Consider the following 57671-nt stretch of genomic DNA (forward strand, 5'->3'; position numbering starts at 1 on the left):
GAGACCGCCGCTGCCCGCGCCGGTGCCGCAGCGACATGACGCCTTCACCGCATGTCACCACAGCCACTTGACAACCTGATTGGGAATCAGTGGCCGCGCTGAAAACGCTCAGTGGTTCGCCTTGTCCTTCCGGAGCGAGACCACGGGCTTCCTGGCTTCCTCCACTACCGAGGCGATGGGCGGAGGAACTGGCTTCGCTCACCGGAGGGTCGGGGCACTTGTTCGCGCGGCCGGAGCCGCGTGTAGGTGTTCGCGGACCTGATCGAGGTTCTGTTGTCGGATCTGAGCCGCAAGAAGGGCTGGACGATGGCCGTAGGGCCGGGCGCGCCGCGCTGCACTGGACACAGAAAAAGGGGACGCGGTCGGTCGGGGTGGCCCACCAGCACTGATCCTGTTGGCGAAATCGTCAGGCTGCTGTGGGTAGGGCTTCGAGGCGTGAGGTTCGGGTCTGGGCCAGGGGCGTATCGGTGAGCCAGGCGTCGATGCGGAGGAGGTTGAGGGCGGCGGCGGAGAGGATTTGTTGGAGCTGGACCTTGGCCAGGCCGCGGTAGCGGGCGTGGCGGATGTCGGGGCCGCTGATGGCCTGGGAGATCGTTCCCTCCACTCCTGCCCGTCTGCCGTAGCTCTCCTGCCAGGCGGCAGTGCCCTGCTCCTGCCGGTGTCGCTGCAGGGTCTCGTGCTGGGCTTGCGGTCGTAGGACCAGGTCGCGTGGTTCGCTGGTCCGCCGTGTGCACTTGTTGCGTACGGGGCATGCCGCGCAGTCCTGATCGGGGAACCGGATCCGGATGACGGGGTGTCCGCGGCTGTCGAGCTGCTGGCGCCACCGCCGGGCTACCGCTCCCTGAGGGCAGACCGCGGTGTGGCCCTGCCAGTCGATGACGAAGGCGGTGACGTCGAACCCTTCCCTGGCCTTGGCCTGCCAGCTGGTGTCCGGTGGCATCGGACCGATCAGGCGGACTCCGTGGTCGCGGGCTGCGTCGAGGAGGGTGGTCGCGGCCATGTAGCCGGTGTCGGCCAGGTGCTCGTCGGGCAGCAGGCCACGCTCGTCGAGGCGGCCGTGGACAAGCGCGATCATGTTCTGGTCGCTCTGGGAAGCGTCGGTGGTCTCCACATTGATGACCAGGTGAGGCCGGTCGGGCCCGCAGTGCTCGGTCAGGTGGCTCTTGTAACCGGTCCACTTCGTGGTCCTCTTGATCGCATACCGGCACTCGACGTCGTAAGGGGAGGCGATCCGCTCCTGCGACGGTGGCAGTTCCTCCGTCACGCGCCAGCGCGGACAGTTGGCAGCAAGGTCGTATTGCTGCAGCCACACGGCCCGCAGGACATGCACCGCCTCGAGCTCGTGCAGTGCGGCGGGGGCGCTGCCGGCGTCGACCTGGGCCAGGATCACCGCGCCATCGCTCCCCACCGCCGTCGCGAAGGCCAGCCGCCCGGCGTCGGTCTGGGGCAGCCGGTGGTTCTCCACCCGGTGCCCGTAACGATCGGCCCACACAGGGGGCATCCAGCTGCCGAGCCAGCGAGGAGCGGCGACGGCCAGGGCGTTCAGTGCGGCGCGCACGGTCTCGCCGACCAGCTCCAGTCGGTTCAATACGCGTACCGCGCCCAGCACGTGGGTGGAGTCGGTGCGCGCCGCTCCGCCGTTGCCGAGGAGATTGTGGTCCCGGCACAGTTCCAGGAGCCGGTCGAGTACACGGCGCTCGGCCTTGCCGGTGATGAGCCTGGCGCGGAACTCGCAGAGCACCGAGAAATCGAAGCCGGGGTCGGTCAGTTCCAGGCCGAGGGCGTATTTCCACCCGATCCGGTCCCGGACTGCGGTTGCGGCCTGGCGGTCGGACAGTCCTTCGGCGAACTGCAGTATGCACACCAGAGCCAGCTGCCCCGGCGACAGGGCCGGCTGACCGCGCCGCGGGAACAGATCCACGAAGTCGTCGTCACTAAAGACCGGCCCCAGGGCGTCGCGCAGGCGCATGCCAAGGCAGCTGTCCGGGAAGGCCGCCCGCGCGATCTGTGCGGTCAAGTCCGGTACTGGAAGGGGGTCGTGAGGACGTAGTGACATCGCCATCACCTCATCTGACTTTGTCCCCGCGGGGGATGGACCCATCATCGCGCCAACCAAGCCCTACCCACAGCAGCCTGACGATTTCGCCAACAGGATCAGCACTGCGGGTCCACCGGGGACGTGCGCAACTGCCAGGTGATGGTGATGCTCACCTACGCCGCCGTAGCCGGGCACGCCCTCTTCGACCGGCGCCTGCACCTGTCCGCCGTCTGGGCCCAGGAAGCGCCGGGGTGCCTGAGGCGATTGCCTTCGCCACCAAGCCCGAGCCGGGCATCGCCATGCTGCGCGGTGCCGTCGGACCCGAGCTGCCCTTCGCCTGGGTGACCGCCGACGCCGACTACGACAAGGACCCCGCCCGGCAAGCCGTACCAGCCCGCGTGGCCAAGGCCGGTGACCTGCTGCATTACGCGACCGCCCGGGACCGGTGGGAGCGCCGCAGCTAGGGCGACGGCTCCAAGGGACAGCGGCACTACGACTGGACCTGGTTCGACGTGGTCCTGCCCGGCCGGCAGCCCGCCGACGGTTTCGCCCATCACCTGCTCATCCGCCGCTCCATCGAAAAGAAGCAGCTCGCGGGCGGGCGTGTGGACTTCGAGTACGTCTGCTTCCTCGTCCACCACCGCCCCGACGCCGCCCTGGCGGAGGCTGTGTACCAGGCCTGAGTGCGCTGGACGATCGAGGAGAACAACGAGCAGGCGAAACAGATCACCGGGCTGGGCGATGAGCAGGGAAGAGCCCGACGGGCACGAGAGACGAGCGTCTACCGCTGATCCGCCTGACCGTCCCGGCACACGCCGGCGTGCTCGCCGCCACCGCCCTCGTCGGCCGCCAAGAACCCACCTGCCACCTGCGGCAGCACCACTGGCGAGCCCTCCACCAGACCCGGGCACCCGTCAGCCACTACAACCGGCGCGGCGACCCACTACCCGACCACACCACATTCCCCGGCTGGAAAGAGGGACACGACAAGTCCCACAAGCAGGTCCGGGCCCGCGTCGAGCATGTCCTCGCACGAAGGAAGACGTGCAAAACCCTCCGCGACTGCCGCCTCAAAGGCGAGGGCGTCCACCAGGCCATGCTCGGCATCGCCCGCATGCACAACCTTGTCCTCGTCGGACAGGTAGCACCCCATGAGGGCCCGCCAACTTGTCGTCGGCGGGCCCTCATGGACAGCTTGTGCGGTACGTCGAGCTGGGAACTGCGACGCGGAGTGAAAGACGCTCAGAAGATGGTGATGAACTTGATCGTGCAATAGTCGCGGAAGGTGTCCGACTCCCCCTTTTTGAAGGGGAGGACCCAGGATTTTTTCCCGATGGTGCACACGTAGTTTCCGCTGTTGTTGCCGGCGCTGACGGAGACCACTTTCTGGATGTTGACTTTGGTGTATCCCGCGTCCGCATAGCACACTTGATAATAGTTCGGCCGTCCGCCAAGGCTCTTCTGCTCAACGGTGAAGGTCAGATACTTTGAGCTGAACTGGCACGTCAAGAAATTGATTTGTTTTATCGCTGCCGCCTGCCCGGCGGCGCCGAGTACTCCGCCCATAGCCAGAGCACTCGCTGCGGCTGCCATCATCACGCCGCGCATTCTTGAATTCCTCATGCTCATTCCCTCCTGATGCGGCCTTCACGGCCGTGATCCAGTTTACTGTCGAACTATCAGGGGGCGCGCGAAGTTCGCATGATCGACCTGTCGCTTGGCGACATGGTTCGGTACCGTTTCACCCATCACGTAAAGGATTGTCCGACCGGCGGATTCGACGTGCTGATGTACACGGGCCGCGCAACGGGAAGTGCGATGAGCGCAAAGAAGCGGTGAGAAGCGCTGAGCCACGAAGTCAGGCGTCCGATCCGCGACTTCGGGTCGATCCCCGTAGCGTTGTCGCGGCGGCGACCCCGAGCAGCAGCGCGACGATCAGCGGTACGTAGGCCGCTCGCGCCCCTTGGGCGAGGCCACTGCGCAGCGCGTGTTCGGCGAGTTCGTCCGCGTGGGCCGTGAGGGACGTGGGGAGTCCGCTCAGCCCTGTGCCGCTGTTGATGCCGGTTCGGTCGCCCGCTCGCGCGCTCAGGTGTCCATGAACTCTGTTCGGGTAGGGAGCCGGCAGTTCGCCGGCGGCGTCGCGGGCTTCGGCGGTCACGGCCGCGGTGGTGCGTGATTGGAGGAACAGGCTGGTCGTCGCGCTGCCCAGGACGGCGCCGAGTTGGCGGGCGGTGAAGTAGACGCCGGAGGCGGTGGCGCGCAGTTCGGGCTGGACGGTTCGCATGGCGGTGTTGTTGAGGGGGACGAGGACCAGGCCCATGCCGAGGCCGCAGACCACCAGGCCGGGGATGAGAGCTGACGAGGGGGCGGTGGACGTGGTGCGTGTCGCGACGAGTGCAAGGCCCGCGGCCATGCCCAGCAGTCCGGCCACGACCAGGTACTTCGCGTTCACCCGGTCGGAGAGGCGGCCGATGAACGGTCCCATGGTCGCGGAGAGCAGGGCCATGGGGACGGTGAGGAGGCCGGCCTGCGCGGGGATGAGGCCGAGGTTGGTCTGGAGGTGGATGACGAGCGGCAGGAACATGCCCGTCATCGAGAACCCGAGAGACGCGGTGACCAGCGCGCTGACGGAGAAATTGCGGTCCTGGAAGACCGCGAGGGGCAGCAGGGGCCGGCCGCGTGTGTACCGCTGCCACAGCACGAGGGCGACGAGCAGGATCACCCCGGTGACGATGACCTGAGGCACCGTCACCGGGCCCGCGATCGTGCCCCAGTCGTACGCCTTGCCGTTCCGGACCCCGAACACGATCAGGGCGAGGCCCGTGCCGGACAGCAGGATGCCGAGCGGGTCGAAGCAGGGGGCGTCCCCGCCCCGGGCCTGTGACGGACGTCCGGGGTCAGGCGGTCACCAGCGGACCTTGCCGTAGTGGACTTCCAATTCGGGGTACGACTTCACGCGTTTGGCGAGCCCGCGCATCCGCTGTCGCATCTCCTCGGCCGGGAGGTGCTTGAAGTCGCCGTGGCCCGGCAGGACCCACTCGAAGGTCAGTTCCTCGGCGGCGCGGGCCAGGGAGACGCCGGTGGTCCTGATCGAGTCGTAGACCACGCTCTCGAACACGTCGAGGGCCTTGGTGGTGTGCGACCAGTAGAAGGCGTCCCCGGTGAAGCAGTACGTGTCGTCGGCCACGTACAGGACGCTGCCCGGGGTGTGCCCGGGGAACGGGTACGCGATGACGCCCGGTCCGATCTCCACCGGTTCCAGCCCCCGGATGACGGAGTCCGCGTCGGGACGGGAGTGCAGGTCGCCCTCGTGAATCCACAGCCGGGCGCCGAAGGCGTCGGCGTACTTGCGGCCGTGCGCGACGTGGTCGAGGTGGGTGAGCAGGACGTCGGTGACCGTGCCGACCTCCCTCTCGAAGCGGCGGGCGAGAGCCGGACGCCAGCGCGGGGTGTCGATCATCATCGCGGTCCCGTCGGGACGGCGCAGCAGGAAGGAGGTCGCGCCGTATGTCTGCGGGGAGGAGTGCCCGCACAGGTAGACGTTCTCGTCCAGCGCCTTGGGGTACGGGTCCGAGTCCGCGTCCCACTGTTCGGCGGGCGGGTGGATGGAGCGGGTGGGGCAGGCGTGCGCTGCGAGGTAGAGCTGCTCGGTCTCTTCCTCGGTCTCCGGCTGGCGGATCATGACGGAGCGTACGCCGCCGTAGTCCCCGCCGGGCTCGGTGCCGATCAGGCCGGGCGCGGTGTGGCGGGCGATGTTGCAGTTCAGGCAGCGGTCGTCGACGTGCCAGCCGTCCTGGGGCGGGGTGTCGGTCTGTGCGGCGGTCTCGGTCTCGGTGGCGCTCATGACTCCGCTTTCTCGGTGTGGGGGTCGTTCGGATGTGTCGCGAAGAGGGTCTCGACGCGCCGCCAGGCGTCGGCGGCGGCTTCGCAGCCGGGTGGCCGCTCCGCGCAGGGCTCGGTCCTTCGGTGGTCACAGATCCAGGACGAGGCGGGGGCCGAGAGTGCGGGAGACGCAGATCAGCATCGTCTCCCCCGACTCGCGGTCCCCGGCGCTGAGGAAGGAGTCACGGTGGTCGGGCTCGCCCTCCAGCACCTCCGTCTCGCAAGTGCCGCAGATACCCTCGGCGCACGAGAACGGGACATCGACCCCCGCCGCCCGGACCGCCGACAACACGCTGTGTTCCGGGGGAACTTGGACGGTGACGCCGCTGTCGGCGCAGACCACCTCGAAGGACGGACCGGGCGCGCACGGCTGCTGCTTCTGCGCGCGGAACCGCTCCGTCTGGAGCGCCCCGTCCCGCCAGACGCGGCAGCGTTCCTCCACAGCGGCGAGGAGGGGTTCCGGACCACAGCAGTAGACGAGCGTGTCCTCGTCGGGCTCGCCGAGGAAGGCGTCCAGGTCGGGGTGGCCGTGCTCGTCCTGCGGGCGGAACATCACCCGCGGGCCGTAGGCGGCGAGCCGGTCGGTGAACGCCATCGACGTACGGGAGCGCCCGCCGTACAGCAGGTGCCGTTCCGCGCCCTGTGCCTGCGCGGCGGCGGCCATCGGGAGCAACGGGGTGATGCCGATGCCTCCGGCCACGAACAGGGAGCGGCTCGCTGGCTGGAGGGGGAAGTTGTTGCGGAGGCCGCGTACGTCGAGGCGGACACCGGGGTGCAGTTCGTCGTGGACGTACGCCGAACCGCCTCGGCTGTCGGCGGTCCGCAGCACGGCGATGTGCCAGGCGGTGCGGTCGGCGGGGTCGCCGCACAGCGAGTAGGTGCGGGCGAGGCCGTCGTCGAGGAGCAGCTCGACATGTGCGCCCGGCTGCCATTCCGGCAGCAGGTCACCCTGGGAGTGACGGAGTGTCAGAGAGACCATCTGGTCTGCGACTTGGTCCCGTTCCGCGACGACGAGCGGAGTGGGGGGAGCGTTCAAGGGAGCAGACCCTCTTTCACGGAAGCGCCACGCGGAGCACCGGTTCTCATCCACCGACGCACGACGTGACACAGAACGGTCAGGTCATGGACGCGCGACGGAAGGCGGAGCAACGGACGACGTTTCCGACCCGAACATTAGCGTGCGCCCACCCCTACGGGTTGCCGAATCGTTACCGTCGACCGGCACTCAGACGCTCTTCTCAGCCACCCACGACCGCCCCCACCCCTGCTCCCAAGACTGGTGCTCCTGGACGCCGACGCGGCCCATGTCGTCGTCACGGACGACGAGGACCTCCCCACTCGCGCCAGGGAGATCACCGGAGGTGACCGACCCGATCGCCGGTCTCGGCGTCGCAGCCCGCACCTGGTCCAGGACGACGCGGCGGGCAGGTGGGCCGAGACCCACCCTGCCCGCCGCATGCCCGGGAGGCTACAACGGGCAGGTGTCGAGGAAGACGACCGTGTTCGGGTCGTTCGGGGTGGGGCAGAGGAACTGGTCGTAGCGGGTGTCGTTGTCCACGAAGCGCTTGAGCCACGCGATGCTGTACTTGGCGACCGTGGTGTTGGGGTTGGCGAAGGTGAAGTGGTCGGCGCCCCTGAGTTCGACGAACGCCTTGTCGCGGACGTTCGTCAGCCCGTTGTAGGCGGGCAGGGCGAAGGTGGAGACGGGGGCGACGGTGTCGCCGTCGGCACCGAAGATCATGGTGGGAACCGTGATCTGGCCGGAGACGTTCACGAGGTCCCACGGCGCGAGCGGGATGGCCGCCTTGAGGGACGGGGTGCTCGCCGCGCTCTCCAGCGTGCCGCCGCCGCCCATCGACCACCCCATCACGGCCGTACGACGGGGATCGATCCGGTTCTTCACCGCGCTCTGCGTCGTCAGGTAGGTGAGCGCGGCGAGCTGTTGGTTGCTGCGGTCGGTCGGGAAGTCCCACAGGGCGTTGCTGTCCAGGGTCATCACGACGAAGCCCTGGGAGGCGAGCCGAGGCCCGTACCAGGCGATCTCGGCCTGCGGGGCGACGAACCCGGGCATGATGACGACGGCCCCGAAGGTGCCCTGGCCGCTGTCGAGGGGGAAGTAGACGGTGCCGTTGTTGAAGCCCTGGCCGCTGCCGGACGGTACGACGACCGAGGCGACGGCGAAGGGGCCGTTCTCGGCGGTGACGCTCGCCTCGGTCGGGGCGGGCCCGCGTTCGTAGGGGTTGCCGGAGGCGGCGTGCGCGGAGCCCGCGAGAGTGATCGAGGTGACGATCGCGAGGATCGCCATGAGCGCTCGGAGGCGGAGCAGTTTCACGGGGAGTCCTCTCGGACGGGCTGTCAGTTGGTGTAGACGGCGGGGGAACCGCTGACGCTGCTGTCGGCCACGGGCGCGTAGACGGCCGTGAAGTAGCCGTTGCCGGCGCACAGCAGCGAGCCGGAGACCTTGGTGAACGGCTGGTTGGTGAAGGCCAGGCTGTTGTCGCCGTTGGAGCTCACCGCGGCGAGGCCGGGGGCCTGGTAGACGCAGGTGATCGAGCCCAGCAGGGTGGAGAGCACCACCGTGGTCTGGATCGTGCCGCCCGGGGCCGGGGTCACCGTGACGGTTCCGTCCGAGGCCGCCGAGGTGGTGTAGGGCATGCCGTTGACCGTGATGCTCTTCACCCCGGTGACGCCGAAGACGTTGCTGGTGCAGCCGCTGAAGGTCTGGGAGGTCGCGGATTCGGTGGCGCTGCCCGGAGCCGCCGGGTTCGAGGTCACCGTGGCGGAGAGCGTCGATCCGGTGCAGGAGATGCCGGAGGTGCCGCTGTTGCTGGTGGCGAGGGTGGCCTTCGTCCCGCTCGCCAGCGAGGAGGTGAGGACGTCGCCCACGGAGACGGCGTCGCCGCCGGCGCTGCCGTGGGTGAGGACGGTGCCGGCCGCCGAGGCGGCATGGACCGGGAGGAGTGCCAGTGCCGTCAGGGCGGCGGCGAGAGTGGGCAGGGCGATGTGTCTGCGCATGTGAGGCCCCTGGTACGAGTGCGAGTGGCGAGGAGGGGTCGTGGTGGCGACCCGCGCAGGGCGCTCCGGGACGTACGGGAACGCCTCGACCGGTACGTGTCTCCGACCTGACGTCAAAGGCACGGGGAGGGCTTGTTGGCGGCCTTGCGGGTGCGTGACACTGTCGGCTCCGACGGGGCTCCGGCCGCAGGTCCGCGCGAGTGGAAAACCTGTGAGAGTTGTAAACCTGACGGGTATTCAAGTCAAGACGGTTCGCACGACCGGATGCGCGCGAGTTCCCGGGGAGGGACGAGCCATGCCAACAGACCCGTCGACGCCGGTGCTGCCCGGCACCCGCGCGGGACGCGACCCGGAGCGCTCACTGCGGCGGGGACCGCGCCGGGCCCCGGCCGAGGTGGTCGCCGCCAACCAGCGCGACCGGCTGCTCGACGGTGTCGTCCGCACGGTCGCCCAGGCCGGGTACGCCCGGACCCGGGTCAGCGACATCTGCCAGGCGGCCGGCGTGACCAGGCCGGTCTTCTACGAGCTCTTCAAGGGCAAGGAGGACGCCTTCCTCGCCGCCCACCGATACGGCACGGACATGGTCGTCAGCGCCATGGAGGACGCGCACGCCGGGGCGCGCGACTGGCCGGGCCGGGTGCGCGCCGGGCTCGGCGCGCTGCTGGACATCCTCGCCGGGGCGCCCGCGTTCGCGGCGATGGCGATCGTGGAGATCGACGCGGTCGGCCCCGCCGGGTGGGAGGCGCGCGAGGAACTGCTGGCCCGTTTCCGGGACTTCTTCACCGACCTGCCCGAGGCCGGGCCGCCCCTTCCCGTCGAGGAGCTGGTCGACATCCTGGTCGGCGGGGTCTACTCCGCGATCCACCGGCGGATCGCGGCCGGGCGTACGGACGAGCTGCCCGGTCTGCTGCCGAGCCTGACGTTCTCCGTGCTGGCCCCCTTCCTCGGCCCCGAGCGCGCCTCCGCCTGCCTCGACGACCCGGCCCCGCCCGCCGGCCCCCTCCCGGCCTGTCTGGCCCCGGACAGCTGAACGGTGCGGCTCTCAACCGCCGGTGGCGCGCACGGAGGAGAGCGGAGGGCGGACGAGTTCCGGAACCGGCCGGCCGCGCTCATGAGGTGGACCGGGGACCGTCTTGGCCCTCAGCGCCAGCTCCAGCTCGAACCGGGTCTCCGGGTCCCGCAGGGTGTCACCGAAGAGTTTCTCCAGCTGCCGCATCCGGTAGCGCACGGTCTGCGGATGGACGTGCAGCCGCAGGGCGGCGTCGCCGACGCTGCTGCCGCTGCGTAACCAGGCCAGCAGCGTCTCCTCCAGACGGTCGCGCTGAGACTCCGGGACACCGGCCATCGGCGCGAGAACCCGCCGCGACAGTGCGCGGACCAGGGGTTCGTCCGCGTACAGGAGCAGCGTCGAGAGGTGGTCGGCGCACCGGATCACGCCCTCGCCCGGCAGGACGCCCCGGTGTACCAAGGAGAGAGTCCGGGCCGCCCAGCGGAGCGAGTCCGCGATCTGGGAGAGCGGGACCGTCGGGCCGACCGCGGCGGGGCGGCCCCGCAGCAGGGTGGCGAGGAACCGTCCGTGCGAGACGCCAGGCGCGTCCGGGTCGGGGATCACCAGGCGTCCGGGGCTCGCGCTCAGGTCGGCCAGTACCCCGGTGGGCAGGAGCCGTTCATCGCTTTCCTCGACCGTCTCGTCCACCGCGATGACGGCGACGCGGTGCGGCAGCGGCCAGCGTGCGGTGCGCGCCAGTTCCTCGATCGCCTCGGCGGAGGCCGGCGGATCGGCGAACAGCAGGTCCAGCAGGCGTCTGCGGCACCGTTGCAGCTCGGCCGTGCTGCGCAGCCGGGCCTCGGTGTGGCCCTCGGTGGCCGCCTGCATGATCTCGTGCATGTGCGTGAAGGCGGCGTCCGCCAGCGCGGCCACCTCGCCGGGGTCCAGGGCGAGTTCGTCAGCGGCTCTCATCATGTGCCGCCACGCGGCCCGCCCGCCGAGACGCAGCGCGGCTTGCAGTACTTCGAGTCCGCGTCCTTCGCCGGATTCGCCCCGACCGATCTCGTAGTAGGTGTGGGCCACCTGCGCCCGGTCGTGGCCCGAGCCGGCGACACGGTCCACGAAGAGGCTCAGTGCCTGGGTGACGCCGGCTCTGATGGTCCGCACGTACGCGTCGTCGCCCGGCCGCGCGTACTCCGGCACCTGGAGCTGCACCTCGCGCTCCACCTCGCCGACGATCTCGGCGAGACGCGGGCGCAGAAAGTCTGCCAGCCGGTGCGGGACGACACCGAAGGGGTCCATGCTGATCGCTCCTACCGTCGGTCAAGCGGCGCGACCGACGATATCCCTCCGGTGAACTCCCTTGCCCTGTACCGAAGTTACAAGGCGGGGCCGGGGTGTTGTCCGTGCGTGACAAAGGCGTCCCCGACCGCTCCGGCGGGTCAGACGGGCAGGCCGAGCGCTCCCGCGAGGACCGGCCAGGAGGCGGTGAACTCCCCCTTCCAGTCGCTCCATTGATGGCCTCCCCCCTGATAGAGGTGCTGGGTGGCCGGGATGCCCAGCTGGCCGAGGACGGTGACGAAGCTCCGGGTCGAGGGCGCCACCAGGCTCTCCAGGGCGCCGGGCAGCACGGCCGCGACGCCGCCGGTGACGAGCCGCGCCAGCGCGATGACGGTGTCGAGGCCGCCGGACAGACTGCCGCTGCCGGCGGAGACGTAGAGCGCGGTGCCTCGCAGGGCCTCGGCCCGGGCCCGGGGGTTGAAGTCCTGCCAGGTCGCCGAGTCCCGCGTCGGATCGCCCCACAGCGACAGGGGGTTGAGGATCTCCCGCGCCACGATCCCCTGGATGATGGCGGGCATGGTGGGCACGGTCGTGTCGGGGATTCCGCTGTACGACGCGGCGGCGGCGAACGTCCCCGGATGACGGGCCGCGTGCGCCATCGCGCCGTACCCGCCCGTCGACACCCCGGCGACGGCCTGGACGCCCGAGGCCCGGTAGCCGGCGCGCAGGGCCGCCGGTACCTCCTGGAGCTGGAAGGTCTCGTAGTCGGGGCCGGTCTGCCAGCGGGTGGGGATGCCGGTGGGGCCGCCGTCCGGCATGGCGACGATCAGGTCCCGGTTCGCGGTGAACGCCTCGATGTCGGTCTCGCGGGTCCACGAGGTGTAGTCGTCGTGCGCTCCGTGCAGCAGGTGAAGCACCGGCCAGACGCTGTCCGGGCGGGCGGTGTAGGCGGTGGGCAGGATGATCCGCACGGGCGCGGTGCGGCCCAGCGCGGCGGAGGGGATGCCGAGGTCGAAGGTCCGGGGTCCCAGCCGGGTGACGGTGATGACGGCGGCCGAGGCTCGCCGGGCCCCGGCGAGGACGCCCGCGGCACCGAGGGCGGCGGCTTTGGCGACGGTACGACGGGACGGGCCCCGGTACGAGGCGGACGGTCGGTCGGACATGGCGGGCGGCTCCTTGTGGCGTACCCGGTGCTCGGTGGCATCGGGATAGGGGGCGGTGATTCGGGGCGGGCCGGGAGTCGGGGGGCTCAGGCCGTCCGGGGTCCGAGCGCCCGGTTCAGGTGGTCGGCGATGGCCTGGGCGTGCGGCGGGTCGAGAAGCGACAGGTGGTGTCCGGGGACGCGGACGACTTCCAGGTCCGGGCAGAGTTCGTCCCAGCCGAGGGTGTCGTCCGACCGCTCGTACGCCGGGTCGCGCACGGTGTGCGGCGCGGGTTCGGTGGCGCGGTAGAGGATGACCCGGCCGTCGTACGGGCGGGGGGTGTGCGCCTCGCCCGTACGCAGGTCCAGGTACGAGGCGCGCTGGTGCCGCAGCGCCGCCGCCGGGACGTCGGCGGCCTCGCCCAGCGTCTCCAGCACCCGGTCGATGCGGGCCCGGTCGTCGAGCCCGGCGAGTTCCTCGTAGGGCAGGTCCAGTCGTGCGCCGTAGGTGCGCAGGACGTGTGCGGCGAACCCTTCGAAGTGCTCTCGGGCCACGTCCCACGCGGTCCGTCCGGGCGGGCGGGGCAGGGGGCGTACGGAGTCGATGAGCACGACGGCGTCGGGGGCCGCGAACTCGGCGGCGAGCAGCCGGGCGGTCTCCTGCGCCACGAATCCGCCGAAGGACCAGCCGCCGACGCGGTAGCGGCCGTCGGGCCACGCCTTGCGGATCGCCTCGGCGCACAGCCGCGCCTTCGCGTCGACGGTGTCCGCCTCCTCGGCGCGGTCCAGGCCGTACACGGGCTGGCCGGGTGCCAGCAGTGCGGCGAGCGGGCGGTAGACGTCCGCGCTGCCGCCGGCGGCGTGGACCAGGATCAGCGGAGGACGGTCGCCGCCCGGCCGGAGGGCCCGCAGGGGGTGGGGCATCGGTGCGGCCCGGGGCGCGATGGGGGCCGGCAGGGGTGTCCAGCGGTTGTCGTGCGGGACGAGGGCGATCACGTCGGCGGCGGCCTGTACCGTGCCGGCCGCCAGCAGGTCGCCGAGGGCGAGGGTGACGCCGAACTCACGGACGGTGGCCTCGCGCAGGCGGACGGCCATGAGGGAGTCCAGGCCGAGGTCGGCGAGCGGGGTGTCGGGGCCGATCTGCTGCGGGAGGTGGCCGGTGACCGTGGCTATCTGGTGGATGAGCCGTTCGGTGACCGTGCCGCCGCCGCTCGCCGGTGGCGGTGGGGTTGGTGTCTCGGTGGCCGGGAGTGTGGTGCGGTCGGCCGTCCACCAGTGCCGGGTGTGGTGCCAGGGCGGGAGGGGGACGTCGATGACCTCGCCGTGCGGGTGGCGGGAGCGGGCCGGGAGGGGGTGGCCGGCGGCGTGCAGGGCGGCCAGTTGGGTGCGGAACGTGCCGACGGGGTCGTCGCCTCTGCGCAGCGTGGGCAGGTGGAGGGCGTCGGGCAGGGTCTCGGCGAGGGGGTGCAGGAGGACGGGGTGCGGGGAGATCTCGATGAACGCGGTGTGTCCGTCCGCCCCTGCGGCGGCCAGCGCCCCGGCGAGCCGGACCGGGCGGCGCAGGTTCGCCGCCCAGTGCCCGGCGTCGAAGGCGCAGGAGTGGGTGGGGTCGTCGTGGACCGTGGAGTAGACCCGGACGGCGCCGTCGGTGCGGCCCCGGATGCAGCCGAGGCCGGCGGTGAGTTCGGGCAGCAGCGGTTCGACCTGGGGCGAGTGCCCGGCCCCCTGGACCGGCAGGGCGCGGGCCACGCGCCCTCGGGCGGTGAGATGTGCGACGAGCCGTGCGACGGCCGGCGCCTCGCCGGTGACGATCTTCTGCCTGGGCGAGGCGTGCACGGCGAGGTGCACTCCCGGGAACTCCCGCTCCAGGACGCCGAGTTCGTCGTCGGCCAGGTCCACGACCGCCATGGCGCCACCGCGCAGCGTGGCGAGCAGCCGGGAGCGGACGGCGATCACGCGGGCGCCGTCGGCGGGGTCGAGCGTGCCGGCGACGACGCACGCCGCTACCTCGCCCATCGAGTGCCCGATGACGGCGGCGGGTTCGACGCCGTAGGAGCGCCAGAGTTCGGCGAGCGCCAACTGGGTGCCGTAGAGGAGGGGTTGGGCTGTCTCCACGCGCCGGAGGTCGTCCTCGGCGCAGTCGTCGAGGAGTTCGTACAGGGAGATACCGCATCCGGCGGCGAGCACCGGTTCCAGTATCTCCACGGCGGCGGCGAACGCGGGTTCGCGGCGCAGCAGTTGACGTCCCATCGCGGTCCACTGGCTGCCGTAGCCGGAGAAGACCCAGACGGGGCCGGGGCCGATGCGGTCCCGGTCTCCGGTGGCGACTCGCGGGTGGGGGCGGCCGGCCGCCAGGGCGCGCAGTGCGTCGGCGAGGCCGTCGTGGTCGCGGGCGACGAGGGCCGCGCGGGCGGGGCCGCGGTCCGTGCGCCCAGCAAGTGTGCGTCCGATGTCCTGGAGCCGGGCGGCCCGCCCGCCGGGGGTGTCGAGCCAGTCGGCGAGCCGGGCGGCGGTGCGCCGGACCCGGGCCGGGTCGGCGTCGCTGAGCTGGGTCAGGTGGACGGCGTCGGGGCCGAGCGGGGCACGTGCGGCCGGCTGCCGGGGGCGCCATTCCTCCAGGACGGCGTGGGCGTTGGTGCCGCTGAACCCGAAGGCGGAGACTCCGGCGGTGGCGGTTCCGCTGTAGCGGGGCCAGGGCTCGGGTTCGGTGACCACGCGCAGCCGCTCGTCGTCCAGCGCCGGCCGGTCGCAGTGCAGCGAGCCGGGGATGACGCCGTGGTGGAGCGCGAGGACGGTCTTGACCAGGCCCGCGACACCGGCCGCCGCCTCCAGGTGGCCGAGGTTGCTCTTCACCGAGCCGAGGAGCAGCGGCTGGTCCGGGTCGCGTCCGTGGCCCAGGACGTCGGCCAGCGCGCTCGCCTCGATGGGGTCGCCGAGCGGTGTGCCGGTGCCGTGCGCCTCCACGTAGTCCACGGTCCGGGGCGGGGTTCCCGCGCGTGCGTAGGCCGTTTCCAGGAGGGTGCGCTGGGCCGTCGGGCTGGGTGCCGTGAGGCCGTTGGAGCGGCCGTCGGAGTTGACCGTGGTGGCGGTGACGACGGCGAGTATCCGGTCGCCGTCGCGCAGGGCGTCGCCGAACCGTTTGAGGACGACGACGGCGCAGCCCTCGGCGCGCCCGATGCCGTCGGCGGACCGGGAGAACGGCTTGCACCGGCCGTCGGGGGCCAGCGCCCCGGCGCGGTCGAAGGCGGCGGTGACGACCGGGGACAGCAGCATGTTGACCCCGGCGGCGAGCGCCGTGTCGCACTCGCCGCTCCGCAGTGCGGCGCACGCCTGGTGGACGGCGACGAGCGAGGAGGAGCAGGCGGTGTCGACGGCGACGCTCGGGCCGCGCAGGTCGTACACGTAGCCGATCCGGCCGGCCGCGACCGAGGCGGCGGCGCCGGTGGTCGCCGAGGGGTCCACGGACGCCGGGTCGGTGCCGGTGAGCCGGCCGTAGTCCTGGGCCGAGATGCCGACGTACGTCCCGGTGGCGGTGCCGGCCAGGGACGCGGCGGGGATCGCGGCGTGGTCGAGGGCCTCGTGCACCACCTCCAGCAGCATGCGCTGTTGCGGGTCCATCGCGTCCGCCTCACGCGGTGCGACGCGGAAGAAGGCGGAGTCGAAGCCGGTGAGGGTGGCGTCGTCGAGGTATCCGGCCGGGGTGTCGGCGTCCGGGGGCGCGGGGGTGACGAAGCGGCGTCGGCGTCCCTCGGGGGCCGGGCCTATGGCGTCGGTTCCCTCGACGAGCAGCCGCCAGTAGTCGTCGGCCCCGTGTACGCCACCGGGGAGGCGGCAGCCGACGCCGACCACGGCGACCGGTTCGTCGTCGTCCGTGCCGGGCCGGACAGTGGGCTCGGTGCGCGGGCCGGGGCTCGTGCCGCCGCTCAGCGCGGTGACCAGTTCGTCCACGGTCGGTGTCTCCCACAGCAGGGTCGTCGGCAGTTCCCGGCCGAGCACGCGGGCCAGTTCCCCGGCGATCGCGACCGCGTCGCGGGACGAGACGCCGAGTTCCGCGAGCGGCCGGTTCCCGGTGATGTCCTGGGGGCTGAGGCCCGACCAGTGGGCGATCCGTTCGACGACGAGCCACCGCAGTCCGGCGGGGGCGTCCGGCGTCGCGCTCATTGCGTGCCTCGCCCGGGACGCTCGTAGTCGCCGTCGAGGTAGCGGGCCCGGGTCAGGGTGCGCGAGACCTTGCCGCTGGAGGTGCGGGCGACCGTGCCGGGCGCGACGAGCAGGACGTCGGCCGGCCGCAGGCCGTGGCGGGCGGAGACGGCGGCGCGTACGGCGGCGGCGACCTCCTCGGGGTCGCGGGCCGGTGCGGGCAGGCCGCGGGCGTGTTCGGCGACGATCACCGCGGACTCCGCGGCGAGCACGGCGCCGGGGGCGGTGTCCCGGCCGGCGGGGAGTCGTCCGGCCGGGACGGCGAAGGCGGCGAGCCGGTCGGGGCGGATCGCCGGGTGCGCGGTCTGCGCGGTGACCTCGATGTCCTGCGGGTAGTGGTTGCGGCCGTCGACGATGATCAGGTCCTTGAGGCGTCCGGTGACGAGGAGTTGACCGTCGAGCAGGGTGCCGAGGTCGCCGGTGCGCAGCCAGGGGCCGGGCTCGTGGGTCAGCCGGGCCCGGAAGGTCTCGTCGGTCAGCGGGCCGCGATCCAGGTAGCCGTGCCCGACGTTGGGTCCCTGGACCCAGATCTCCCCCACTTCTCCCTCGGGCAGCGCGGTGGCGGTGGCGGGGTCGACGACGCGGACCGTCTGGCCGACGGGTTCGCCGCAGGCGGCGAGCTGAGTCGCGCAGGGGTCGTCGGGCGGGACGGGACGGGCCTTGCCGTCCGCGAGGGCCTCGCGGTCCAGGTGGTGCCGGCGCAGCGGGTGTCCGGGGCGGTGGGCGCTGACGAAGACGGTGGCTTCGGCGAGTCCGTAGGACGGGCAGTGGGTGTCGGGGGAAAGGCCCTGTCCCGCGAAGGCGGCGTGGAAGCGGTCGGCGGTCTCGGGCCGTACGGGTTCGCTGCCGTTGGCGAGCGCGAGGACCCGGTCGAGGCGCAGTCCTGCCTTGTCGTCGTCGCCGATGGCGGCGGCGCAGTAGTCGTAGGCGAAGTTCGGGGCGGCGCTGAGGGTGTCGGGGTGTTCGGACAGGAGGTGCAGCCAGCGGGCGGGGCGCTGGAGGAAGGCGAGGGGGTCCATGAGGACGGACAGCAGTCCGCGCAGGACGGGTGCCGCGACGCTGAGCAGGAGTCCCATGTCGTGGTAGAGCGGTAACCAGCCGACCATGGTGACGGGGCGTCCGTCGGCGCCGTAGGCGGTGAGTGCCTGGCGGGCGTTGGCGACGACGTTCGCGTGGGAGATCTCGACACCGGTGGGGAACCGGGTGGAGCCGGAGCTGTACTGGATGTAGGCGGTGGCGTGTTCTTCCGGCTCGGGAGGCGGCGGGCCGTCGGCCTGATGGTCGGGGATCAGGTCGGTGACGATCAGACGGGTGCGTACGCCGGTCGTCTCCAGGAAGGCCCGGACGCCGTCGGCCGCTTCGCGGGTGGTGAGTACGGCGGACGGCCGCGCGTCGGCCAGAACTCCGGCCAAACGGTCGGCGTGTCCGGGCAGTTCGGGGGTGAACAGGGGGACGGCGACAGTTCCGGCGGTGAGCGCGGCAAGGAAGCCGACGACGTACTCGGGACCTTGGGGGCCAAGAAGTGCGACGCGTTCGCCGGGGGCCACGGTGTCGGCCAGCCGGGAGGCGACGGCGCGGGTACGGACGCCGACGCGGCGCCAGGTGAGCGTGCGGTGTCTGCCGTGCAGGTCCGGGGACGGGTGGCTGGCGAAGGTGAACGCGCGGCGGTCGGGGGTGTGCCGGGCCCAGTGCGCGAGGCAGGCGGGAAGGGTGGCGGGTGGAAGGGCGTGCGAGGGCATGGGGGGACTCCTCACGTCACTGGTCGTGTCCCGGTCCGGGGGCTGCGGCTACGGCTTCGCCTCGCTCACAGGGGGATGTTGCCGTGCCGCCGGTCGGGGAGGGTGGCGCGTTTCGTGCGCAGCGTGCGCAGGGCGCGGGTGATGTGCGCCCGGGTGGTGCTCGGCGCGATGACCGCGTCGATGTAGCCGCGCGCCGCCGCCGTGTAGGGGTTGGCGCAGGTCTTCTCGTACTCCTCCTCCAGCTTCGCCCGCAGGTCGGCCGCGGCCTGCTCGCTCTCGCCGGCCGCCGCGGCGAGTTCGCGGCGGTGCAGGACGCCGACGGCTCCCTCGGCGCCCATGACGGCGATCCTCGCGGTGGGCCAGGCGAGGTTGACGTCGGCGCCGAGGTGCTTGGAGCCCATGACGGCGTATCCGCCGCCGTACGCCTTGCGGATCACGACGGTCACCTTGGGCACGGTGGACTCGGCGTAGGCGTACAGCAGTTTGGCGCCGCGCCGGATGATCCCGGCCTGCTCCTCGTGGGTGCCGGAGAGGTAGCCGGGGACGTCGGCGAAGGTCAGCAGCGGGATTCCGAAGGCGTCGCAGAAGCGGACGAAGCGCGCGGCCTTCTCGGAGGCGTCGATGTCGAGCACACCGGCGCTGTGCAGCGGCTGGTTGGCGACGACGCCGACGGAGCGGCCCTCGACCCGGGCCAGGGCGCACAGGATGTTGGGCGCGAACAGCTCGTGCACCTGGAGGAGTTCGCCGTCGTCGACGACCGTGCGCAGGATCTGCCGCATGTCGTACACCGCCGCGGGCCGGTCGGGGACAATGCCGTCCAGGCGCAGGTCCTCGGGGGTGGGGGCGAGACCGCCGGGGCCGGTGGGGTATTCGGGCGGTGGCTCGTGGTTGTTCGCGGGGAGGTGGGAGAGGAGGACGCGGACGATGTCGATGGCGTCGTCCTCGTCCTCGGCGAGGAAGTGGGCGTTGCCGTTGACGGAGTTGCTGGCGCGGGCGCCGCCGAGTTCCTCGGCCGTGGTCCGCTCCCCCGTCGCCGCCTCGATGACGTCCGGGCCGGTGACGAACATGTGCGAGGTGCCGTCGACCATGACGGTGAAGTCCGTGATGGCCGGCGAGTAGGCGGCGCCGCCCGCGCACGGCCCCATGATCAGGGAGATCTGCGGGATGACGCCGGATGCCTGGACGTTGCGGCGGGCCAGTTCCGCGTAGAGGGCGAGCGCGGGCACGCCCTCCTGGATGCGGGCGCCGCCGGAGTCGTTGAGGCCGATGACCGGGCAGCCGATCTTCAGCGCGAGGTCCATCGTGGCGACGACCTTCTCGCCGAACGCCTCCCCCATGCTGCCGCCGTGGACGGTGGCGTCCTGCGCGAAGACGCACACCTGGCGTCCGTCGACGGTGCCGGTGCCAGTGATCACGCCGTCGCCGTAGACCGTGACGTCGGTGCCGCCCCGGGTGCACACCAGCGCGCCGGTCTCGACGAAGGAGTCCTCGTCGAGCAGCCTGGCGAGACGTTCGCGCGCGGTCAGCCGGCCTCGGGCGGCCTGTCGGGCGACGGCGGACGGGGAGCCGCCGGCGAGGGAGCGCTCGTGCCGGGCGGCGAGGTCCGCGAGCCGTCCCGCTGTCGTACCCGTGACAGGCGCGGGTGATCCCAGGGGTTCCGCGATCGAGGTCACAGCCACCTCCTTCGGAGGAGGTGAGCATGTCAGCCCACGGGACCGGGGTCCTTCTTTCCGCGCGCAATGTGAATTTGTTGAGTGGCTCGGCTCCCGCCTTCATCGACGCCGGACAAACGGAGGGCGCTCCCTCGTGTCGGGCCCGGTCGTGCGCCGCTGGGCACCGCCAGGCGTTGGACGACCGTCGGGGTCGGCGGGACGTCCGGGTGGTTGACGCCACGTGTGTCACCACCAGGTCGGCGGCGGCGTCCAGATCGCCGTCCCCGCTCACCGCGACGTGTGCCGTCCCGGCCTCTCCCACCGGAGGCAGCGGGCGCGGTGTCGTCGGTCGAGCGCCTGTCCATGGGTGAGGTGAGTGGGGATGCCCCATGGACAGGCGTGACCGTGGGCCTCAAGCCGTTTCGAGGAAGGGGTAGTCGGTGTAGCCCTCCGCGCCCGGTGCGTAGAACAGTTCCGGCCGCGGTTCGTTCTCGGGGTGCCCGCCCCGCCAGCGCTGGACCAGGTCGGGGTTGGCGATGATGGCCCGGCCCACGACCACGGCGTCGGCGTGGTCGGCCTCGATCCGCTGTATCGCCTCCTCGCGGACGGTCTGGCCTCCGAGGAAGCCGCTGTTGACGAGCAGTTTGCCGCCGAAGCGCTGCCGCAGTTCCTGGACCAGCTCACCGCCCGGCTCGGTGTGCAGGACGGAGAGGTAGGCCAGGCCCAGCGGGCGCAGTTGGTCCACCAGCGTGCCGTAGGTGGCCAGGACGTCGTCCCGGTCGGTCTCGAAGACGTCAGAGAGGACGATCTCCGGCGAGATCCGCAGCCCGACCCGCTCGGCACCGACGGCCTCGGCGACCGCCGTGACCACCTCGACGACGAAACGGGCCCGGTTCTCCGGGGAGCCGCCGTACTGATCGGTGCGCTGGTTGGCCCCCGGGGCGAGGAACTGGTGGAGCAGGTAGCCGTTGGCGCCGTGGATCTCCACGCCGTCCGCTCCCGCCTCCACGGCCCGGCGGGCCGCGGTGACGAAGTCCTCCAGGGCTGCCCTGGTCTCGGTGGTGGTCATCGCTTCCGGTACGGGGTAGGGCTGCTCGCCCTTCTCGGTGAACGTCTTGCCGTCGATGGCGATCGCGCTGGGGGCGAGGATGCGGCGACCGGCGTTGATGTCGGGGTGGGTGGCGCGGCCGGCGTGCATGAGCTGGAGGAAGATGCGACCGCCGTCGGCGTGCACCGCCTCGAACACCCGCTGCCAGCCGGCCGCCTGCTCATCGGTGGCGATGCCCGGCTCACCGACATACCCCTGCGACGCGTGGTCGGGGTAGGTGCCCTCGGTGATGATCAGCCCGACGCTCGCCCGCTGCCGGTAGTACTTGGCCATCAGCTCCCCGGGAATGCCGGTGGAACCGGCCCGGACCCGGGTCAGCGGCGCCATGACGACGCGGTTGGCGAGCTCCATCTTCCCGAGAGAGATGGGGGAGAAAAGCGAAATATCGACAGTCATGGGGCTCTATCTTTCTGCGATACGGAGGAAAACGGGATGAAGGTCTGCGACGCAGAGGGTCCGAGCTGTCCCCGCGAAGGCGAGGATGCGACCGCATTCCAGCCGGACACGATCTCCAGCGTGCTCGACGATCCGGTATTCGCCCAGGTCACAGCTTTGTGTACATCCGCTGTGCCTACCACTGGCTTGGGCAGGCTGGTGTGCGTCCGGCCGTAGATACTCGAAGGCATGGACGAATACCCCGGACCGGTCCACGAGCCCGCCGACGGCGCTCTGGACCCGCGTGCCGAGCTCAGTGAGTTCCTGCGCACCCGGCGGGCCCGGCTGAAGCCGGAGGACGTGGGCCTGCCGGACTTCGGGCGGCGCCGGCGGGTGCCGGGCCTGCGCCGCGAGGAGCTGGCGCAACTGGCCGGCGTCTCGGTGGGGTACTACACGCGCCTGGAGCAGGGCGATGGGCAGCACATGTCGGCGGAGGTCCTCGACGCCATCGCCCGTGCGCTCAGGCTGAGCGACGCCGAGCACGCCCACCTGACACACCTGACGAAGCCGAAACGGCAGAAGAAGAAGCCGGCCGGCCGCACCCAGCAGGTTCGGGGCCCCCTGCGGACGCTGCTGGACACCATGGAAGGCGGCCCGGCGATCCTCGTGGGGCGGCGCTCGGACATCCTCGCCTGGAACCGGATGGCCGCGGCGGTCTTCGGCGACTGGGCCGAGCTGCCCGCGCACGAGCGGAACTGGGCGCGGCTGGTGTTCCTCAGGCCCGAGTACCAAGACCTGTTCGTGGACTGGGAGCACAAAGCCAACGACGTCGTCTCTCAGCTGCGCATGGACGCCGGTTCCCATCCCAACGACCCTCGGCTGTCCGCACTGGTGGGTGAACTCTCCGTGAAGAGCGAGGAGTTCAGGCGGCTGTGGGCCGCCCACGACGTCAAGGACAAGTGCCACGGCATCCAGCGCCTGCACCACCCGCTCGTCGGCGAACTCGACCTTCGCGTCGAGTCGTTCCACCTGGCCGACGACCACGAACAGATGCTGGTGACGTACCACGCCGAACCCGACTCCCCGTTCTCGCAGGCACTACGACTGCTGGCCAGCTGGGGCAGCGACGCGACGAGGGCGGGAGCCGGGATGCCTCTCCAGGACGGCGCGGGCGTGCTACGGGACGCCGATCCGTGATCGACATGCCGCTGGACGACAGCCGGTGGACTGCTCAACAGGGCTCAAACGAAGGCTGACGTACACGGCTTTCGACCAGCAGCCGCTCGGCGGGCCACACCGACATGTTCTCCCGCGTTTCCCCGCCCCGGTCCGCAGCTCAACGGTCAACCAATGCAGCTCGATCCACGTCGACTACGACCGCGGACTCGCCCAGCTCGACGAGAAGGGCCACCGGCCTCTGCGGACCGTGGTCCTGGACGAGCCCGGAGCTGGGCTGTAGACGGCGGACGGTCCCGTGCCGACGTCGAACCGGTGGTGGAGGGGCCGCTCGGACTGGCTTCTCAATGTCCCGGGCCGGCGCACGGGCTGGAGCCGCTTTCCTGCTGGTCTGCCCGTGCCGCATAGGCGGCGGGGGTGAGGCCGGTGCGGTTGCGGAAGAAGCGGCCGAAGTCGGCGGCGTCGGGAAAGCCCAGGTGGGCGGCGACGGCGCGGGCTGTCCAGCGGGCGGGGCCGAGGAGGCGGCGGGCTTCGAGGAGGCGGCGCTCGTCGATCACCTGCCGCGCTCCGGTTCCGGCGGTGTCCTGTGCGGCGCGGGTGAGGGTACGGACCGAGCAGCCGAGCAGGCGGGCATAGTCGTCCACCCGGTGCTGTTCGCGGAAGTGCAGTTCCAGTGCGTCGAGGAAGTTCCGGTAGACCGTGGCCCGACGACCGGGGGCAGCGGGAGGCAGAGTGGGGGCGCTGGGGCTGTGGGCGAGGCGGAGCAACAGGGCCTCCAGCAAGCTGCGGCGCAGCGCGTGGTGGAGGTCGAGGGGGCGCCGGCCCAGGGCGCGGTGTTCGTCGAGGAGTTGGAGGGCGGTTCGTTCGGCCCAGGGGGCGTCGTCGGGGTGCGGGGTGAGGACAGCGGGCGCGTCGTGCGAGGTGACGGGGGCGAGCAGGCGGGCCGTCTCGGCCCCGAGGACGGCCGACTCGAACAGGATGAACGGACCCCTGGCGCTGCCCGGCGGGTGCCAGCAGAGGGTATGTCCGGGGCGCACCCACAGCCACTGGCCATGGGTGACGGTGCGGGTGATGTGGTCGACATCGTGGTGCAGCACGCCGGACGTCACTTGGATGAGGTAGTGGAAGGTGGCCCGGCCAGGACGGGGCGGGTTCCAGGGCCAGGCGTCGTGGTCGGCGAAGAAGTCCTCGATGGTGGTGACCTCCAGGCTGTACGGGGTGCCGACCGGGGGCTGGAACCCGTACAGAGGGGTGGGTGCCCCTGTGGGAGGGGCGGATACTTCGACTCCGCCCTTGTGTCTGCTGCTGACCATCATGTGTCCGCAGCCTACCGCCCGATATGCCCAACCCGGGGGAATCATGGCTGGTGAGCGCCGGGCAGTCGGGCCGATGGAAGGGACATGGCATGAGCGTCGACAAAGAAGAGATCAGCAAGACCATCATCGAGCTGGAGAAGTCCTTCAACGAGCGGTGGAGCGCCGGCGACAATCGCGGCTACCTCGACGGGTTCGCGGAGGAGGTCAGCTATTTCGACCCGATCCTGGAGAACGTCGTGGTCGGGCGGGACAAGGTCGTCGAGTGGATCGACTCGATCTACTCCAACCCGCACATCGTGCGCAGCGAGTACCTCAATCCGCAGGTCCACGTCAGCGACAGCGGCGACTTCGCCGTCCTGGGCTACAACCTGAAGACCTTCGTCCTCGACGAGGACGGCAAGGAGGAGCAGCTCCGCGCCTGGAACGCCACCCACGGCTACCGCCTGATCGACGACCAGTGGCGCATCGTGCACTCGAACTGGGCGTTCTCCCAGACCGTGACGGAGAAGATCGCCTCCTGACCGTGAGGCGCCGCCGGACCGTGGGTGTGCCCCTGCGCACAGGCAGTAGAAACTCTTCGGGTGAGTGCCCGCGAAAGGCCGGCCGGGAAACGGAACAGGCGGCCTGCCGATGGTGGAGTCCCGTCGTACGCGGAGCAAGGAGCTGGATGTCATGAACGGCAAGGAGTTGCAGCAGTTGGGCGCCGAGTGCGCCGAGGGCCTGCCCGGCACCTCGTTGGAGCACCCCTTCGGCTCGGAGTGGGACGTGCACAAGGTGCGCGGCAAGGTCTTCATGCTGATGACCGATGTCGCCGGGGAGCCGTTGGTGATCCTCAAGTCCGCCCCCGACGAGGCGGCGGCGCTGCGCGAGCAGCACGCCGAGATCACCCCTGGTTACCACATGAACAAGCGGCACTGGATCACCCTGCACGGCGGCGACTCTCTCGACCGCGGCCTGGTCGAGGAGTTGGTGACCGACTCCTACCGGCTGGTGGTCGCGGGGCTCCCGAAGGCACGGCAGCCGGTGGACCCGGCAACGTACGCACAGGCGGACCAGGCCCCGCGATGACCCTCACCGGGCTTCGGTTGCAGCAGACGGCACGCCGCGCGGCCGAGGCGCTGCCCGGCTCCGACAGCAGCCGCCCCTTCACCGAGAAGTTGGACGTCTACAAGGCCGCCGGGAAGGTCTTCCTGATCATCACGGACGATCCCGGTGAGCGGATCGTCACGGTCAAGGCGGAGCCGGAACACGGGCGGCGGTTGCAGGACGCGTACCCGTCGATCACCGCCGGACGCTATCTCGACAAGAGGCACTGGATCTCCGTGGGCGCGGGCCGGGGCATCACCGCGGCCCTGATCGAGGACCTGGTCACCGACTCCTACGACCTGGCACTCGACTCGGTACCCCACAGCCGACGCCCCACCGCGCGGACCTGACCGCCCGCCCCGACCACCTTCGCCCACCCCCATGCCCACTCCAGCCCCGCGCTCGTCCCGTTCGACGGCGACGGTCCCGGTGGCGCGCAGGCAACACCTGGTGCCGATGGTCCTGTGGGGGCCGCCGGACCGCGGGAAGACCACCACCGCCCGTCTCCTCGCCGATGCCGCCGGTCTGGTCTTCGCCCCGCTGCCGGCGACCTTCGCAGGCGTCGCGGACGTGCGCCAGGTGTTCCGCGACGCCGGGAAGCGCCGGCCCCGGGGCTGGAGTTCCCTTTTGTTCGTGGCCGAGATCCACCGCGCCAACCGCCCCCGACAGCACGGCTTCCTGCCGCACGTGGAGGACGGCACGGTCGTCCTGGCCGGCGCGACCACCGAGAACCCGAGCTGCGAACTGAACGGCGCGTTCCTCTCCCCCAGCCAGGTCTTCGTCCTCGAACACCTCGACGGACAGACGCTCACGGCCCGCACCGAAGAGCTGACCGGCCCGGATACCGGAGGGCGGCGAGGACCCGCTGTTCGTCGCCCCCGCCGCTCTCACACACCGCATCACGGCAAAGCAAAGAGCCAGGCCGGAAGGTATCTGAACCGGCCTCAGAGATGGCCGCCTTCGGGATTCGAACCCGGGACCTAAGCATGACGAGTTCCGCGATCGAGATAGCGGACACACGGGCTCTGCGTTGCCGGATCGTTGGGTGAGCGGTTCCTCGTCGGCCGACCCACAGCGTTCCGCCACGCACCCGAGAGCCTTCCCCGCCGGCCCGGGTTGCCCTCACCCTCCGACGTCGTCCCAGATGGCGCGTTCCTGCTCTGTCGGAGGCAACCAGGGGCACAGCCGTTCCGGGTGACCGGGGGCGGGATCGCTGAAGTCGGGGGGTGGGCCGGGGATGTGGACCCAGTGGCTGCCGAAGGCCACGAACGCCTCCACCAGGGCCGTCAGGCAACGCCGAAGGAGCAGTGACATCCCGCCACTGTCCCCTCGTACGCCAAAGCGCGGCCAAAGCCGGCCCCTTCAGGGCTTGTCTCGGACTGCCGGCGACCGCCAGATTCGGCCAACACGCGGTACGTACGTACATTCCCTGATGCGCGGACGGCGACGGAGAGATGACAGTGAATCACCGCACAAAACCAAACGTGCGTTCTGGAATTGAACGGGGACCCGATGCGCTACGAACTCCTTGGCCCGCTCCGCGTCCGTCACGAGGAGCAGAGCCACTCGCTGTCCGCCCCGAAGGTGGAGACGACGCTGGCCACCCTGCTGATCGGCGGTGGCCGGGCCGTCACCAAGGAACAGCTCGTCACGGAGCTCTGGGGGGACCGCCCGCCCAGGCGCGCCTCGGCCGCGGTGCACGTGTACATCTCGCAGTTGCGCAAGTTCCTGGCGGGCGCGGGCGACACGGAGGGCGGGGCGATCGTCACCCGGCCGCTCGGCTACGAACTGCGGCTGGGCGGGGCCGGCTGGGACGTGGCCGAGTTCAAGGAGGCGATGCGGACGGGCCGCGGCCTGCGGTCCGCCGGGCGGCACGAGGAGGCGCTGGAGAGTCTGGAGCGGGCGTCGTCGCTGATCCGCGGGCCGGTCCTGGACGGGGTCGCGGAGGGGCCGGTGCTCACCGCGTTCACCGCGTGGGCGGAGGAGGAGAGGTTGCAGTGCCTGGAGCTGTCGGTCGAGGCGCGGACGGCGCTCGGCCGGCACCGTGAGGTCATCGGGCTGCTGTGCACGCTCACGGCGCAGTATCCGCTGCGTGAGTCGTTCTACCGGCAGTTGATGCTGGTCCTGTACCGCTCGGAGCGGCAGGCGGAGGCGTTGCAGGTCTACCGCTCGGCGCAGCGCGTGCTGCGCGCCGAACTCGGCCTGGAGCCGCACCGTTCACTGCGCCGGCTCCACCAGGCCATCCTGACCTCCGACCGGATGCTCGACCTGCCCGCGGCGAGCTGAGGCGACGGGCTCCGGCGGACGTGCCGGAGCCCGAGCGGTCCTCGAAGCGCCCCCGCTCAGGCCGCGCGAGCCATCAGCCGTACGAGGGCGGCACGGGTGTTGACGCCGAGTTTGCTGTAGATGCGGGTGAGGTGGACGTCGACGGTGCGCGGGCTGACGAGGAGGCGTTCGGCGATGTCGCGGGTCTTCAGGCCCTCCCCCGCCAGTTCCGCCACCTCCCGTTCGCGAAGGGTGAGTTCGGCCAGCGCGTCCGCGTCGGCGCTCTCGTGGGAGCAGCCGGCGAGGCCGGCGGCGCGGGCGAGGTCGCGGGCCCGCATGCCGGCCGAGGTCTCGCCGAGCAGCCCGTACGCCTCGTGGTAGCAGCGGGCGGCCTGCTCGTGGAGCGAGCGGGCCAGCAGGGCGTGGCCGCGGGCGAGGAGGGCGTGGCCGCGCTGTTCCGTCACGTCGACCGTGGCGGCGACGGCGGCGGCGCGTTCCGCCCATTCGTCGGCGTCGGCGCCGGTGGCCGCGGACGCCGCCGCGAGGAGTTCGTACACGCGGGCCGCGAGGATCGGGGGCGGTTCGGGGACCCGGTGGGCGTCGCGGGCGGGCATCAGCAGGGTGAGGGCGGTCTCGCCGTCGCCCGCCGCGAGGGCCGCCTCGGCGTGCAGGAGGGCGATGACGGTGGTCCGGGGCACCTCTTCGTCGGCCGCCCGGTGCGCCGTGCCGTGGGGCCGGCGCGGTCCGGTGTCGCCGAGCCAGGCCCAGGCGGCGGCGGTGACGGCGGTGGCGAGGGTGACGAGGTGGTCGCGGCCGGCGGCGTACGCGGCGGCGCGGGCCTCGTGGGCGGTCTCCAGCGCCTCGGACATCCGGCCGGACTGGTACTCGACGTAGGCGAGGACGTTCAGCAGGACGGGCCGCAGATGGGCGTCGCCGCGCAGCCGTGCCTCCGCGAGCGCGCGCTCGGCGTGCGCCTGCGCGGAGCCGTACCAGCCCATCGCCGACTCGGCGCAGGCCAGCACGAGGAGGTACTCGGCGAAGGCGTCGGTCGCTTCCCCGCTCGCGGAGTCCAGGGCGCCGAGAATGCGGGCGCTGGCGCCCATGTGGCTCTCGGCGGCGCACAGGTCTCCGGCGAAGACGGCGCTCAGTCCGCGCAGCGCGAGCGCGCCGCCGACGGTGAGCGGGGAGGCGGTGGTGTAGCGGGCGAGCACCTCGACGTCGGCGCGGGGCGGGAGCCGGCCGACGAGCACCCACATCAGCTGGGACTGCACGTGCAGGGCGGCCTCCTGCGCGCCGGTGCCGCGCAGCGCGGCGAGCAGCGGGGTGACCATGCCCTGTGCCTCGTCCGCGAGGCCCAGGGTCGCCTGGATGAGGGCCAGCGGGCCGACGGCGGCGAACCGTTCGACGGCGGGCAGCCCGGCGTGCGCGGCGAGGATCTCCCGGACGAGGGCGCGCAGCCGGGGTACGTCCCCCTCGGCGGCCAGGGCTCTGACGACCGGGAGCCACAGGTCGCGGTCGGCCGTTCCCGGCGTGTTCCGTTCCCCGGTGGCGCGCCGGAGGCGCAGGACGAAGATGGTCCACCGGGCGGCCGTGGCGACTCTTCCGGCGGTCAGCGCCTCTTTCACCGCGGCGGCCAGGACGGCGCCGTCGGCGGGGGTGGCGAGGGTCGCGGAGTGGACGACGTGGGGGGCGAGGTCGAGCGGCGGGGCGCCGAGCGCGGCGAGCCGGGTGAGCGCGCGGCGGTGGGCTTCGACTCGCCAGCAGGCGTCGGCGTCGGCGTACAGGAACCGGCGCAGCAGTTCGTGCCGGAAGGTCAGGGTGTCGAGGCCGCCGGGCACGGTGCGGACGATGTCGCGGCTCTTGAGGGAGCCGACGAGCCGGCACGCCTCGTCGTGGCCGAGCCGGGCGACGGCGGCGACGGTCTCGACGTCGAAGGCGGCGCCGAGGACGGCCGCGGCGTGGGCGGCGAGCCGTTCGGCGGGGGTGAGCGGCGCGCACTCGGTGAGCAGCCGGGTTTCGAGGTCGCGGCGGACGGCGAGGTGGGCCGGGTCGTCGGACGTGCTGTCGGCGGCGAGGGCGGTGAGGTAGAGGGGGCTGCCGGCGCTGCGCGCGTGGAGGCGGCCGAGGGCGGGGGTGTCGGGTGCCGTGCCGAGGAGTTCGGCGCTCTGGGCGAGGGTCAGTGGGGCGAGCCCGATCTCCTCGACGGTGCCGAGTTCCACGCCGTGCCGGACGGCGAGGCGCAGGCCGACCGGTGCCTGGCGGGGCCGGTGGGCGACGACGGTGACGAGGCCGCCGCCGACGGGCCGGCGGATCAGGGTCTCCAGGAGCCCCACGGAGCAGGGGTCGGCCCAGTGGAAGTCGTCGAGGACGAGCAGCAGTCCGCGGGGGGCGGCGGCCACGCATTCGGCGAGCAGGGCGCGGAGTTCGGCGAAGTACTGGCAGCGGTGGGTGAGTCCGCGGCCGGCCGGGACGAGGGCGTCGGGGTCTTCGGGCGGCTGGGCGAGCCGGCGCAGCAGTACGGTCGCCGGCGACTGCGGGCCGCCGGGGGTGTCGAGGCCGCCGAGGGCCTCGACCAGGGGCCAGAACGGCGTCTGTTCGCCGGCCGCTCCGGTGTACAGGCCGCGCAGGACGACGAGTCCTTCGGCGCGGGCTTCGGCGGCGAGGGCGGTGAGCAGGGCGGTCTTGCCGAATCCAGGGTCTCCGGTGAGTTCCACGGTGGCGTCGCGGCCGGCCGCCGCCGACCTGACGAGCTCTTTGAGGGTTTCCAGTTCCGTGCGGCGGACGGTGGTGCGGGCGTTTCTCGGTGCGAGGGCGGTGACCATGCCGGCCGGTCTCCTTCCGCGGTCTGTCACTGCGGTTCGGATGCGCAGCGGGTCCTGGAAACCGCTGGGCGTTCAACAGCATAGGAGATGCGGCGAACGGGGGCCGTCCTGCAACACAACCTTCACGGAAGCCCCGTTCGGGCGTGCCCGGGGGCCGGGACGTGGGGTGTCCCGGCCTCCCGGATGCCGCGAACGGGGTGTCAGTCCTGTGTCTGGGCGGCCGGTTTCCTGGCGCCGGGGCCGTACCAGAACAGGGCGGCGACCAGGATCGCGAGCGCGGTGAGCGCGGCGGCCCAGAGGAACACCGAGGAGATGGTGTCGGCGACCGCGCCGTCGCCGGCGGTGAAGGGGATGAGCAGGACGGCGAGGCCGACGGAGCCGCCGACGGTCAGGGCGGTCTGGAGGACGCCCGCGGTCACTCCGGCGTACTCGGGCGGGGCCGTCGTCAGGATGATCATGTTGAAGGGGATGATGGCGACGCCGACACCGACGCCGACGAGCACGATCTGCGGCAGGACCCCGGTGACGTAGGAGCTGTCGCCGTCGAGCAGGCCCAGCCAGGCGACGCCGGCCAGGACGACGACGAGGCCGCCGATGGCCCGGAGTTTGAGGTCGATCTTCGCGAGGTGCTGGGTGAGGACCTGGGTGGTGAGCAGCAGGGCGACGCCGAAGGGCAGGATGGCGAGGCCGCTCTGGAGGGCGTTGAGGTCGAGGACGTTCTGGAGGTACTGGACGAGGTAGATGAGGTAGCTGGTGAGGACGGCGGCGAGCAGCAGCAGGTTCAGGAAGGAGCCGGCGCGCACCCGGTCGGTGAAGATCCTGGTCGGCAGGAGCGGCTGCGCGCTGCGCGAGTCGACGGCGAACAGCGCGATCCACAGGACGGCCGAGACGCCGAGCGGGAGAATCGTCGAGATGTCGCCCCAGCCCTTCTCGGCCGCGTGCACGAACCCGTATACGACGGAGGTGACGGCTCCGCCGACGAGCACGGCGCTCGGCAGGCCGAGGGGACGGGGGGTGACCGGGCCGTCCTTGAGGCCGAGCGCCTTGCCGGCGATCAGGAGGATGACGAGGCCGACGGGGACGTTGACGAGGAGGCTCCAGCGCCAGTCCCCCGCCCAGGTCAGCACGCCGCCGAGGACCATGCCGGCGGAGGCGCCGAGGCCGGTGACGGTGGAGTAGAGGCCGAAGGCGCGCTGCTGGCGTTCGCCCTCGAAGACGACGGCGAGCAGGGCGAGTCCGGTGGGTCCGGCGACGGCGGCGCCGGCCCCTTGGAGGACGCGGCCGACGAGGAGCACCTCCATGTTGGGGGCGAGGCCCGCGATCAGGGAGGCGACGACGACGAGCGCGATGCCACCGAGGAAGACCTTGCGGTGGCCGAGGACGTCTCCGAGCCGGCCGCCGAGGAGGAGGAGTCCGCCGAAGGCGAGGAGGAAGGCGTTGGGCACCCAGGACGCCGAGGTGACGGTGGCCCCGAGGTCCTGCTGGAGGGTGGGGAGGGCGACGTTCACGACGGTGCCGTCGAGTTGCAGCATGAACTCGGCGCCGACGATGGCGGCGAGGGCGAGGGCCCAGGGGGTGCGGGGTGGCGCGGCATCCGCGGGGATGTCACCGGGAACGGTCTGAGCGGTCATGGGCTCTCCACGAGGGGCAAGGAGCTGTGGGGACGGTCCGCGCGGGACGTGCGGCGCGGAGCTCTATACTGAGACTGCCTCAGGTTATGTGGACGAGTTAACCTGAGGCGACCTCAGGTAGTCAAGTGGAGGCCCCGTGACCGACAACCCGCCCTACATCGCACAGCGCCCCAAGCGGGCCGACGGCGCCCGCAACTACGACGCGATCCTCACCGCCGCCCGCAAGGCGTTCGAGACGGAGGGCTCCGACGCCTCCCTGGAGGACATCGCCGCCCAGGCCGGCGTGGCGATCGGCACCCTCTACCGGCACTTCCCGACCCGCGCCGCCCTCGTCGAGGCGGCCACCCGGGACGGCCTCGCGGACCTCGTCACCCACGCCACCAGCCTGGCCGGACAGGACGACCCGCTCGACGCGCTGACGGAGTGGATGAGCCGCGCCGTACGGCACTTCAGCACCTTCCGGGGGCTGGTCGGCATCCTCACGCAGAGCATGTACGACGAGGGCACGCCCTCCCACGCCGCCTGCGCCGCGATGCACGACAGCGGGGCGGGGCTGCTGCGCGCCGCGCAGGAGGCGGGCCGGGTGCGCGCCGACCTCACGCCGGACGAGCTGTTCGACCTGCTCAGCGGGGCGGCCTGGGTGCGGGAGAACGCCCTGCCGGGCGGGCGGGACCGCAGCGACCGGCACCTCCGGCTGATCCTGGAGGGGCTGATCACGCAGGCACCGGGCGGCTGAGCGGGCGTCCGGCGCCTTTAGATCCGCTTGAGGGGGCCCTCCTAGCGTCGTCGGGAACCGGCGCTTCCCGTATCAGGAGGGCTCATCGTGGTGTTGCACGTCCTGTCCGACTGGCTCACGCCTCTCGTCGCGACGCCCCCGAAGACGGTCTCCTCGGAGGCCGGCGCGCTCCGCGACAGCCGTAGGTCGCTCATCCTGCGCGACCTCAGGGAGAAGGTGGTCGCGTACGAGTCGAACAACCCCGACCCCACCGGCACCACCCCCACCGAGAACGACTTCGCCACGGTCAGGCTGGAGATCTTCGGCCCCGACGGGACGCGGATCGGCACCACCGAGGGCGCGGGCCGGATGCTGTACCGGCGGGAGGAGGACGGGCACTTCATCGCCTACTTCGGTGAGGAGATCACCCTCGACGACGGCAACGTCGTCCGCGCGGGCGGGCTCGTCGACGACGCCCGGCTGACGGAGGGCGAGCACGCGACGTTCCCGGCGGTCGTGGTCAGCGGGCCGCTGCGCGGAGCGATCGGCTTCCGGCAGTTCCGGCCGCTGGTCAAGGAGTCGCACACCGAGTACGAGTCCTCGATCGTCCTGTACCGGAAATGACGGCCCCGATGCCTCCGACCCGCCGCATCGGCTCCCTGACGGTCGGCGCCCAGGGCCTCGGCTGCCTGGGCCTGTCCGAGTTCTACGGCCCGGTCGACCCCGGTACGGCGGTCGCCGTCGTCCGGCGCGCGCTCGACCTGGGCGTCACGCTGCTCGACACCGCCGACGTCTACGGGCACGGCGCGAACGAGGAGCTGATCGGGAAGGCGATCGCCGGCCGCCGCGACGAGGCGGTGATCTCCACCAAGTTCGGTGTCGTACGCCCCGGTCCCGGGGTCGGCACCGGGGTGCGCGGGGACGCGGCGTACGTCAGGGCGAGCTGCGAGGCGTCCCTCGGCCGCCTGGGGGTCGACCACATCGACCTGTTCACGCTGACCCGGCTCGACCGGAGCGTGCCCGTCGAGGAGACGGTCGGGGCGCTGGCCACGCTCAAGTCGGCGGGAAAGATCCGGGAGTTCGGGCTGAGCGAGGTCGGGGCGCAGACCCTGGCGCGTGCGCACGCGGTCGCGCCGGTGGCCGCGCTCCAGACCGAGTGGTCGCTGTGGTCCCGGGGGATCGAGCGGGAGGTGGTGGACGTGTGCCGGCGGCTCGGCGTCGCGATCGTCCCGTACGCGCCGCTGGGCCGGGGTTTCCTGGCCGGTGCGGTCCGCTCGGCCGACGGGCTCGGCGAGGGCGACTTCCGCCGGTTCGGCCTGCCTCGTTTCACCCCGGACAACCTCGCCGCCAACCTCCCGCTGGCCGACCGCCTCACCGCGCTGGCCGACGAACTCGGCACCACCCCGGCCCGGTTGGCGCTCGCCTGGCTCCACCACCGGGGCCCGGACGTCGTCCCCGTCCCCGGCACGCGCGACCCGTCCCACCTCGACGAGAACTCCTCCGCCCCCACCCTCGCCCTCACCCCGGCCCACCTCACCGCGATCGAGTCGGCGGTACCTGCGGCCGAGGTCCACGGCACGCGCTGGAACGAACAGAGCCTGGCGTACATCGAGGAGTGAGGGAGAACGGCGCCACCCACCCGGCGCCGGCAGCCGTCCGTACCGCTTCCGGCGCCGTCGGACGCGACGACGGCCCGGTCTCGGACCGCGTCTCGCGCGCCCCTGCCCCGGCTCCGCCGCACGGGTCCCCCGACCACCGAACAGCGCGCGACAGCCGCCGAGCGGGAAGCCACTCCCCCGCCCGGCGGCTGCGACGCCCCGCCATGCGCCGTGCCCGCACGCCTCAGGACACCGGACCTGGCTGCTGCGGGACGGAAAGGCGGCCTCGGAACGGGGTCCCGGGCGCAGCCCACCAGCCCCGGCCGGACGAGCCCCGACGGCCCGAGGCGATCCGCGCCGCCTTCACCGGGCCCGGCGCCCCCGGCCCCCGCCCCAGCGCGCCGAACCCTGACGGCCCGACGCCCCGCCTCTCCCTCCACCCACCCTCACTACTCCGGAGACAGGGACAGCGCCCTCGACGGGCAGAGCCCCACCGCCAGTTCGAGTTCCTCCAGGAACTCGTCGCCCGGTTTCTCGTCGATCACGACCACCAGTCCGTCGTCCCCGTGGTCGAAGACCCCCGGGACGGTGACCGCGCAGTGCCCGGCCGCCATGCAGCGGCTTCGGTCGGCGTGTACCCGCATCGTCGTCTCTCCTCTCACCACTCGACCGGCAGCCGGTGGACGCCCTGCATGGTTCCGCCGCTGCGGAACGGGAGTTCGCCCACCGGGGCCGCGAGGCGCAGGCCGGGAACGCGGGCGAGGAGTGTCGTGAACGCCACCTCCAGTTCCATCCGGGCCAGGTTCTGGCCGAGGCACTGGTGGATGCCGAACCCGAACGTGAGGTGCTGGCGGCCCGAGGCCGTGCCGCCGCCGCGCGCGGCACGGTGGATGTCGAAGGTGTACGGGTCCGCGTAGACCGCCGGGTCCCGGTTGGTCATCGACGAGGAGACGAGCACCCCCTCCCCCGCGCGGATGACCTCGCCGTCGATCTCGATGTCCTCGTTCGCGACGCGCACCCCCGAGACGTCCGTCACGGAGACCATCCGCAGCAGTTCCTCGACGGCCGCGGGCACCGCCTCCGCCGGCGCGGCGCGCAACGCGGCGAGCTGGCCGGGGTGTTCGAGGAGCGTGACGACACCGAGCGCGATCATCTGCGAGGTCGTGTCGTGGCCGCCGATCAGCAGCGCCAGCGCGATCCGCAGGAGGTCCTCGCGGGTGAGGTCCTCGCCGTCCACCCGCCCCGCGAGCCGGCCGAGGACCCCGTCCGTGCCGCCCGGCGCCCGTTCCTTCGCGCTGATGAGCTCGTCGAGGTAGTCCCACAGCGCCTGGCCCGCCGCCTCCGCGCCGGCCGCGTCCCGCGCCTGGAGCAGCCCCACGGTCTTCGCCTCGAAGAACGCGTGGTCCTCGTACGGCACGCCGAGGAGCTGGGAGATCACCATGGACGGGATCGGCAGGGCGAAGTCCTCGACGAGATCGGCCGGCGGCCCTTTGCGGAGCATGTCGTCGACGAGCCGCTCCGTCAGTTCCTCGACGCCGCCGCGCATGTCGCGGACGTGTTTGAGGCTGAAGTCGGGTGCCAGCATACGGCGGTGGATGTCGTGTACCGGCGGGTCGAATCCGATGATGGCGATCGGTTTGAAGATGGGTGCCTCGAACCGGGGCAGCACGACCGGGAAATCGTCCCGGGAACGGTCCGCCGAGAGCCGTGGGTCGGAGAGGAGACTTCTTGCCGTGGCATGTCCGGTGACCATCCATATCGACGATCCGTCCCACAGCGACACTCTGTGCAGCGGTCCGCTCCGGCCGATTTCCTGATATCCGGGGGACGGTTGATAAGGACAGGCTCTGTCCTGGGGATAAGAGAGCACGACGTGTTTCCCTTCCGTCGTTTTCGGCGTTCAGTCGTGTTCGGCGTTCGGCCGGACTCCCGTGAGGACGGCCCGTTTCTCCGGGGTCGCCCCCGGCCGCCCCCACCACCGCATCCCCGGCTCCTCCACCAGCCGGTACAGCGCCCAGGCCAGCAGCGTGGTGAGGGCGAACAGCGCCGCCAACAGGCCCGTCGCCGGCACCACGTCCCAGGACCGTCCGCTGCCGAGGGCGACGTGGACGTACGCGAGGACCAGGAAGTGCACGAGGTAGGAGGCGTAGGACACCGTCCCCAGCCACTGCGGGACGGGGCCGCGGAACGGGGAGAACCCGCCGCGCAGGTCGGCCGTGGCCACCGCCGGGATGAGCAGCGCCAGCGGGACGACGATGGTCGCGGTCAGGCTGTACACGCCGGGGAACTGGGACACCTGGACGGCGAAGCCGAGGGCGAGCAGTCCGAGGGCGGGCACCGGTCCGAGGCGAATCCAGCCGCCGGTGCGCACGATGCGGGCCATGACGATGCCGAGCGTGAAGTCCAGGGCCCGCACGGGCGGGAAGGACACCAGGAACCAGTTCTGGGTGAGCGACATGTCCTGCCCCGGCAGCTTCGGCGTGCCGGGCAGCCAGGCGTGCGCGAGAGCGGGCAGCAGCATGACGACCCCGGCGAGGGCGCCGGCCGCCCACCACAGGCGGTGCGCGGGGATGCGCCGGACGAGGGCGTACAGCAGCGGGAACGCGAGGTAGAACAGCAGGTCGCAGGCGAGCGACCAGGTGACCACGTTGATCGAGAGGATGAGGTCGAGGCGGGGGTACCAGGTGTGCACCAGGAAGAGGCTGGGCAGCAGCTTGACGAGGTCCACGGACTGTCCGGCCCACAGCGCGAGGCCGAGGGCGGCGGTCCAGGTCACGACGTGGTTGGGGTAGACCTTGGCCAGGCGGCGGCGCCAGAACCGGCCGGCGGGCTGTCCCTCCCGGACCGACCAGGTGAGGACGAAGCCGCTGAGGACGAAGAAGAACTCCACCCCGAGCCAGCCGATCGCGAAGGCGTAGGGCCGCAGCGTCGCCTCGACGTCCGGGTGGAAGTAGCCGAGGACGAAGGAGTGGCAGAGGAAGACCAGGAAGGCCGCGGCGAAGCGCATTCCGGTGAGGGACGGGAGTCTCGCGGGCTCCACGGGCTGGGGTGGCATGCTGTCGTCTCTTCTCTTCTCGTCTCTCCGGGCGGGTCAGTCGGGGGACGGGCCCTCGGTGATGTCGATGGCGCGTGCCGGGCACAGGTAGGCGGCCTTGCGGGCCCTGTCCTGGTGCTCCGGCGCGGGGGTGGGGGTGAGCAGGACGACGAGCCCCTCGTCGTCCTGGTCGAACACCTCGGGGAGGGTGGCCATGCAGCGGCCCCCGCTGATGCAGGACTCCCGGTCGGCGTGCAGCCGCATCGCGGTCACCACTCGACGGGCAGGGACAGCACGCGCTGCACGGTGCCCGCGCCGAGGATCGGGAGCTGGTCCACGTCTCCGACGAGCCGCATGCCGGGGATGCGGGTGAGCAGTTCCCGGAAGGCGATCTCCAGTTCGAGGCGGGCGAGGTTCTGGCCGAGGCACTGGTGGATGCCGAAGCCGAAGGTCACGTGGTGGGTGTCGGGGCGCAGGACGTCGAAGTCGTCGGGCCGCTGGTGGAACTTCTCGTCCCGGTTGGCGAGCGTGCCGGAGACGAGGACGCCCTCGCCCTCGCGGATGAGGTGCCCGGCGATCTCGATGTCGCCCTTGGCGATGCGGGTGGCGACGAGGTCGGTGGTGGCGATGTAGCGCAGGAGTTCCTCGACGGCGCCGGGCAGCCGGTCGCGGTCCTCGTGGAGCCTGGCGAGCTGTTCGGGGTGTTCGAGGAGGGTGATGACGCCGAGGGCCAGGGACGAGGAGGTCGTCTCGTGGGCGGCGATGAGCAGGACGAGGGCGATGGAGACGAGTTCCGCGTGCCCGATGTCGCCGGTGAGGACGCGTTCGGTGACGAGCTGTCCGAGGAGGCCCTCGGTGGGGGCCTTGATCTGCTGGGTGACCAGGCCGTCGATGTAGTCGACGAGGTTCTGCGCGGCGCTCGCCGACTCCTCCTCGGTGCCGAGCATCACCTTGCCGCTGGACTCCTGGAAGAACTCGTGGTCCTCGTAGGGCACGCCGAGGTGACGGCAGATCACGAGGGACGGCAGCGGTACGGCGAGCAGCGGGATGAGGTCGGCCGGCGGCCCCTGGGCGATGATCCGGTCGACGAATCCGGAGACGATCTTCTCGATCTCGGGCCGCATCCGGCGTACCTGTCTGAGGCTGAAGTGCGGGTTGAGGTAGCGCCGGTAGGTGTCGTGCTCGGGCGGGTCCATCGCGATCAGGGCGAGGCTGCGGGCGATCTGGGAGCGGAACCGGGGGGCGACGATGGGGAATCCGGGGTGGGTGCGCAGCGAGGAGAGGTTGGGGTGGGTGAGGATCTCCCGGGATTCCTGGTATCCGGTGACCATCCAGGCTTCCCGGCCGTCGAAAAGGGTGACTTTGAGGACCGGTCCCGATTCGGCTATCTCCCGGTATCCGGCGGGGGGCTGATAGGGGCAGGTGCGCGGCTGGGGATAGGGCGGGGCTTCTGCCATTCCTTCTCGTCCTTAGAACGGGTGCGGAACGCGGGAATTCCGACGGTTTTCGGGCCGTGGGAGTTCGACGCTAGGGAGCACCGAAGCGGTGGGCAAGCGCGGTTAAGCGGCGCTTCAGAACGGCTTTCGTCCGGTTCGGTGCCGGCGGGGAACGGCGGCGAGGAGCGCGCTGGTGTAGGGGTGGCGCGGGGAACGGAAGACCTGCTCGGCCGGTCCTTCCTCGACGATCCGGCCGTCCTTCATGACGGCGACGCGGTGGCTGAGGCGCCGGACGACGCCGAGGTCGTGCGAGATGAACACGTAGGCCACGCCGAGGCGTTCCTGGATGTCGACGAGGACGTCGAGGACCTGGGCCTGGACGGAGGCGTCGAGGGCGGAGACGGGTTCGTCGCAGACGACGACGTCGGGGCGGGGGGCCAGCGCGCGGGCGATGGCGAGGCGCTGCCGCTGGCCGCCGGACAGGTCGCGGGCCCTGCGTTCCAGGATGCCGGGGTCGAGGCCGACGTGCTCCAGCAACTGTGTGACGCGGGCGGCGCGTTCGGCGCGCGGGGTGCGGGCCGCCCGGAGGGGTTCCTCGATCAGCTGCCGCGCGGTGTAGCGGGGGTCGAAGGAGCCGAGGGGGTACTGGTGGATCATCTGGACGCGGCGGCGGGCGGCGCGCAGGTCGGCGCCGGTGCGTTCGGTCCAGGTGCGGCCGTCGAGGGCGACGCGGCCGGTGTCCGGGGGGACGAGCCCCATCAGCATCCGGCCGACGGTGGTCTTCCCGGAGCCGGATTCCCCGACGACGCCGAGGGTTTCACCGGCGTGCACGGTCAGCGACACCCCGTCGACGGCGGTGAGTTCGGGCCGGCCGGGCAGCCGGTAGCGCTTGACCAGGTCGTCGGCGCGCAGCAGCGCCGGCGCGGGGGCGGGGGCGGCCCGGATCTCGTCGCCGGGGACGGCGGCGACCAGGGCGCGGGTGTAGGGGTGGCCGGGCGCGGTGAGGAGCTGCCGGGCGGGGCCTTCCTCGACGAACCGGCCGTCGCGCATGACGTGGACGCGGTCGGCGAGTTCACCGACGACGCCGAGGTCGTGGCTGATGAGCAGGACGGCGGTGCCCTGGCGGGCGTGGGCGCGCAGCAGGCGCAGGATCTGCTGCTGGACGGTGGCGTCGAGGGCGGTGGTGGGTTCGTCGGCGATGAGCAGGTCGGGGCGGGCGGCGAGCGCGGAGGCGATGAGGGCGCGCTGGCGCAGTCCGCCGGAGAGCTGGTGGGGGTACTGGGCGGCTCGGGTGGCGGGTTCGGGGACGCCGGCCGCTGTGAGGAGGCGTTCGACCTCGTGCCGGATCTCTGGGCGGGGGACGGTGCGGTGTTCGCGCAGGGGTTCGGCGACCTCGGCGCCGACGCGGCGCAGCGGGTCCAGGGAGCCGAGGGCGTCCTGGAGGACGAAGCCGATGCGCCGGCCGCGCAGGGCGCGCAGCCGCCGGTTGTCGAGTCCGCGCAGGTCGGTGCCGTCGAAGGCCAGGGTGGTGGCCCGGATCTCGGCGCCGTCGCCGGCGAGGCCGACGAGGCTGCGGGCGGTGACGCTCTTGCCGGAGCCGGACTCGCCGACGACGGCGACGATCTCGCCCCGCGCCACGGTGAAGGACACCCCGCGCACGGCCTCCACGCGCCGGCGTCCGCGCCCGAAGGCGACGACGAGGTCCTCGACGCGGACCAGGTCGGTGTCGGTCCCGTTCCCTTGCGCGGGGGCGGCGGGGGCGGTGCGGGGCTCGGTGTTCACAGGGTGCTCCCGTCGACGGTGCGCTGGAGGTGGCGGCCGACCGTCGTGACGGCGAGGACGGTGAGGGTGATGGCGGCGCCGGGGAAGGCGGCCGGCCACCAGGCGACGGCGAGGAACTCCCGGCTCCCGGCGAGCATCGCGCCCCACTCGGCGGTGGGGGGCTGCGGGCCGAGGCCGACGAAGCTGAGGCTGGAGCTGGCGACGATCATCGCGCCCAGGGAGACGGTGCCGAGCGCCAGGACCGGCCCGAGCGTGTGCGGCAGGATGTGCCGGATCACCACCTGGGTGCGGGTCCAGCCGAACCCGTACGCGCTCTCCACGTACTCCCGGCCGCGCAGGGAGATGACCTGGGCGCGGGCGACGCGGGCGAAGCCGGGCAGGGACACGACGGCCAGGCCGATGGTGGCGGTGCCCGATCCGGGGCCGAGGACGGCGACGACCAGGAAGACCAGGAGGAGTCCGGGCACGGACAGCACGACGTCGAGGAGCCGGCCGATGACCTGGTCGGCGAACCGGCCGAGCTGGGCGGCGGCGACCCCCACGAGCGTGCCGCCGGCCAGTGCGAGGGCCACCGCGCCGACGCCGATGAGCAGCGACGGCCGGACCCCGTACACGATCCGGGCGTACAGGTCGCGGCCGTTCTGGTCGGTGCCGAGCCAGTGGCCCGCGTCGGGGGGCCGCAGGAGGGCGTCGATGTCGGCGGCGTCGGGGTCGACGGCGGTGAACAGGGAGGGGAACGCGGCCATGGCGAGCAGGACGGCGAGGACAGTCACGCCGATCCACAGGCCGGTGCGGCGGGGTCGGGTCATGCCGGCCTCCCGGTGTCGCGGGTCCGCGGGTCGACGAGCCACTGGAGGGCGTCGACGAGGATGTTGGCGAGGACGTACACGGCGGCGGCGAACAGCACGAGCGCGATGACGACGGGCATGTCCTTGTTCTGCACGGCGGACAGCAGGAGCCGTCCGACGCCCTGCCGGGAGAACACGATCTCGATGATGACGGCGCCGCCGATCAGGGAGCCGGTGATCCAGCCCATGAGCGTGATCGCCGGGAGCAGGGCGTGCCGCAGCACGTGCCGTAGGCGCAGGGCGAGTTCGCCGATGCCGCGCGCTCTGGCGGTCACCACGAAGGGTTCGTCCAGGGTGCGCAGGAGCCCTTCGCGCAGGACCTGGGCGACGACGGCGGTGGGCGCGGCGGCGAGCGCGAGGGTGGGCAGGACGAGTCCGGCGGGGCCGGTCGAGCCGATGGTGGGGAACCAGCGCAGGGTGAAGGAGAAGACGGTGAGCAGGAGCAGGCCGAGCCAGAACGGCGGCAGGGCGACGACGACGGATTCGGCGCCGGCGAACAGGGTCCGTACCCAGCGGCGACGGCTCGCGCCGAGGACGGCGAGGACGACGGAGCCGGCGGCGGTGACGAGCAGGGTGGACAGGATCAGGGCGAGGGTGTCGGGGAGTTGGGAGCCGATGGCGTCCCACACGGGTTGCCGCAGGACGTAGGAGTCGCCGAGGTCGCCGCGCGCGATGCGGCCGAGGTAGTCGAGGTACTGGACGAGGAGCGGGTCGTCCAGGTGGTACTGGGCGGTGATCTCGGCGCGGGTGGCGGGGGTCACGCTGGTTCCGGCGAGCAGGACGTCCGCAGTGCTGCCGGGCATGACCTGGAGGAGCAGGAAGGTGACGGTGACCGCGCCCCACAGGACGGCGACGGAGCCGGCCGCGCGGGCGAGGACGAGCAGCGCGAGGCGGGAGCGCCGGTCCCGGTCCCCGGCGGTGTCGCGGGGAGCGGGACCTGCGGTCACGAGGCCAGCCACAGCGGGTACAGGTCGACGGAGCCGTCGGCGGTGAAGCCGACGCCTTGTACGGCGGTGCGGGCGGCGAAGGTGGAGACGGGCGAGTAGACCGGCAGGACCGCGGCGTCGGCGGTGACGCGGCGCTGTACCTCGCCGTAGATCCGCAGTTCCTGCGTGCGGCCGGTGGCGCGCTGTGCCTCGGTGAAGAGGCGTTCCACGGCCGGGTTGTCGTAGCGGGCCATGTTGTTGCTGATGCCGCGGGCCGGGGTGGGGATGTTCTCCTTGCCGAACAGGACGCGCAGGACGTCGGGGCTGGGTGAGGAGAAGCTGGTGTCGATGATCTCGTAGTCGCCGGCGAGGAGCCGTTCGACGAAGGTGCCGCCGTCGACGTTCTCCTCGACGAACTCGACGCCGAGTTGCTTGGCGGCGGCCTGGATCTGCACGGCAAGGTTGGTGATCGACGGGTCGGACCACAGGTGCCGCACGCGCAGCCGCTCGCCGTTCTTGGTGCGGTAGCCCTGGGAGTCGCGTCCGGTCCAGCCGGCGGTGTCGAGGAGGCGGGCGGCCTCGGCGGGGTCGTAGGCGTAGGCGGCGGCCTGGGAGGCGTCGTAGCCGGGGGTGGTGTCGGAGAGGGGGCCCTTGGCGGAGGGGTACTGGCCGAAGTTGACGCGCTGGGCGATGGTGGACCAGTCGATGCCCGCGCGCAGCGCCTTGCGTACGGAGACGTCGGCGAGGACGCCGGTGGCCGTGTTGGGCCAGTAGCTGTAGTTGGCGCCGGGGAAGCTCGACTTGTGCAGGGTGAAGCCGGGGGTGTGCGCCAGTTGCTTGGTGCTGGTGGCGTCGAGTCCGGTGGCGGCGTCGAGCTGGCCGCTGGTGAGGGCGCCGGAGCGGGCGGCGTTGTCGGGGACGACCTGGACCTGGATGGCGTCGAGGTGGGCGGGGCCGGAGTGGCCGGCGGACTTGGGGGCCCAGGCGTAGGCGGGATTCTTGGTGTAGTCGATGCCTTTCTGCGTGACGAGTCCGCCGGTGGTGCGGAACGGGCCGGTGCCGACGATCCTCTTGCACAGGGCGGAGGGTGAGCCCTTGAGGGTGGCCGGTGACTCGATGCCGAGGTTGGGCTGGGCGAGCGTGCCGAGGAACCCCGCGTCGGGCCGCTTCAGCCTGATCTCGGCGGTGTGCGCGTCGACGGCCCGGGAGGATCGGTACGCCGAGATCAGGCTGGAGGCGAGGAGTGACTTGGTGGCGGGGGCGACGACGTGGTCGAGGTTGGCGACCACGGCGGAGGCGTCGAACCTGGTGCCGTCGGTGAAGGTGACGTCGTCGCGGAGGGTGAGCGTGTAGGTGAGGCCGTCGGGTGAGATCGTCCAGCTCTTGGCGAGCCAGGGTTCGAAGGCGCCCTTCGCCGTCTGGTGCACCAGGGAGTCGAGGATCGGTCTGGCCAGCAGCCGGGACGCCTCGGTGGGGCTCTGGTGGGGGTCGAGGCACTCGGGTTCCTTGGCGATGGCGACGCGCAGGGTGCCGCCGTCGCGTGGCGGGCCGTCGACGGCGCCGCCGCCCGTGCCGTCGCCGCCCGCCGAGCAGGCGGTCATCAGCATCGTCAGCAGGGCGGTGGTGCCCGCTGCCAGCGTGGCCGGTCTCCTGGTCCCTGTCCCCGTACCCCGGTGCATGGTCCTCCTCGTCGCGTGCTCTGTGGCTTTCGGTCAGCCACAGTGCACGGCCGGCCTAAAGCCGGTCTGAACGCGAGGAGTTCGGGCCTGTCCGGGGCGGGCGGGCTCAGAGCGAGGCGGCGATCTTCGCGACGAGTTCGTAGGACCGAATCCGGGCCTCGTGGTCGGGTACCTGTGTGAGGACGAAGAGTTCGTCGGCCCGGGTCGCCGCGACGAACTCGCCGAGGCGCGGGGTGATCCGCTCGGGTGAGCCGACGAACTGCGGGTCGATGCGCGAGCGCAGGAAGGTCTGCTCGGCGGGGCCGAAGGTGTGCGCGGCGGTCTCCTCCTCCGTCGGCAGCACGCCCTGCGGGTCGACCGTCCGCATCCGGATCTGGCCGTGGACGAAGGCGTTCGCGAGCCGGTGGGCGCGCTCGTCGCTGTCGTTGACGACCGCTATCACCGCGACGCAGGCGTGCGGTACGGGCTGTCCGGGGACGGCCCGGAAGGCGTCCCGGTAGGCGGCGAGGGCCTCGGGCGCCCCGGCGCCGACGATGGCGTGGGCGTACACGTACGGCAGCCCGGCCCGGCCGGCGTGGACGGCGCTGGCGACGCTGGAGCCGACGAGCCAGAAGCGGGGCGGGGTCTCGGGTTCGGGGACGGCCCGCACGCCCTGGTGGCCGCCGTCGAAGTAGCCGCGGAGCTCTTCGAGCTGGGCGTCGAAGCCTTGGCGGCGGGGGTCGCCGAGGCGGGCGGCGGAGGCGGGTGAGCCGCCGGTGGCGCGGCCGAGTCCGAGGTCGACGCGGCCGGGGAAGAGGCTGGCGAGGACGCCGAACTGTTCGGCGACGGCGAGGGCGGAGTGGTTGGCGAGGAGGACCGCGCCGGAGCCCACGGTCAGGGTGCGGGTGGCGGCCAGGACGGGCCCGGCGAGGACGGCGGGGCTGGAGGTGGCGAGGGCGGGGGTGCTGTGGTGTTCGGCCACCCAGTAGCGCCGGTAGCCGAACCCCTCCACCGCCTTGGCGAGGTCGACGGAGCGGCGCAGCGCGTCGCCGGGTGTGTCGCCCCGCCAGACGGGGACCGTGTCGTGCACCGAAATCGCGATTCCCTCGGCCAACGGGATCTCCTCCTCCTTTTCGGGCGGTCGCCGTGCGCCGTCGGCACTGTCCTGAGGCGACCTCATGTTCTACGGCCAGTTAAGTCGAGGGTCCCTCAGGTTGTCAACGTGGCGGCCACGGCGGCGGGGACGAGGCCGTCCGCCGCGTCCAGGACCAGATGGCCGGGAACCTCGACGAGCGTCTCCAGCCGGTGCGTGAACGCCGTCTCCTCGCCCTCATGGGGCAGCGCGGTGAAGCCGTAGTGCGGGTAGAGGTCCGCGACCTTGGCGTTCTTCGCCGTCGGCCGGAACCGGCCGCGCACCTCGGCGAAACCCGCCCCCCGCGCCCGGTCGAGCAGCGCCGCGAGGCACGCCTGCTCGATGCCCCGGGCGAACACTCGGCAGCTGAGCAGCATGTTCTCCACGTGCAGGACCCGCCCCTCGGCCCGCAGGAAGACCGCTCCGACGATCCCGTTGCCCCCGAACCGGTCCCCCGACTCCAGCACCAGCACCCGGGTCCGCGCACCGGCCGCACGCACCCGTACCTCCTCGGCCGACAGGCGCCGCGTGGTCAGGTTGAACTGGTTCGTCCGCAGGGTCAGCTGGGCGACGCGCGGGATCTCCGCCGGGGTCACCGGCGCCAGCCGGACCGTCACCCCGAGCCCGGCCAGGAACCCCGCCGCCCCGCCGGCCGCGGAGAGGAACTCCGTGCGCGCCGACTCCTCCCGGTAGCGGCGGGTGCGGACCCGGTCCTCCGAGGTGACCTCGGTGACGGTGAACCAGCCGTCCGCGAGCAGCCGCGTCACGTGCAGCGCCGGGTCGCCGTCCAGCGGGATCACGGTCGTCTCGGGCAGCTCCGCGCTCACCGCCGCGCACTCGCGGAGGCTGTCGTCGGCGAACACCACGCTGTCGCCGCCCAGGTTGAGCCCCGTGGACAGCGCGCGCAAGGACTCCGGCTTGGGCTGCCAGCCGGCGAGTATCCGCACGAAGTCGTCCTCCCGCACCCGCAGATCGGGGTGGTCGCGCAGCGCCGCCACCACCGTGTCCCGGTCGTTCTTGGTGACCGCCGCGAGCAGCACGCCCTGCGCCTGGAGCTGTTTCACCACGCCCTGGAAACGGTGGAACGCCTCACCCCGGCGGCCGTGGGCCACCTCGATGCCCGCCACCCCGTCGTCGCCGAGGACCCCGCCCCACAGCGTGTCGTCGAGGTCCACCGCCAGCACCTTCTTGGCCCGGCCGGTCAACGCCCGCACCAGGTGGCCGAGTTCGCGGGCGTAGGAGGCGAGGAAGGCGTCGGAGAGGTGGGCGCCCGCGTACGTGTCGAAGCGGGGGTCGGCCAGGTCGACCGGGTCGCCGAGCAGCGGGTCGACGTCGACCGTCAGGACGCGGCCGGCGCCCCCGCCCTCGCCCTCGCCCTCGCCCTCGCCGAAACCGAGACCGAGGCCCAGGCCCAGGCCCAGGCCGAGTTCGAGGAGTTCCGCGTTGGCCCTGCGCCACGCCGCGCCGAGCCGTCCCCGGGCCGACAGGTCGAGGAGCTGGGCCTGCTGGAGCCTCGGCAGCGGCAGGGTGTTGAGGACCAGGGTGCCCGGGGTGCGGGCGGTGAACCCGGTCGCGAGGTCGCGCCAGAGGGCGAGCTTGCGGTCCAGCACGGCGGCCACGTCCCGCGCGGTGAACGGCACGGGCACCTCGTCGAAGACCGTCGTGTGGTCCAGGACGCACACCGTGACGTCGGCCGGTGCGCGGTGCAGGGAACTCGCCGGATCGCCGAGTTCACGGACGTACGAACCGAAGTCGGTCAGCCGTACCTCGGGCAGGAAGCCGTGGCGGGACAGCTCGGCGACGAGGGCGGTGCGCAGGGCCTCCAGGGTGCCCGCGCCGGTCAGGGCGACGGTGACGGAGGGCAGGGCGGGGTGGTGGGCGCGGGCCCGGCCCAGGTCGGTTCCGGCGAGCAGACGGGCCGCGCGGGCGAGGTCGGCCCGGTCCAGTACGGACAGGAGGGGGGCCACCTGGTCGAAGTGGCGGGCCAGGCCGCCGTCGCGGTGCAGGGCGCGCAGGGTCTCCAGCGCGGGGGTGGCGGTCATCGGACGGTCTCCGGGGTGCGGGAGGTGAGCGATTCGACGAGGTGGGTGGCGAGCGCGTGCGCGGTGCGGTGTTCCAGGACGACACCGGCCCGCAGCTCCGCGCCGGTCTCGCGGCCCAGGCGTGCCGCGATCTCCAGGGAGCCGAAGGAGGTGATGCCGATCTCGGTGAGGTCGTCGGCGGGGGCGACCTCGCCCGGGGCGTGTCCGAGGGCGGCACAGACCGCGTCGAGGACGTGGGCGAGGACGAGGCCGTACCGCTCGCCCTCGGGTACTTGACGGAGCGTCAGGGTGTCCTCGGCCGGTGCGGCGGGGGGCGCCACCGGGTCCTGCGGTGCGGGGGTGCGGTGCAGCCAGTACGGGCGGTGCTGGAAGGGGTAGACGGGGACAAGGGCGGGGTCGGCGGCCGGACCGGGGCCGAGCAGCCGGTCCCAGTCGACGCGGACACCCCGGCAGTGCGCCTGGGCGACGGCCCGCACGACGGACCGGGCCTCGGCCGCGGGATGCCGGATCAGCGGGATCACGGCGACGGAGTCACGCCGGTCGGCGAGGCAGTCCGCGATCATCCCGGTCATGGTGGTGTCGGGGCCGATCTCGACGAACGTGTCGACGCCCAGGGCGTACAGGGCCTCCACCCCGTCGTGGAAGCGGACGGTGCCGCGCACCTGCGCCGACCAGCGGCCCGGGGCGGACAGCTCGGCCCGGTCGACGACGGCGCCGGCCCGGTTCCCCACGAGGGGGACGCGCGGCTCACGCACGGCGAGCCCGGACGCCGCCTCGTCGACCGCGGCCAGCACGGACGCCATGTGCGGGGAGTGAAAGGCGTGACTCACCTTCAGCGCCTTCGTACGCGCCCCCTGTCCCCGCCACACGGCGGCGAGCCGGCGTACGGCGTCGGCGTCCCCGGAGACGACCGTCGAGCGCGGCCCGTTCACCGCTGCCACGTCCACGGCTCCCCCGGACTGCGCGAGCGAGGCCCTGACCTCCGCCTCGGAGGCCCGGATCGCCACCATGCCGCCGCCGGTCGGCGCGTCCTGCATCGCACGGGCGCGGGCGGTCACGAGCCGGGCGGCGTCGTCGAGCCCCAGGGCCCCGCCGGCGTACGCGGCGCTCAGTTCGCCGATGGAGTGCCCGAGCAGCGCGGCCGGTACGAGACCGAAGGACTCGGCGAGCCGGGCCAGGGCCGCCTGGACGGCGAACAGCGCCGGCTGGGTGTACTCGGTGCGCTCCAGGAGCCCCGCGTTCGGCGTGCCGGGCGCGGCGAGGACGACGTCCCGCAGCGCGGGCTCCTGGTTGCCGCCGCCGCGCGCCGCGTCCAGCGCGGCGCACACGGTGTCGAAGGTCTCGGCGTAGACCGGGAAGCCCCGGTACAGCTCGCCGCCCATCCCGGCTCGCTGCGTGCCCTGCCCGCTGAAGACGAACGCCACCTTGGGAGCGGGCCGGGCGGCGGTGACGGCCACGGACACGCCGGCGAGCGCGTCGAGTTCGCGGGCGAGCTCCGCCGCGTCGGCCCCGACCGCGGCGGCCCGGTACGGGAACGCGGTGCGCTGCCGGACGAGCGAGCGGGCGACGGCCGCCCACTCCCCCGGGTGGTCCGGCCGTTCGGCGAGGAGGTCCCGCAGCCGCCGCGCCTGCGCCCGTACGGCGTCGGCGCTCTTGCCGGACACGGTCCACACGACGGGCGCCTCGGCCGGAGCGGTCGCCGGCTCCGGCGCGGGTTCCTGCGGGTACTCCTCGACCAGGACGTGGGCGTTGGTGCCGCTGATGCCGAACGAGGAGACGCCTGCGCGGCGCGGGCCGTCGGCGGGTGCGGGCCAGGGGCGGGCGGAGTTCAGGAGGGTGACGCGGTCGCGGGGCCAGTCGACGTACTCGGAGGGGTCGTCGGCGTGGAGGGTCGCAGGCAGGACGCGGTGGCGCAGGGCCTGGATCGTCTTGATGACCCCGGCGACCCCGGCGGCGGCCTGGGTGTGCCCGATGTTGGACTTCACCGAGCCGATGTGCAGAGGGGTGCTGCGGGCGGGGTCGTCGCCGTACGCGGCGATGAGGGCGGTCGCCTCGATCGGGTCGCCGAGGGCCGTGCCGGTGCCGTGAGCCTCCACCGCGTCGACGGCGGCGGCGGGGATGCCGGCGCTGCGCAGGGCCGCCTCGATCACCTTGCGCTGGGCGGCGCCGTTCGGTGCGGTGAGGCCGTTGCTGGCGCCGTCGGAGTTGATCGCCGAGCCGGCGAGGAGGGCGAGCACCGGGTGTCCTGAGCGGCGTGCGTCGGAGAGGCGTGCCAGGACGAGCAGGCCCGCCCCCTCCCCGAAGCCGGTGCCGTCCGCGCCTTTGGCGAACGCCTTGCAGCGGCCGTCGGCCGCGAGGCCGCCCTGTGCCGCGAAGTCGGTGAAGACCCGGGGGGTGGCCATCACCGTCACCCCGCCCGCGAGCGCCAGGTCGCATTCGCCCCGGCGCAGGGACTCGGCGGCGAGGTGCAGGGCGACCAGCGAGGACGAGCAGGCGGTGTCGACGGTCAGCGCGGGGCCCTCGAAGCCGAAGGTGTGCGCGAGCCGTCCGGAGACGAGGCTCGCGGCGTTGCCGGTCATCAGATGGCCCTCGATGCCTGCGGGCACGGTGCCGGGCGGGGGCGCGTACTCCTGGTAGATCGCCCCCACGAACACCCCGGTGCGGCTTCCCCGCAGGTCGCCGGGGAGGGTGCCGGTCCGCTCCAGCGCCTCCCAGGACAGTTCGAGGAGCTGCCGGTGCTGCGGGTCCATCGCCACGGCCTCGTGGGGTCCGATGCCGAAGAAACCGGCGTCGAACCCGGCCGCGTCGTCGAGGAATCCGCCGGTGTGCGCGTGCTCCAGCGCGGCGGGGTCCCAGCCCCGGTCGAGGGGTGGTCCGCCGACGGTGTCGACGCCGTCGGCGACCACGCGCCACAGGTCCTCGGGCGAACGTACGCCGCCCGGGTAGCGGCAGGCCATGGAGAGCACGGCCACCGGTTCGCGGTACGCGGCGAGCCGTGCCTCGCGCTCCGCCGACTCGGCTTTCAGCCGGGCGAGTTCGTTCGTCGTCCACCGGAGATACTCGACGAGTTTCTGCTCGTCGGCCATGGCTGGGCCCCCGCTCTGGCTCGGTCAGGATCGGAATTCGGAGTCGATGAAACGGAAGAGGTCCTCGGCGGTCGCCGGGGCCTCGCCGGTCCGCGCCGACGCCTCGGCCGGGTCGGTTCCGCCGCCGGGCTCCGACGCGGGCTCGGGCTCGGTCTCGGGGAGCAGTCGGTCGAGCAGGTGGTCGGCGAGCGCGGCCGGTGTCGGGTGGTCGAAGACCAGGGTGGCGGGCAGCCGCAGTCCGGTCGCCCGGCCGAGCCGGTTGCGCAGTTCGACGGCGGTGAGCGAGTCGAAGCCGAGTTCCTTGAAGCTGCGCCCGCCGCTGTCCGCTCTGTCTGCTGTGTCCGCCGCGTCCGTGCCGGGCGCTCGGCCGAGGACGGTGGCGATGTGCCGGAAGACGGTGTCCGCCACGAGGTGGCGCCGCCGTTCCGGTTCCGTGGCGGCGAGCAGCGCGGGCAGTCCGTCCCCGGTGGGGGTCTCGGTGCCGGGCGCGTGCTCCGCCGTCCGCCGCCGGACGAGCGAGCGCAGGACGGGCGCGAGGTCGGCGTCCCTCGTGAGCCGGGCGGTGTCGAGGCGTACGGCGGCGAGGGCGGGTTCGCCCGCCTCCAGGGCCGCGTCCAGCAGGGCGAGGCCGCGCGCCGGGGACATCGGGAGCAGACCGCCTCGGGTCATCCTGAGCCGGTCGGCGGCGGACAGTCCGCCGGTCATGGCGCTGTCCGACCGCCACAGGCCCCAGGCGACGGAGGTGGCCGGCAGACCCGCTCTCCCCCTCGCCGCGGCGAGGGTGTCGAGGTGGACGTTGGCGGCGGCGTACGCGCCCTGTCCCGCGCTGCCGACGAGTCCGGCGGCGGAGGAGAACAGGACGAACGCGGCGAGGTCGGCGTCCCTCGTGAGCCGGTCGAGGTGCCGTGCTCCGTCGGCCTTGGGCCGCAGCACCGCGTCGAGGCGGGCCGGGTCGAGGGTGCGCAGTGTCGCGTCGTCGAGGACGCCGGCGGCGTGCACCACCGCCGTCAGCGGGTGCTCGGCGGGGATGCCGGCGAGCAGCCGGGCGACGGCCGTCTCGTCCGCGATGTCGGCGGCGACCGAGGTGATCTCGGCGCCGAGCGCGGTGAGTTCCTCGTGCAGCCGCAGGTCGTCCGGGGTGTGCGCGCCCCGGCGGCCGACCAGCAGCAGGTGCCGGGCGCGGTGCCGGGTCGCGAGGTGCCGGGCGACGAGTCGGCCGACGCCGCCGTACGCGCCGGTGATCAGGGTGGTGCCGGCCGGGTCGAGCGGCCGGGGGACGGTCAGCGCGACCTTGCCGGTGTGCCGGGCGAGGCTGAGGTGGCGCAGGGCCTGCGGGGCCCGGGCCACGTCCCAGGCGGTGACGGGGAGCGGAGTCAGCACGCCGGTCCGGAAGAGGTGGACGAGGTCGCAGAGCATCTCCTGGATGCGGTCGGGGCCGGCCTCCATGAGGTCGAACGACCGGTAGCCCACCCCGTGTTCGGCCCGGACGGCGAAGGCGCCGCGCAGATCGGTCTTCCCCATCTCGACGAACCGGCCGTCGGGGACGAGGAGTCGCAGCGAGGCGTCGACGAACTCCCCCGCGAGGGAGTTCAGGACGATGTCGACGCCCCGCCCGCCGGTCGCGGCGCGGACCGCCGGTACGAAGGAGAGGTCGCGGGAGTTCCCGATCCGCTCGGCGGGGAGGCCGGCCGCCTCGACGGCCGGGTGTTTGCCGGGGCTCGCGGTGCCGAAGACGTGCAGCCCCCAGTGGCGGGCGAGCTGGATCGCCGCGCCGCCGACCCCGCCGGCGGCCGAGTGCACGAGCAGCCACTGTCCCGGCCGGGCGTCGGCGAGGTCGCCGAGGGCGTAGTAGGCGGTGAGGAACACGGCGGGGACGGTGGCGGCCTGCGCGAAGCCGAGCCCTTCGGGGAGGTGCGTGAGGAGCCGGTGGTCGGTGACCGCGACCGGTCCGATGCCCCCGGAGACCAGCCCCATCACCCGGTCGCCGGGGGCCAGGCCGGTCACCGCCCTGCCGGTGGCCAGGACCACCCCGGCGGCCTCGGTGCCGAGTTCGGCCTCGCCCGGGTACATACCGAGCGCGAGCATGGCGTCCCGGAAGTTCAGCCCGGCGGCACGCACGGCGATCCGCACCTCGGTGTCCCCGAGCGGCTCCTCGGGCACGGGACGGCGGACCAGGTCGTCGACGACTCCGCTGCCGCCGGTCGCCAGCCGCCAGTTCCCGTCGGGGACGACGTCGGGCGCGGGCCGGTGGGGGTGGAGCCGGGGGACGAGGAACTCGCCGCCCCTCAGGGCGAGTTGGCTCTCACCGGTGGCCAGGGCGCGCGCCGGGGCGTCCGCTTGCGGTGCGGGGTGCGTGTCGACGAGGACGACCCGGCCCGGTTCCTCCGACTGGACGCTGCGGACCAGACCCCACACCGCGCCCCCGACCGGCCCGGCGACCCCCTCGCCGGGCACGGCTTCGACGGCCCGGCGGGTGTGGACGACGAACCGGACCGGGTCCAGCCGGGGTTCGGCGAGACCCGCGCGCAGCACGTCCGCGACGGTGGCCAAGGTGGTGCGCAGGGTCTCCGGGCTGTCGTCGGTGAGGTCGGGCAGGGGCAGGACAACGGCGTCGGGCGGGGCATCGCCCGAGTCGAGTGCGGCGAGCACGGCGTCGAGGCCGGGACGGGCCGTGGAGCCCAGCTCCCACACCTGCGGAAGGGCGTCCGAGGACTCGGCGCACGCCTCCCACCCGAGCACGTACAGCGGGTCCGTCAGGAGCGGTTCGGCGACGCGGAACACCACGGCGTCGAGGTCCGCCACGGGTGTGCCGTCCTGGTCGGTCAGGGCGACCGTCACCGTGTCCTCGCCGGTGCGGCGCAGGCGGACGCGGACCCGGTCCGGTGCGGCGGAGTGGCGTTGCAGGCCGCGCCAGGCGAAGGGCAGGCGGACCGCGCCGTCGTCCGGGAAGAGGCCGGCGACGCCGGAGGCGTGCAGGGCCGCGTCGAGCAGCGTCGGGGCGATCCGGAACGCGCCGTCGAGGGCGGGGGTGAGGGCCAGTTCGGCGTGGACCTCGTCGCCGGTCCGCCAGGCGGCCCGTAGGGCGCGGAAGGCGGGGCCGTACTGGTAGCCCTTGAGCGCCAGGTCGTCGTACAGCCGGTCGACGTCGACGGGTTCGGCGTCGTGCGGCGGCCAGGGGGTGGGGGGTGCCGGTGGGTGCTCGGTGGTGGGGGTGAGTGTGCCGGTGGCGTGGGCGGTCCAGGGGGCGCCGAGGGGGTCGTCGTCCGGTTGCGTGTCGGTGGGGGCCGGGCGGGCGTGCACGGTCAGGGGGCGGGCGCCGTCCTGTTCCGGTGGTCCGACGGCGATCTGGACCTCGACGGCGCCGCCGGGCTCGTCCGGGTCGAGTACGAGGGGCTGTTGGAGGATCAGTTCCTCCAGGCGTCCGGTGCCCGCCAGCTCTCCGGCGTGCAGGGCGAGTTCGGCGAGCACCGCGCCGGGCACGAGGACCGTGCCGTCCACCGTGTGGTCGGCGAGCCAGGGCTGGTCGTCCGTCGAGAGGCGGCCGAGGAGCAGGAGTCCGTCGGTGCCGGCGGTGCGCACGGCCCCGGTGAGCAGTGGGTGACCGGCTCGTGCGCGGGCGTGGGCGTGAGTGGGGGACGCCGGGTCGAGCCAGTGCCGTCGGCGGTCGAAGGCGTACGTGGGCAGGGGTGGCAGGCCCGGGGTCCTTGGCCCGGTGTGGGCGGTCCAGTCGACCGGGACGCCCTCGGCCCAGGCTTCGGCGACGGAGCGCAGGACGCGGGTGAGGCCGCCCTCGTCGCGGCGCAGGGTGCCGAGCACGGTGGTGGCCGCGCCGCCGGGTGCGGCGTCGAGGATGTCCTGGACGCCGACGCCGAGGACCGGGTGGGGGCTGATCTCGACGAACACCTCGTGGCCGGCCTCCAGGGCGGCTTCCACGGCGGTCCGCAGCCGCACGGTCTCGCGCAGGTTGCGGTACCAGTAGGCGGGGCGGCCGAACTCCGGGTCGCCGGGCGGCACGGGTGTGCCGGTGACGGTCGAATACACCTGGGCGGTGTGGGTGTCGCGGGGATCGGGGTCGGGGAGCACGGCGAGGAGTTCGGCTTCGAGGGACTCCACCTGCGCGGAGTGGGAGGCGTAGTCGACGTCGATGAGCCGGACGCGTACGCCTCGTTCGTCGAAGACCCGCCGGACCCGCTCGACGTCCGCGGGCGGGCCCGCGACGACGGTGGACCGGGGTCCGTTGACGGCGGCTACGGCGGCCCGCGCGCCGATCGTGTCGAGGACGTCCCGCACCGCCTGCTCGCCGGCGGCGACCGACAGCATCGCCCCGGTGCCGGCGAGGGCGCGCAGGGCCCGGCTGCGCAGGGCGGCGACGGCGGCGGAGTCGGCGGTGGACAGGGCGCCCGCCGCAAGCGCCGCCGCGATCTCGCCCTGCGAGTGTCCGACGACCCCGGCGGGGCGCACGCCGAACGACTCCCACACGGCGGTCAGTCCGGTCATGACCGCCCACAGCACCGGCTGTACGACGTCCACCCGGCCGAGGTCGGTCTCGCCGCGCAGCGCGTCCAGGAGCGACCAGCCGGTGAGCGGGTCGAGGACGGCGGCGGCCTCCGTGACGCGCTCGGCGAACGCGGGCGAGCTGTCGAGGAGTTCGCGGGCCATGCCCGGCCACTGGGCGCCCTGGCCCGGGTAGAGGAACACGGGTGCGCGGACGGCGGGCGCGTGACCGGTCACGACGTGCGGGGACGGCGCGTCGTCGGCCAGGGCGGCGAGTCCGGCCAGCGCCTCGGCGCGGTCCTCAGCGACGACGGCCGCGCGGTACGCGAATCCGGCGCGCGTGGCGGCGAGTTCGGCGGTGACCGCGCGGAGTTCCGCTTCGGGCCGGGCGGCCAGGTGGGTCCGCAGACGGCGGGCCTCACCCTTGAGGACGGTGGCCGACCGGGCGGACAACACGAAGACGTACGGGCCGTGCGGGCCGCCGGTCTCCGGGGTGTCGGCGCGCGCGGGCGGGGGCTCTTCGAGGACGACGTGCGCGTTGGTGCCGCTCATCCCGAACGCCGAGACACCGAAGCGGCGTGGCCGGTCGCCCTGCGGCCAGGGGGTGTTCTCCGTGAGCAGGGCGATGCCGCCCCGGTCCCAGTCGACGTGCCGGGTGGGCGCGTCCACGTGCAGGGTGCGCGGGAGGGTGCCCCGCTCCAGGGCCTGGACCATCTTGATGATGCCGCCCACGCCCGCGGCGGCCTGCGTGTGGCCGATGTTCGACTTGAGCGAGCCGAGCCACAGCGGGGGCCGCCCCGCCCGGTCGGTGCCGTACGTGTCGAGGAGCGCCTGTGCCTCGACGGGGTCGCCGAGGGTCGTGCCGGTGCCGTGGGCCTCGACGGCGTCGACGTCGGAGGGCACGAGCCCGGCGTTGCGCAGTGCCTCCTCGATGACCCGCTGCTGGGAGGGCCCGTTGGGGGCGGTGAGGCCGTTGCTGGCGCCGTCCTGGTTGGTGGCGGAGCCCTTGAGGACGGCGAGCACGGGGTGGCCGTGGCGGCGCGCGTCGGCGAGCCGCTCCACGAGGAGCAGTCCGACGCCCTCGCTGAAGCCGGTGCCGTCGGCGGAGTCCGCGAAGGCGCGGCACCGGCCGTCCGCGGACAGTCCGCGCTGCCGGCTGAACTCGACGAACGTGGCCGGCGTCGCCATCAGGGTCGCGCCGCCGACGAGCGCGAGGTCGCACTCCCCGGAGCGCAGTCCCTGCGCGGCGAGGTGCAGGGCGACCAGGGAGGAGGAGCAGGCGGTGTCGACGGTGACGGCCGGCCCCTCCAGGCCGTACGTGTAGGAGATCCGGCCGGAGGCGACGCTGCCCGCGCTGCCGGTGCCGAGGTAGCCACCGTGCTCGCGCGGGTCGGCCTGGACCCGGCCGCCGTACTCGGTGTAGATCAGGCCCACGTAGACGCCGGTCCGTGAGCCGCGCAGGGCGGCGGGGTCGATGCCGGCGCGCTGGAACGCCTCCCAGGAGGTCTCCAGGAGCAGCCGCTGCTGCGGGTCGGCGGCCCTGGCCTCTCGGGGGCTCATCTCGAAGAAGTCGGCGTCGAAGTCGGCTGCGTCGTACAGGAATCCGCCGCGCCGGGTGTACGAGGTGCCGGGGTGGTCGGGGTCGTCGTGGAAGAGCGTGCGGAGGTCCCAGCCGCGGTCCTCGGGGAAGTCCCCGACGGAGTCCTCGCCCTTCTCCAGGAGTTCCCAGAGCTGTTCGGGGCTGCTGACGCCGCCCGGGTAGCGGCAGCTCATGGAGACGATGACGACCGGGTCGTCGTCCTGGACGGGCGTGGCCGGCGTGCGGCGTCCTCCGGAGGGGGCGGGTGCGGGGGCGGCGGCGAGGTGGGCGGCGACGGCTCGGGGGGTCGGGTGGTCGAACACGAGGGTGGCGGGGAGCCGCCGGCCGACCGCTCTGCCGAGGTGGTCGCGGAGCCGGACGGCGGTCATGGAGTCGAGGCCGAGGTCCTTGAAGGGACGGTCGGGGCGGACGTCCCGGGGGGAGTCGTAGCCGAGGATGCCGGCGACCGTCCTGGAGACGAGGGTCAGCAGGTCGGCCGGGTCGAGGGTGGCGGGGGTTCGGGTGAGGGGCTGGGGCTGTGCCGGGGAGAGGACGGTCAGGCGGCGCGGCGGCGGGGTGGGGGTGACGGTCGCGGGCAGCGGGTCTTCCAGGGGGCGCAGATGTATCTCGCCGATGGTGAGGACCACGCGGCCGTCGGCGTCGACGGCGGTGGCCGACAGTGTGTACGGTCCGTGCCGGGTGACGGCGATCCGGGACACGGAGCCGCCGGGGGTGTGCAGGCGGAGGTCCGTCCAGGTGAAGGGGACGGCGACGGCGGGGGCCTGCTCAGCCGACTCAGCCGACTCGGCGGCCGGTCCGCTCAGGAAGAACGCCTGGAGTACGGCGTCGAGCCGGGCGGGGTGCACCGTGTAGCCGTCCCCTGAGGACTCGGGGGTCTCGGGGGTGTCCGGGGTGAGTGTGGCGACGGTCGTGGAGCCGTCCACGAAGGCTGCCTGGACGGATCGCAGCGCGGGCTCGTAGTGGACGCCGAGCGCGCCGAGGGCCGCGTATCCGGCGTCCACGTCGAGGAGTTCGCCGTCCGCCGGGAGGTCCGGGGCGGCTGTGGGCTCGGGTGTGTCCGCCGTCAGCAGGCCGGTGGCGTGCAGCAGCCAGGGCGCGTCCGGGTCCGTGTCGCCCGGCCGGGAGTGCACGGTGACGGTCGCGTCACCGTCGTCCTGCGCCTGGACCGCCACCTGGAGCCGTACGGCCGTCTCCCTCGGCACGTCGAGGGGTGCGAGGAGGGTCAGCTCGCGGACTCGGGGAAGCCCGACGCGGCGCCCCGCGGCGAGGGCCAGTTCGGCGAGCCCGCTGGACACCAGCACACTCCGGTCACCGAGCCGATGGCCACGCGCCCAGCTCCCCGCACCGCCGCCCGCCGGCACCGACCCGGTGAACAGCACCCCCTGCCCGTCGGCCCGTTCGACGACCGCGCCCAGCAGCGGATGTCCGCCGGGCTCCACCGGGGGCGCCTCCCCCGTGGTGCGGGTGTCGAGCCAGTACCGGCGCTCCTGGAAGGCGTACGTCGGCAGCCCGACAGTCCGCGCCCCGTCGGCGCCGGGCCACCGGACGTCGACCCCGGTCACATACAACTCCCCGGCGGAGGTGAGGAGTTGGTCGAGGCCGCCG

43 protein-coding genes and 1 pseudogene (1 of these 44 running past the window's edge) are annotated in these 57671 nt (G+C 72.9%); 13 read left to right on the plus strand and 31 right to left on the minus strand.

Annotation, left to right across the window (positions count from 1 at the left end; all coding sequences use genetic code 11):
- Positions 1-406 precede the first annotated feature (406 nt).
- Positions 407-2017: an IS1182 family transposase gene (locus ABZX85_RS37900; RefSeq protein ID WP_355879461.1), complete on the minus strand. Its 1611-nt coding sequence runs from the start codon at positions 2015-2017 to the stop codon at positions 407-409.
- Positions 2018-2289: 272 nt separating this feature from the next.
- On the opposite strand from ABZX85_RS37900, the gene ABZX85_RS37905 reads away from it, so the two are divergent.
- The 3 genes and pseudogenes from ABZX85_RS37905 to ABZX85_RS37915 all read left to right on the plus strand — a co-directional run.
- Positions 2290-2502: a hypothetical protein gene (locus ABZX85_RS37905; protein WP_355879464.1), complete on the plus strand. Its 213-nt coding sequence runs from the start codon at positions 2290-2292 to the stop codon at positions 2500-2502.
- A gap of 48 nt (positions 2503-2550) precedes the next feature.
- Entirely contained in the window at positions 2551-2721 is a 171-nt protein-coding gene (locus ABZX85_RS37910) for a hypothetical protein (RefSeq protein ID WP_355879467.1), read from the plus strand.
- Positions 2722-3002: 281 nt separating this feature from the next.
- Positions 3003-3176 (plus strand): annotated as a pseudogene (locus ABZX85_RS37915) (IS5/IS1182 family transposase); the annotation flags it as partial.
- Positions 3177-3280: 104 nt separating this feature from the next.
- On the opposite strand, the gene ABZX85_RS37920 reads toward ABZX85_RS37915, so the two are convergent.
- The 7 genes from ABZX85_RS37920 to ABZX85_RS37950 form a co-directional block, all read right to left on the minus strand.
- Positions 3281-3646, minus strand: a complete 366-nt coding sequence (locus ABZX85_RS37920; protein ID WP_355879470.1) for a beta/gamma crystallin domain-containing protein — start codon at positions 3644-3646, stop codon at positions 3281-3283.
- A gap of 250 nt (positions 3647-3896) precedes the next feature.
- The gene (locus ABZX85_RS37925) at positions 3897-4877 is read right to left on the minus strand and encodes an MFS transporter (protein ID WP_355879777.1); all 981 of its coding nucleotides are present in this window, start codon (positions 4875-4877) and stop codon (positions 3897-3899) included.
- Positions 4878-4943: 66 nt separating this feature from the next.
- Complete coding sequence (locus ABZX85_RS37930) at positions 4944-5882, minus strand: MBL fold metallo-hydrolase (protein ID WP_355879473.1); 939 nt, start codon at positions 5880-5882, stop codon at positions 4944-4946.
- 126 nt (positions 5883-6008) lie between these two features.
- On the minus strand, positions 6009-6899 hold the full coding sequence (locus ABZX85_RS37935; protein ID WP_355879780.1) for a PDR/VanB family oxidoreductase: 891 nt from the start codon (positions 6897-6899) through the stop codon (positions 6009-6011).
- A gap of 246 nt (positions 6900-7145) precedes the next feature.
- Positions 7146-7364 carry a hypothetical protein gene (locus tag ABZX85_RS37940; protein ID WP_355879476.1) on the minus strand — a complete coding sequence of 73 codons (219 nt, stop codon included), beginning with the start codon at positions 7362-7364 and terminating at the stop codon, positions 7146-7148.
- 24 nt (positions 7365-7388) lie between these two features.
- On the minus strand, positions 7389-8252 hold the full coding sequence (locus ABZX85_RS37945) for an alpha/beta hydrolase (RefSeq protein WP_355879479.1): 864 nt from the start codon (positions 8250-8252) through the stop codon (positions 7389-7391).
- 23 nt (positions 8253-8275) lie between these two features.
- Positions 8276-8935, minus strand: coding sequence for a Tat pathway signal sequence domain protein (locus ABZX85_RS37950; RefSeq protein WP_355879482.1), 660 nt, complete (start codon positions 8933-8935; stop codon positions 8276-8278).
- Positions 8936-9230: 295 nt separating this feature from the next.
- Between ABZX85_RS37950 and ABZX85_RS37955 the strand changes: the two genes are divergently transcribed.
- Positions 9231-9965, plus strand: coding sequence for a helix-turn-helix domain-containing protein (locus tag ABZX85_RS37955; protein ID WP_355879485.1), 735 nt, complete (start codon positions 9231-9233; stop codon positions 9963-9965).
- Positions 9966-9977: 12 nt separating this feature from the next.
- Here ABZX85_RS37955 and ABZX85_RS37960 read toward each other — a convergent pair whose 3' ends face one another.
- From ABZX85_RS37960 to ABZX85_RS37985, 6 genes are all read right to left on the minus strand, one after another.
- On the minus strand, positions 9978-11225 hold the full coding sequence (locus tag ABZX85_RS37960; RefSeq protein ID WP_355879488.1) for a helix-turn-helix domain-containing protein: 1248 nt from the start codon (positions 11223-11225) through the stop codon (positions 9978-9980).
- Between the two features lie 140 nt (positions 11226-11365).
- On the minus strand, positions 11366-12367 hold the full coding sequence (locus tag ABZX85_RS37965; RefSeq protein ID WP_355879491.1) for an alpha/beta hydrolase-fold protein: 1002 nt from the start codon (positions 12365-12367) through the stop codon (positions 11366-11368).
- Positions 12368-12453: 86 nt separating this feature from the next.
- On the minus strand, positions 12454-16506 hold the full coding sequence (locus ABZX85_RS37970) for a type I polyketide synthase (protein WP_355879494.1): 4053 nt from the start codon (positions 16504-16506) through the stop codon (positions 12454-12456).
- Positions 16503-18284: a fatty acyl-AMP ligase gene (locus ABZX85_RS37975; RefSeq protein WP_355879497.1), complete on the minus strand. Its 1782-nt coding sequence runs from the start codon at positions 18282-18284 to the stop codon at positions 16503-16505. The genes ABZX85_RS37970 and ABZX85_RS37975 overlap by 4 nt, the downstream gene beginning before the upstream one ends.
- Before the next feature lie 65 nt (positions 18285-18349).
- Positions 18350-19957 (minus strand): acyl-CoA carboxylase subunit beta, encoded by a 1608-nt coding sequence (locus ABZX85_RS37980; protein WP_355879500.1) that lies wholly within the window; start codon positions 19955-19957, stop codon positions 18350-18352.
- A 391-nt stretch (positions 19958-20348) separates the two neighbouring features.
- Positions 20349-21440 carry an alkene reductase gene (locus ABZX85_RS37985; RefSeq protein ID WP_355879503.1) on the minus strand — a complete coding sequence of 364 codons (1092 nt, stop codon included), beginning with the start codon at positions 21438-21440 and terminating at the stop codon, positions 20349-20351.
- A gap of 228 nt (positions 21441-21668) precedes the next feature.
- Between ABZX85_RS37985 and ABZX85_RS37990 the strand changes: the two genes are divergently transcribed.
- Positions 21669-22616 (plus strand): helix-turn-helix transcriptional regulator, encoded by a 948-nt coding sequence (locus tag ABZX85_RS37990; protein ID WP_355879505.1) that lies wholly within the window; start codon positions 21669-21671, stop codon positions 22614-22616.
- Positions 22617-22939: 323 nt separating this feature from the next.
- Here ABZX85_RS37990 and ABZX85_RS37995 read toward each other — a convergent pair whose 3' ends face one another.
- Positions 22940-23908 carry an AraC family transcriptional regulator gene (locus ABZX85_RS37995; protein ID WP_355879508.1) on the minus strand — a complete coding sequence of 323 codons (969 nt, stop codon included), beginning with the start codon at positions 23906-23908 and terminating at the stop codon, positions 22940-22942.
- A gap of 92 nt (positions 23909-24000) precedes the next feature.
- Here ABZX85_RS37995 and ABZX85_RS38000 point away from each other — a divergent pair, with 92 nt between their 5' ends.
- From ABZX85_RS38000 to ABZX85_RS38015, 4 genes are all read left to right on the plus strand, one after another.
- Positions 24001-24432: a nuclear transport factor 2 family protein gene (locus tag ABZX85_RS38000; RefSeq protein WP_355879510.1), complete on the plus strand. Its 432-nt coding sequence runs from the start codon at positions 24001-24003 to the stop codon at positions 24430-24432.
- A gap of 151 nt (positions 24433-24583) precedes the next feature.
- Positions 24584-24979 carry an MmcQ/YjbR family DNA-binding protein gene (locus tag ABZX85_RS38005; RefSeq protein ID WP_355879513.1) on the plus strand — a complete coding sequence of 132 codons (396 nt, stop codon included), beginning with the start codon at positions 24584-24586 and terminating at the stop codon, positions 24977-24979.
- Positions 24976-25347: an MmcQ/YjbR family DNA-binding protein gene (locus ABZX85_RS38010; RefSeq protein ID WP_355879516.1), complete on the plus strand. Its 372-nt coding sequence runs from the start codon at positions 24976-24978 to the stop codon at positions 25345-25347. The genes ABZX85_RS38005 and ABZX85_RS38010 overlap by 4 nt, the downstream gene beginning before the upstream one ends.
- A 31-nt stretch (positions 25348-25378) precedes the next feature.
- Positions 25379-25981 carry an AAA family ATPase gene (locus ABZX85_RS38015; RefSeq protein WP_355879519.1) on the plus strand — a complete coding sequence of 201 codons (603 nt, stop codon included), beginning with the start codon at positions 25379-25381 and terminating at the stop codon, positions 25979-25981.
- A gap of 138 nt (positions 25982-26119) precedes the next feature.
- On the opposite strand, the gene ABZX85_RS38020 is transcribed toward ABZX85_RS38015, so the two are convergent.
- The gene (locus tag ABZX85_RS38020) at positions 26120-26311 is read right to left on the minus strand and encodes a DUF6059 family protein (RefSeq protein WP_355879522.1); all 192 of its coding nucleotides are present in this window, start codon (positions 26309-26311) and stop codon (positions 26120-26122) included.
- A 198-nt stretch (positions 26312-26509) separates the two neighbouring features.
- On the opposite strand from ABZX85_RS38020, the gene ABZX85_RS38025 reads away from it, so the two are divergent.
- On the plus strand, positions 26510-27283 hold the full coding sequence (locus ABZX85_RS38025; protein WP_355879525.1) for an AfsR/SARP family transcriptional regulator: 774 nt from the start codon (positions 26510-26512) through the stop codon (positions 27281-27283).
- Between the two features lie 56 nt (positions 27284-27339).
- Here ABZX85_RS38025 and ABZX85_RS38030 read toward each other — a convergent pair whose 3' ends face one another.
- Together ABZX85_RS38030 and ABZX85_RS38035 are read right to left on the minus strand one after the other, a co-directional pair.
- Positions 27340-30084, minus strand: coding sequence for an AAA family ATPase (locus ABZX85_RS38030; protein WP_355879528.1), 2745 nt, complete (start codon positions 30082-30084; stop codon positions 27340-27342).
- 200 nt (positions 30085-30284) lie between these two features.
- Positions 30285-31715 (minus strand): MFS transporter, encoded by a 1431-nt coding sequence (locus tag ABZX85_RS38035; protein WP_355879531.1) that lies wholly within the window; start codon positions 31713-31715, stop codon positions 30285-30287.
- A 136-nt stretch (positions 31716-31851) separates the two neighbouring features.
- Between ABZX85_RS38035 and ABZX85_RS38040 the strand changes: the two genes are divergently transcribed.
- From ABZX85_RS38040 to ABZX85_RS38050, 3 genes are all read left to right on the plus strand, one after another.
- Positions 31852-32451 (plus strand): helix-turn-helix domain-containing protein, encoded by a 600-nt coding sequence (locus tag ABZX85_RS38040; RefSeq protein ID WP_355879534.1) that lies wholly within the window; start codon positions 31852-31854, stop codon positions 32449-32451.
- Positions 32452-32538: 87 nt separating this feature from the next.
- Complete coding sequence (locus ABZX85_RS38045; RefSeq protein WP_355879537.1) at positions 32539-33054, plus strand: hypothetical protein; 516 nt, start codon at positions 32539-32541, stop codon at positions 33052-33054.
- An 8-nt stretch (positions 33055-33062) separates the two neighbouring features.
- Positions 33063-34049, plus strand: coding sequence for an aldo/keto reductase (locus ABZX85_RS38050; protein WP_355879540.1), 987 nt, complete (start codon positions 33063-33065; stop codon positions 34047-34049).
- Positions 34050-34477: 428 nt separating this feature from the next.
- Here the strand turns inward: ABZX85_RS38050 and ABZX85_RS38055 are convergent, their stop codons facing one another.
- From ABZX85_RS38055 to ABZX85_RS38115, 13 genes are all read right to left on the minus strand, one after another.
- A complete protein-coding gene (locus ABZX85_RS38055) occupies positions 34478-34672 on the minus strand; it encodes a ferredoxin (protein ID WP_355879543.1) in 195 nt (64 codons plus the stop codon).
- 14 nt (positions 34673-34686) lie between these two features.
- Positions 34687-35898: a cytochrome P450 gene (locus ABZX85_RS38060; protein ID WP_355879545.1), complete on the minus strand. Its 1212-nt coding sequence runs from the start codon at positions 35896-35898 to the stop codon at positions 34687-34689.
- Between the two features lie 30 nt (positions 35899-35928).
- Positions 35929-37083: an acyltransferase gene (locus tag ABZX85_RS38065; RefSeq protein WP_355879547.1), complete on the minus strand. Its 1155-nt coding sequence runs from the start codon at positions 37081-37083 to the stop codon at positions 35929-35931.
- A gap of 36 nt (positions 37084-37119) precedes the next feature.
- On the minus strand, positions 37120-37326 hold the full coding sequence (locus ABZX85_RS38070; RefSeq protein ID WP_351747471.1) for a ferredoxin: 207 nt from the start codon (positions 37324-37326) through the stop codon (positions 37120-37122).
- Positions 37327-37331: 5 nt separating this feature from the next.
- Positions 37332-38519 (minus strand): cytochrome P450, encoded by a 1188-nt coding sequence (locus tag ABZX85_RS38075; RefSeq protein WP_355879550.1) that lies wholly within the window; start codon positions 38517-38519, stop codon positions 37332-37334.
- A gap of 114 nt (positions 38520-38633) precedes the next feature.
- Positions 38634-40280 carry an ABC transporter ATP-binding protein gene (locus ABZX85_RS38080; RefSeq protein WP_355879553.1) on the minus strand — a complete coding sequence of 549 codons (1647 nt, stop codon included), beginning with the start codon at positions 40278-40280 and terminating at the stop codon, positions 38634-38636.
- On the minus strand, positions 40277-41089 hold the full coding sequence (locus ABZX85_RS38085) for an ABC transporter permease (protein WP_355879556.1): 813 nt from the start codon (positions 41087-41089) through the stop codon (positions 40277-40279). The genes ABZX85_RS38080 and ABZX85_RS38085 overlap by 4 nt, the downstream gene beginning before the upstream one ends.
- Positions 41086-42075, minus strand: a complete 990-nt coding sequence (locus tag ABZX85_RS38090; RefSeq protein ID WP_355879559.1) for an ABC transporter permease — start codon at positions 42073-42075, stop codon at positions 41086-41088. The genes ABZX85_RS38085 and ABZX85_RS38090 overlap by 4 nt, the downstream gene beginning before the upstream one ends.
- Complete coding sequence (locus ABZX85_RS38095) at positions 42072-43733, minus strand: ABC transporter substrate-binding protein (protein WP_355879561.1); 1662 nt, start codon at positions 43731-43733, stop codon at positions 42072-42074. The genes ABZX85_RS38090 and ABZX85_RS38095 overlap by 4 nt, the downstream gene beginning before the upstream one ends.
- A gap of 106 nt (positions 43734-43839) precedes the next feature.
- A complete protein-coding gene (locus ABZX85_RS38100; RefSeq protein ID WP_355879564.1) occupies positions 43840-44826 on the minus strand; it encodes an LLM class flavin-dependent oxidoreductase in 987 nt (328 codons plus the stop codon).
- 95 nt (positions 44827-44921) lie between these two features.
- The gene (locus ABZX85_RS38105) at positions 44922-46886 is read right to left on the minus strand and encodes an HAD-IIIC family phosphatase (protein ID WP_355879567.1); all 1965 of its coding nucleotides are present in this window, start codon (positions 46884-46886) and stop codon (positions 44922-44924) included.
- A complete protein-coding gene (locus ABZX85_RS38110; protein WP_355879570.1) occupies positions 46883-49972 on the minus strand; it encodes a type I polyketide synthase in 3090 nt (1029 codons plus the stop codon). The genes ABZX85_RS38105 and ABZX85_RS38110 overlap by 4 nt, the downstream gene beginning before the upstream one ends.
- Positions 49973-49996: 24 nt before the next feature.
- Positions 49997-57671: the 3' portion of an SDR family NAD(P)-dependent oxidoreductase gene (locus ABZX85_RS38115; RefSeq protein ID WP_355879573.1), read on the minus strand. 2585 nt of this gene lie beyond the right edge of the window; the window shows 7675 of its 10260 coding nt (coding positions 2586-10260); its start codon lies beyond the right edge, outside the window; it ends in the stop codon at positions 49997-49999.

It is taken from the genome of Streptomyces sp. NPDC004539 (assembly GCF_040610055.1).
Classification (GTDB): domain Bacteria; phylum Actinomycetota; class Actinomycetes; order Streptomycetales; family Streptomycetaceae; genus Streptomyces.

Bases quoted from the DNA above. Each gene is read 5' to 3' on its own strand.
- ABZX85_RS37990 (WP_355879505.1), top strand. From the start codon at position 21,669: ATGGACGAATACCCCGGACCGGTCCACGAGCCCGCCGACGGCGCTCTG.
- ABZX85_RS37955 (WP_355879485.1), top strand. From the start codon at position 9,231: ATGCCAACAGACCCGTCGACGCCGGTGCTGCCCGGCACCCGCGCGGGA.
- ABZX85_RS37970 (WP_355879494.1), bottom strand. From the start codon at position 16,506: ATGAGCGCGACGCCGGACGCCCCCGCCGGACTGCGGTGGCTCGTCGTC.
- ABZX85_RS38035 (WP_355879531.1), bottom strand. From the start codon at position 31,715: ATGACCGCTCAGACCGTTCCCGGTGACATCCCCGCGGATGCCGCGCCA.
- ABZX85_RS38030 (WP_355879528.1), bottom strand. From the start codon at position 30,084: ATGGTCACCGCCCTCGCACCGAGAAACGCCCGCACCACCGTCCGCCGC.
- ABZX85_RS38005 (WP_355879513.1), top strand. From the start codon at position 24,584: ATGAACGGCAAGGAGTTGCAGCAGTTGGGCGCCGAGTGCGCCGAGGGC.
- ABZX85_RS38010 (WP_355879516.1), top strand. From the start codon at position 24,976: ATGACCCTCACCGGGCTTCGGTTGCAGCAGACGGCACGCCGCGCGGCC.
- ABZX85_RS37960 (WP_355879488.1), bottom strand. From the start codon at position 11,225: ATGGACCCCTTCGGTGTCGTCCCGCACCGGCTGGCAGACTTTCTGCGC.
- ABZX85_RS37975 (WP_355879497.1), bottom strand. From the start codon at position 18,284: ATGCCCTCGCACGCCCTTCCACCCGCCACCCTTCCCGCCTGCCTCGCG.
- ABZX85_RS37965 (WP_355879491.1), bottom strand. From the start codon at position 12,367: ATGTCCGACCGACCGTCCGCCTCGTACCGGGGCCCGTCCCGTCGTACC.
- ABZX85_RS38095 (WP_355879561.1), bottom strand. From the start codon at position 43,733: ATGCACCGGGGTACGGGGACAGGGACCAGGAGACCGGCCACGCTGGCA.
- ABZX85_RS38015 (WP_355879519.1), top strand. From the start codon at position 25,379: ATGCCCACTCCAGCCCCGCGCTCGTCCCGTTCGACGGCGACGGTCCCG.
- ABZX85_RS38085 (WP_355879556.1), bottom strand. From the start codon at position 41,089: ATGACCCGACCCCGCCGCACCGGCCTGTGGATCGGCGTGACTGTCCTC.
- ABZX85_RS38055 (WP_355879543.1), bottom strand. From the start codon at position 34,672: ATGCGGGTACACGCCGACCGAAGCCGCTGCATGGCGGCCGGGCACTGC.
- ABZX85_RS38105 (WP_355879567.1), bottom strand. From the start codon at position 46,886: ATGACCGCCACCCCCGCGCTGGAGACCCTGCGCGCCCTGCACCGCGAC.
- ABZX85_RS38000 (WP_355879510.1), top strand. From the start codon at position 24,001: ATGAGCGTCGACAAAGAAGAGATCAGCAAGACCATCATCGAGCTGGAG.
- ABZX85_RS38020 (WP_355879522.1), bottom strand. From the start codon at position 26,311: ATGTCACTGCTCCTTCGGCGTTGCCTGACGGCCCTGGTGGAGGCGTTC.
- ABZX85_RS37950 (WP_355879482.1), bottom strand. From the start codon at position 8,935: ATGCGCAGACACATCGCCCTGCCCACTCTCGCCGCCGCCCTGACGGCA.
- ABZX85_RS38050 (WP_355879540.1), top strand. From the start codon at position 33,063: ATGCCTCCGACCCGCCGCATCGGCTCCCTGACGGTCGGCGCCCAGGGC.
- ABZX85_RS37930 (WP_355879473.1), bottom strand. From the start codon at position 5,882: ATGAGCGCCACCGAGACCGAGACCGCCGCACAGACCGACACCCCGCCC.
- ABZX85_RS37920 (WP_355879470.1), bottom strand. From the start codon at position 3,646: ATGCGCGGCGTGATGATGGCAGCCGCAGCGAGTGCTCTGGCTATGGGC.
- ABZX85_RS38025 (WP_355879525.1), top strand. From the start codon at position 26,510: ATGCGCTACGAACTCCTTGGCCCGCTCCGCGTCCGTCACGAGGAGCAG.
- ABZX85_RS38110 (WP_355879570.1), bottom strand. From the start codon at position 49,972: ATGGCCGACGAGCAGAAACTCGTCGAGTATCTCCGGTGGACGACGAAC.
- ABZX85_RS38070 (WP_351747471.1), bottom strand. From the start codon at position 37,326: ATGCGGCTGCACGCCGACCGGGAGTCCTGCATCAGCGGGGGCCGCTGC.
- ABZX85_RS37935 (WP_355879780.1), bottom strand. From the start codon at position 6,899: ATGGTCTCTCTGACACTCCGTCACTCCCAGGGTGACCTGCTGCCGGAA.
- ABZX85_RS37985 (WP_355879503.1), bottom strand. From the start codon at position 21,440: ATGACTGTCGATATTTCGCTTTTCTCCCCCATCTCTCTCGGGAAGATG.
- ABZX85_RS37995 (WP_355879508.1), bottom strand. From the start codon at position 23,908: ATGGTCAGCAGCAGACACAAGGGCGGAGTCGAAGTATCCGCCCCTCCC.
- ABZX85_RS38075 (WP_355879550.1), bottom strand. From the start codon at position 38,519: ATGGCAGAAGCCCCGCCCTATCCCCAGCCGCGCACCTGCCCCTATCAG.
- ABZX85_RS38065 (WP_355879547.1), bottom strand. From the start codon at position 37,083: ATGCCACCCCAGCCCGTGGAGCCCGCGAGACTCCCGTCCCTCACCGGA.